Genomic DNA, 57,113 nt, shown 5'->3' with positions numbered 1-57,113 from the left:
TCTTCCAGCTGTTCCGGGTTAAAGGATTGCAGCATGGCGGCGATAATGGCGCGGATACCGGAGATCATCCCCAACTGGTGCGCCTGCAGATCGATCAGCGCATCACGCACCGATTTGGTCGGCGGCATAAAGCCCGGCATCGGCGTGCCGAACATCTGGATCAGGACCGTTTTACCGGTTGGCAGCAGCTTGAACGGGTTGTTGGCATCGTCGAGCACCATGGTCATATCAGCCTTCACCCCGCGCTTGAGGATGGAGCGCGAGGAGAGCAGCGCCACGGTCCCCTGCGAGAACATGCCCAGGATCTGCCCCAGCTGACGCATATTTTCCCGGTCAAACTGCGGCACCGGCTGCATTTCGCTCAGGCCCATGCCCTCCAGCAGCGCCTCCAGCAGTTCGCCCTGAAGCACCTCGCCCCGCTCGCCGGTCTGCGCGGAGGCAGCAGGCGATGCAGCGTTTTTAACCGGGTCGATACGCAGGCGGCCTTTCGGCGCCTGCGCGTTGCTGCGCGCCACGGCCTGCGGCATTGGCATGGTGAAGCCAGCGTAATCGGGACGCGCGGGCTCCTCTTCCGCGCGCGGCGCGTCCTGTGGTTCAGTCGGTTCCGGATCGAACAGTGGTGAACTGGCAAGCGCATCCTCTTCCTGTGCGGCTTGCGCTTCAGGCTTTGGCTCCGGCTTATCAGCCACGATTTCATCCGGATGGGTTAACGGCGCGCCGCCCATCAGGCCAAGGGGGTCATCGTGACGCGCGGCAGGCGCGCTCGCCGACCCGCCAAACAGGGCTAACGGATCGAGTTCATCCGACGCCTCTTCCTTTGGCTGGGCAGGTTTGCTTTCGTCCGGCTGTACCAGCGTTGAAGGGGTGACATCGTCAAAGATGCTCTCTTTTTTAAACAACGCTTCATCGCTGAACAGCGTGTCCGGGTCCACGTTTTTACGTTCAAGCGACGGATCGGCATCGTTGAACATCGCCAGCGGGTCTTCGGCATTCCGCTCCGGGGCCGCAGGCTGGGAGAACGGGTCGTGGGACGCGGCGGGCTGTGGCTTTGCCCGGTTGCTGGAGATGCTGTCGGAGATGGAGAACTCCTGCATCAGGCTGTCCCAGATTTCCGACGGCACGGCCGTAGGTTCAGCTTTTCCGCGAGGCGCGGCGCTGGCCGGTTTCGGTTGTGCCGCCGGAGCAGGTGTCGCCGCTGGGCGCGCCTGCTGCATGCTGGCCGCCATGCGGCTTACGGGCTGGGTGTCATGAATGAGTTCGCTGACTTCAATGCGATAATCATCAATACCGAGAATATCCCCATCCTGAAGCTCAACCTGACGCCCACGCTCCAGCGGAATATCATTCAATACCACGCGGGTGACGCTGCCACGGTTCGTGACGCGACATTCGCCGCTGGCGTCGACGTGAACGATGGCCTGCAAACGCGAGATGGTGCGATCGTTGTCCGGCAGCACCAGATTGTTATCCGTACCGCGCCCAATGGTGCCGCCCGGGGCATAAAAATCACAGCTGCTTTGCGGCGGCTGATGACCGGGTTTCGTAGAAATAATCGTGAATCGCATGGCGTATTCCTGCTGGTAAGATTAGCGCTCAAACGCTGCCGCTCTCGGGGGTGAGAACGGCGGGGTTTAGGTGTTAATTCAGAAAGGCATCATTTAAATTTCAGAATAGGATTACATATTATTAACGATGGAAAGAATTAACAGCACTAAAAATATAATAGTGGCAATAATGATTTTTCTTCTGTACGACTTAACCCATGATAACTCAAAGGCAGACAAAATTTCATTGCACGACTGTGGCTCAAGCCAACGACACTCAGTGAGTCTCACACGCTTACCCTGTAAGATCCGTGATAAAATTGTGGTGAGAAAACCAAACCCCCAGAATCCAAGATTTTGCCAGGTTTGATAATCTTCTTTTTTGAGCAACTGTTGATTTGTGAATATCGAATATATTTGGTTAACCTGGCGATGTTTTTTCCGATAGTCTATATAAAATGAAATAACCAAGATTATAAAGGCAGCAAAAAGACATATAATAACAGCAGAGTAAATATTATTAAAAATCACTTTATTCTCCGCTAAAAATTAAGTTATTGAGCTGTTCTCCTGCAAACCCACCGATTTGTGTTCCACCCGCAGCCCCGACTGCACCAACCACTAAACCACAGATGAGTGTTCCTGTCCCCGCTGTGGGTACACCTAATGCAAGACAAATGGGAGCCGCCAGGGATGAGCCTAATGCAGCACCAGCGACACCACCTCCAAATTTGCTATATTCAGTCACTGCAACCCTGCTGCACTCATTTTCTCTTCCAGTGGTGCAGGCATGATAAACTTCGTTAGACGTGTTCACAAAAGAAAAACCTAAAGCAACCCATCCGCCTGCTTTCAGATAAGAGGTGATTTTGGCAGTTCTGTCAATATATGTTGAGTAACCTGGGATTGCGCCAATCCCAACAGTACTCCATTCATGGACAATTGATTTCGTGGAAAGCCCTAATGCTCTCTTAAGATCCGCATAATCTTTAAACTTAAGCTGTTTTTTAGTTATTTTATTTAACAAGGGTTTCAATTGTGCGAAAAGCGCATTGCGCTCAGCATAAAACTGTTGGCCGAAAAGCGCACCTTGTGTTCTGTACTGATTTTGATAGGTAGCTTCAATTTTAATTAAAATATTTTCTATTTGCTTAAAATATGACTCACCAGCACCACTCACACCACCGACGATTGTATCGCCCCAGCCTGTTATGGCTTTTATATTATCATAATTATTTTTCAAAAATTCAGCAGTGGCCACGTCCAAAGTCGCAAGCGCGTTGGTTACCTTCTTTTTCGCAATGGCTAAACTATTAATCTGCTGTGTTTGATTATCGCTACGTGGATCAGCGACAATTAATATTTGTCCAGGCTTGAGCCACGCAGTGTCTTTATTCAATTGCATAAAATACTCGGATTTTTCATTGCGCACATTGCCAAATAGCTGTCTTGCCTGAAAATCCAGAGTGCCGGGTTGCTGAACAACACAGTAACCTGGAGCAACGTTTGACGGACTTGCCATGGAAACTCCTTGTATTCTTTTTAATTTTTTAGCTTTTGCAGAAGATTTATTTTTGCACACTGAGTTGGCGAATCGCATCGCTATGGGAAATTAGGCTGCACTTTAAAACCTCATAGTTTACCGGTGCTGTACCACCTAGCTTCTGTTTCAGTAAGGTGTTAATAACCTCGTCGGCCTTTTCGAAATTCTCGGCAGGCAGGTTACTGGCTTCCAGCCATGCTGCGGCGCTTGCCTTTGCATCATTTTTCAGTGTCGTACTATCCGCAATCTTTCCGATACAGCGATTTTGCACCCAGTTTTCAAAAATCTGTTGCTGAGAAAAGGTATTAACGTCCGGCAGAGTTTGGGCGAAGGTATATGAGGTATTCAACGCCAGCACGAAAGCGAGTAAATGTTTCATTTCAGGCTCCAGAGCGTAGCGCTGCCAGGAATAAACGAACCATTACCGGGAGAACCCAGAAAATGGCAATCATCGGAGCAAATATTCCCATTCCAGAGCGTAACATGTCCAGTGGCATCGCTCCAGCCATGACCGGTAAAGATGATAATGCCTTGCTTACCTGCAAATTGGCCTGGTGTTGGAGACGTCAACGTCAGATCTGCATTACCCAGTACAGTTGGCAGAAAAGCAATCATATCCTTTACGCGATACATGTAACGTTTTTTATCACTCCCCGTAACCGTCGCATATCTGCTGTTGGCAGGAATTGGAACGCCACAATAATTTAAAACGTAGCTCATACGAATGGGGCATGCATTTTGAAAAATTCCGGCTTCGATATTGTGCTGGACTTTTCCACCCAATAATTTACCCACCGTCTCGACATTGACATTAACTTCTCTGAATCTGTTCCAGGCTGCACCAAAAGCAGGACGCATAAGTATTTTCCCTTTTAAAAAGCACAGGATAAAGTGAGCCCTTTCGGGCCCACTCCTGTTATGCTTCTTTGTTTTCTTTGATGTTCCAGCCAGCGCTGCTTTCAGCACCTTTACCACCGGCAGTGGTCTGCTCCCAGTACTGCTGTTTCACTTTCGCAGCCTGGAATGCATAGGTCACGCCAACGGTATCGCCGTTGTCGGCACCGGTGTACTGAACGGAAGTCACGAGAACGTCTTCCAGGGTGATGCGGGTGTATTCAACCTGCTGACCACCCGCTTTGCAGACGGACAGTTCAACTTTGGTCAGGTGCTTACCGCTTGCGCAGTGTTTCAGGATTGCTGTAGTGGATTTGTCGATCAGAGCGTTAACGTGCAGATCGTTAAAGTTAACCTTACCGGCACCGCCGCCGCCACCAACGCTCATATTACCCGGCTGGGACGCGCCCCAGGAGAAGGAGGTAATATCAGTCCAGCCGGTGTGGTTAGAATCTTTAGATTCGCCCGTAACACCCTCGACCTTCAGAAACATATCAATAGCCATAATATCTACTCTTCGTGGATGAACAATATTGCTTTCGAAAAAGCCCTTATATGGCAAACAGGAAAGCATGGGGCTGAATAAAACCGTCCATATTTTACCTCTGCCTCATATCAAACGACCCGTGTCATTTGATAGTCTTACATTCCCCCTGAATGAACGGAAAGAATGTGAAGTCTTTTACTACGGCGGATTATCCTGAATCCAGGTACGATCAGGATCGCCAATGATGAGCTGCGGAACCAGTTTATTCAGTTCGTCGCTATGATAAAGACGTAGACAATTTAAGGTTACGCCTTTTACATCAGGTTTGCGCTCCGAGTGGAAACCATTAATTTGGTTTTTATACTTCCCAATAATGGCGTTAACTTTGTCAGTACCGTTTTCAGCATCAAACGGCATCCACTCAATAAATGCACTCGCACTGCGGGCCGCATCAGCAGAAAATTGACTGCCTTTATCTGCAACCTGCGCAAGGCAGCGCGCCAGGACCAAATCTTTTACCACCTGCCGGTATGTTTGCTGCTGATAAAAATCAACGTAAGGGTTGTCACTGCGAGCAGAAAAAGATAAGCAAGTGAACAAAAATAATGCGGTCTTTAGAAACCTGAATATAATTATTTTAATTCCCAAAACCAGATTTCCTGACAGTACGGAAAGCAATCGGAGTTACATATAAACGAATTATTACTCAGAGGCTCGATAAGGTCGATATGACCACCCCCATACCCATCAATTTTATTGAAGAAAACAACACCTTTTCGGCCCAACATTGAGCGTGCACCAGCCTCGCGGTCTTTAAAGATTTCTGCCTTGCCAAACACATGGGATTTAAAAAGCTGATCGGCAAGTAATTTTGCGCCAGGCTCGATTGTTTTTCCCTTATAGGGACCGGTCTTTATGGGTAAACGCCCTGTAAATTCAACATTGCATTTTAACAATGCCAGGCTCATTCTTACCGCACAGGTATTTTCGTATGCCGGTTGTTGCTTGATAATCGTCGAATAATCGTAGCCAATTTCTGAAAAAACCTGTTCACCCGAGGCAAAACCCGCGCGTGTGTGATTTGAAGAGTAATGCTGACGTTTAAGTTGTTCGTACAATGGTCTCATCTGTCACTCTCCTTTTTTGCACGGGCGTAATTCTTTCATGCCGTCAATGATGATTTTTGAAGCGCGTTCCTCGCCTTGCTGTTTCGATAAGTCCGCAAAACGAGAATAGAGAAACTCATGTATTGTATTTGGCAAAAAAGGCCTGCCCTTGCACCATGCAGTGCCCTCAGACGCGTCGACTACGCCGAGAAGATACATATTTGCCTTAATGCGTTCACGTTCATTCGTTTTCGACAGCCAGGCTTTAGCAAAACGCTCTGCACTCAGATTTAAATCGTACCCTGTTAACAGCGTAGGATCGCGTTGGAAGTTTGATGTGTCATCCTGAGGCAATGCTTCCGCTTGAGGGTATTTGTAATTTCCTGCCTCCGCGCTTGCGAGAGTAGAAACTGCCAGCAAACTGGTCGCGATCAAAAGTATATGTTTCACCGTCTATCCTTATTCACTGACAGAAACAAGCTAAGCTCTTCCTCTCAAATTGCCGGCCCCTTCGGGCCGGCAATCATTATTACGCGTCCTTCGTCTTCAGCGACGGCAGTTTAGATACCAGACGCAGGGAAACGGTCAGGCCTTCCAGCTGGTAGTGTGGACGCAGGAAGAACTTCGCGGCGTAGTAGCCCGGGTTGTCTTCAATTTCCTGCACCTGCACTTCCGCCGCCGCCAGCGGTTTACGGGACTTGGTTTCCTGGGAGGAGTTCGCCGGGTCACCGTCGACGTAGTTCATCACCCAGTCGTTCAGCCAGCGTTCCATCTCTTCGCGCTCGCGGAAGGAGCCGATTTTGTCGCGCACGATGCACTTCAGGTAGTGAGCAAAACGACAGCAGGCGAACAGGTAAGGCAGACGGGAGGCCAGGCGCGCGTTAGCGGTGGCATCCGGGTCGTGGTACTCGGCCGGTTTTTGCAGGGACTGCGCGCCGATGAAGGCGGCGAAGTCGGAGTTTTTGCGGTGAACCAGCGGCATAAAGCCGTTTTTCGCCAGTTCCGCTTCACGGCGATCGCTGATGGCGATCTCGGTCGGGCACTTCATGTCCACGCCGCCGTCATCGCTCGGGAAGGTGTGGCACGGCAGGTTTTCCACCGCCCCGCCGGATTCGACGCCGCGAATCGAGGTGCACCAGCCGTACTCTTTAAAGGAGCGGTTGATGTTGGCCGCCATCGCATAGGCCGCGTTCGCCCAGGAGTAGCTGTTGTGGTTCGCGCCGTCGGTCTGCTCTTCAAAATCAAAGCTGTCGACCGGGTTGGTGCGAATGCCGTACGGCAGGCGCGACAGGAAGCGCGGCATGACCAGGCCCAGATAACGGGCATCTTCCGATTCACGCAGTGAACGCCAGGCGGCGTATTCGGTGTTCTGGAAGATTTTGGTTAGATCACGCGGGTTAGCCAGTTCCTGCCAGGACTCCATCTGCATCACGCCCGGTGCGGTACCGGTGATGAACGGACAGTGGGCCGCGGAGCCAATGCGCGCCATCTCGCCCAGCAGCTCAACGTCCTGCGGGCTGTGGTCGAAGTAGTAGTCGCCCACGATGCAGCCAAACGGCTCGCCACCGAACTGGCCGTACTCCTGCTCGTAGATTTTTTTGAAGATCGGGCTCTGGTCCCAGCCCACGCCCTTGTAGCGCTTCAGGGTGCGGCCCAGCTCCTGCTTGGAGATGCTCATAAAGCGGATCTTCAGCATCTCGTCGGTTTCGGTATTGTTCACCAGGTAGCTCAGGCCGCGCCAGGCGCTCTCCAGCTTCTGGAACTCCTCGTGGTGAATGATCTGGTTCACCTGCTGCGAAAGCTGCTCGTCAATACCGGCAATCAGGTTCTGAATGGTGCGGTAGGTATCGTTTGAGAAGGTCACGGTGTTTTCCAGCGCCTGCTGCGCCAGGGTTTTTACCGCGCTTTCTACGGCAGAGCGCGCCTGATCGGTTTTCGGGCGGAACTCTTTATTCAGCAGCGCGCTGAACTCGTCCTGGCTTAAGGCCTGGCCCGCCTGCTGATCGTGTTGTTGAGTCTGGTTGCTCATCGATTATTCCTCGCTACCTTTCGCACTTTCGTCATTTTTTGGCATCTGGCTCAGGGATTTGAGCAGCGTCGGATCCTGAAGGATTTTTGCAATCAGCTCTTCCGCGCCGTTTTTGCCGTCCATGTAGGTCAACAGGTTAGAGAGCTGGGTACGAGCCTCCAGTAGCTTGTTCAGCGGCTCAACCTTGCGGGCCACCGCGTCCGGCAGGAAGTCGTCCATGCTGTCAAAGGTCAGATCGACGTTGAGCTTACCTTCGCCGGTCAGGGTGTTATCCACCTGGAACGCCACGCGCGGCTTCAGCGCCTTCATGCGTTCGTCGAAGTTGTCGATGTCGATTTCAAGGAACTTACGCTCGTCGACGGCTGGCAGGTTTTCCACCGGCTTGCCAACCAGATCGGCCATAACGCCCATCACAAACGGCAGCTGAATTTTGCGTTCTGCGCCGTAGATCTCTACGTCATATTCGATCTGCACGCGGGGAGCACGGTTGCGTGCGATGAATTTCTGTCCACTGTTACTCATTGCCATGATGTTCTCCATCAAAGATGCGCGGTGAAGGTGAAACGGCAGACTCCATGCCTGTCGTCATAATGCCAGGACGCGTCATTCGCGGCGTCCAAAGATGTTTTCCAGTTGGTTAACGCCGTCTGGCGCCAGGTCGCGAATAATGTCCATAAAGTTGAGTTCAGACAGCCGCTGCACCCGTTCAATCATCAGCGGTGCGGGGTGGCTGGGTTCGTACTGCGCAAAATACTGTTTCGCTTTTTCCAGCATCAGCTGCGCGTCGGCGCGGCTGGTCACCTGCACGCTGCGCCAGTCCGTCACCTGCTGAACGGGCGACGCGGTCACCGGCTGCGGCTCGGCGTGCTGCTCAGCCTGCGCGTCACGGTTCGGCAGCAACTTGCTGATATCGGTCACCTGACAGGCGCTCGAAACTTGCCCGACGGTTTTCAGCAGCTGTTCCATCTCCGGTACGCCACTTTCCCCGAGATAGCCGGTAAGCAGTTCACGGATGGCGAGCAGGCGTTCGTTGATCACGATTACCGCTTCGGTGCCTGGCTGATCGCCCCGGGCCAGCTCATCGATCAGTCGTGGACGACCGCCCGGATAATCCGGACACTCTGTTTTACTGCCATCAAGCAGCGCCTGGGCGTCACGGAGCGAAATCTCATCGCCGTTAGAGCGGAGCAGTGAGGCGTTACGCACCGCGACCGTCAGGTCAGATTTATCGCTCAGCCCGGCGAGGGCGTTAATGCGGTAGAACGGATCGGTTTCGCCATACTCTTCCAGCAGCGGGTAAAGTTGCTCCCAGTAACGGGACAGGGCTTCCTGCACCAGCAGTAGCCCGTCGGCGTAACCTGCCAGCCCGCGACGACGCGTCCAGGCATGGGTTAACGCCAGCATGACGCGAAGATCTTTGGTGCGGCCCAGCAGGCTGGTGGCGAGTCTTTCCACCGTGTTCCAGTCGGCAGGCTCTGCCGGAATGATGGTGTCGCCAAACTGCTGTTCGGCTTTGCCCTGACTGGCCTGCCCCATGGCCTGGAAATCAGCGTCGTACTCCAGGTTTTCACCGCAGGGGTTATCGGGGCTTATCGGCGCGAGAAATTCATCGATATTCATAAGATCCCTGCTTATTCAAACATAGGCGGGTAAAGACCGTGGCGGCCCGGACGGGCGCCGCCTGCCGGATCGAACAACAGCGTAAAGAGCTGCCCGGTGAAGTTTCCGCTGTGGACGTGGGTGTAAAGCGGATAGCCGTCGCAGCGGTTTGTCCACCAGTAGCTGGTCTGGCGCAGCGGATCAAAACACTCCGCCGCCTGCGGCCAGCCCAGCGTGCTCTGACCCTCGTCGTCATAGCCAATCACGTCGAGAATGTCGGAACGCTTTTGCGGCTCAACCGGCTGGGGCGCCGGGATGGTCATCAGCATTTCATCCAGCTGGGAGGCAGAATAGCTGTTACGCACCGCGTGCAGCCCCAGACGGCCAAGCTGCTGGTACCAGCTTTCAGCCTGCCCGAGCAGACGGGATGACCACTCGGCCGGGGTGAAGCTCAGTTGCAGGCATACCGGATAGTGACGGCCTACGCTGTCACGGCCCGGTAGCAGGCAGCCCATCTGAATCATCTGGCTACCAAGCATCGGCGGGACGACAAAGTTCCACACCGGGGCTTTAGAAAACGGGCGCTCGCCGCTGCGCTGCTCTTCCTGTTGCCAGGCCAGCAGGCCGACCTGAAACCAGTGCGACCACTGGCGTTGCAGGCTATCCGGAAAGCGACGCTGCAAAAAATCTCCGGCGCTGGGTAATTTGCCATACCAGCTATAACGGTTCATCGCAGGGGTATTCGTCATACGGCTGTCCTTGCGGTTATGGGCATGAGAAACGGGGAAGCTGGAACGGGTTACGGATGCTGTTCGGGGCAAACTCCAGCGTGACCTGATGTCCGTCGACGTTGAAGGTGGCCTGACGGCTCAGGCTACCCGCGCCAGGGCTGGTGCGCGCCTTGTCGAAAAAGCGGTTGAGCGCCCAGGAACCGTTGGTCACCAGCGTTGCGGTGCTGCCATTGGCAAGACCGAGCTGCATACGCACCTGGTTCGTCCCGCCCGGCCCCGGCCAGGTCATGATCTGCACCGCCTGCGGACCGTGGCTGTAGCGCAGCAGTTGGCCGTCCACGTCCAGCGTCAGGTTCAGAATGGTATTGTCCATACGCACGGTGCGCACCGTCACCTTGAAGGATGGCGTGGTCGCGCCGTTTGCGAAGAAGGCATCGCGGACAGACTGCGCCTGCTGGAACGGACGCAGCAGCCCTTCACTGCCCGGCAGCGTTTTACCGTCGATGCCCGGCATAAAGCGCCAGTTCGCCTGGGTGGTGTCCACCTTGTTGGTCAGGTTGTCGCGGAAAAAGGTGTCCATCAGTCCGGTGCCCGGCGCGAACATGCGGGCGAGATCGTCCGGCGTCACCTCAGTGCTGGCGCTGCGCACCAGCGGATAACGCCCGGCAATCGCCTGACGGCAGAACCCACCCACTTCCACGTTAATGCGCTTACGCACGTTCTCCAGATCGCGACGCTGAGTGTCGCTGCTGGCGCCGACGGCCATATTGCTGAACATGGTTTGCAACCCGCCCGGCAGACGTCCCGCGCTGGCTTGCAGGCGGCTGATTGCATCGCCGCCCGGCGCGGGCATACCGCTGTTGGCTGCATCCTGAACGGCGGTCAGGTAGCGATAAAGCTCGTCAACCTGCTTAAGAAAATCATCAAAGACGATGGTCTTGCCGCCCTTCTCCAGCGGCTGCGCCAGCTCAATCATCGGCGCATAGTGGTCGGTCACCAGTTGTTCAGGCGCCTGCGTCACAACCGCGCCCTGCGTCGGGGCATTGTCACCGTTGCTGAACAGTGCTTCCAGCGTGCGGGTGGCGCGGTTGCTTTGGTCTTCCGCTTTCTGCGCATCTTCCGGCGCAGGCGCAGTGCGCGACAGGGTCAGCACCTTGCTCAGGTTAAGTACCAGACGGCGCAGCGGCGAATTGGTGCCTGAAAGCAGGCGCGCGGTGTTGATACGCTGGGAAAGATCGGCGCTGTTGTTGAGCTGAATGTCAGCGAGAAAGCGATCCCAGTTAACGATAAAGTCGCGCATGTAGAGCTGACGCACGGCGTTGTCGATCTGCTGTTTATCTTCCTGGGCAGTGGTCGCTCCCAGTACCCAGGCATCGTCCTCGTGCAGGGCAGTGGTCACGCTGTCGATCTGGTCGTTGAAGCTTTTCCAGTAGCCGTCCGGCGTGTAGAGGCCCGGTACGCCCTCACTCACCGGCTTGCCGCTTTTGCGCGAAAACACCAGCTCGCTCTGCGGGCCGCCGAGATCAGAAAGCGAAACCGGCTTCAGGTTCTCATCATGCTCCAGCAGACGTTTCAGGCGGCCATATACACGTGTTGAGAGCGGCTGCTGGTTGATCAGCGCCCTTTCACGGGCCACCAGATCCTCATCCTGCGCATACGGTGAAGCCTGAATTTTTGGCTCCAGCAGCTGCGTCAGGTGCCATTCCAGCTCCTGAAGCTGCGCCTGCGTCACGTTCTGCGGCAGGTTGCGTTGCAGGTTGAGCATCACCCACGAGTGCAGGAATTTACCGTCATAATGCTTAGGCTGGTAGAGCATCTGATAGGCTTTCAGCGCCTCATAGCTGTACTCCACGTCGCTGCCGTTGTCGTTGCGCAGCCAGGTGGTAATGTGCATCGCCACGGCAGGCAGCAGCATCTGATCCAGCGCCTTCTGATACAGAGACTGCGAGGCATCGCTGACGTCATCCCCGCGATAAAGCCCCATGCGGCGGGAAACCGGCGGGTTGTTAACGTCGAAGGCATCGCTTTTCGGCAGATCCACCAGGCTGTTAAGCAGCGGCAGAAGCGCAAACAGATCGCGCTGGGGCTGGTTTTGCAGCGCCTTGCTCTGCTGCTCCAGCATCGGCACTTTTGCATCTACCTCTTCCAGATAAGCTTTATTTTTGGCGTAGCTGGTCAGCCACAGACCACCCAGGATCACCAGCAGGGCCAGCAGCGCCGCGTAGCCGGACCACATCACGGCGCGGTTGCGCAGCTCCCACCAGCGGTTTTCCCCGGCGATGCCCGCTTCCTGGAAAATCACGTTTTGCAGCAGATTTTTAATGAAGAAGCTTTGGCCCTTCGCGCCCGGGATCGGCGCCTCTTTGCTTACCGAATCCCAGCGCGTGCTTTCCTCCCCTTCAGGTAAGGAGAGCGCGCGGTTCAGCTCGCCCATCACGCGGTCAAACGGCATCCCTTCCTGGGTGCCGCTGGCAAAGTAGATGCCGCGCGGCGAAAATTCGGTTTCGAAGTTTGAGCGGGCAAAGACCGTGCTCAGGTAGTCTGCCAGCAGCGGACGCAGCGCGGCGAACTCCTGCGGGAAGAGATAGGCTTCCGCACGGGTTTTGGCGTCATGCTCTTTAAGCATGGTTTCCGGCAGGCCAGCATCCAGACGCTGTTGCAGCAGGGAAAATTCCTGCTGGAAGTTGCCCATCAGGTCGTAATCGGCGTGTTTGGTCTGCTCCCACGGCAGCGTAAAGCCCCAGATCTGATCGCGCTGGGCTTTGTCGTAATCCGCAAACCAGGCGCGGAAGCCTTTAAGCAGATCCGCTTTGGTCACCATCACATACACCGGGAAGCGAATACCCAGCTGTTCATGCAGCTCGGAGAGACGCTGGCGCAGGTTGACCGCCTGCTGGCGGGAGGCCTCAGCGGACTGCGAAAGCAGGTCGGAAATGCTGATGGTGATAATCACGCCGTTGATGGGCTGGCGACGGCGGTATTTACGCAGCAGGTTGATAAATTCCAGCCACTCCCCGGCGTCCTGAACCTGCTCGCTCTCCTGAGTGGTGTAGCGCCCCGCGGTATCCAGCAGAACCGCCTCGTTGGTAAACCACCAGTCACAGTTGCGCGTGCCGCCAATGCCGCGCAGCGCGGTTTTACCGAAGCGGTCCGCCAGTGGGAATTGCAGCCCGGAGTTGGCCAGCGCGGTGGTTTTACCTGAACCCGGCGCGCCAATAATGACGTACCACGGCAGCTGATAGAGGTACTGCGTACTGAAGCGCTGCGTCCACTGCGCGCCATGTCCCGCTTTGCTGAAGTGGGCTTTTTTCAGCATCTGGGCGGCTTCATCGAAACGCCCGGCAAGGATCTGCTCCTCGCTGTTCAGACGTTTCTGCGGATCGGCCGCCTCCGGGCTGGTGGTATTTTCGTTAAGCTTGTCCATCAGCTTACGGTTCAGCCAGGCGTTATACAGCCGCGGCAAAATGTGGCTCTGGGCCCAAATCAGGTAGACCACCGCAATGCTGATGACGCGGTTCTGCTCTGATTCAAGGGGCCGGGTGTCCACGATGGACAACAGCGGGCCAATCATCCAGATGACCGCCGCGAGCGCCGTTACGCCCAGGAAGCTCCACAGAATGCGATTGGTCAGTATAGAAAGTAGAGTAGTCAGCATCCTTAGTTTCCTTGCGGCAATCCGTTCAGCTCGGCCTGGGTATTGTCAGGCGATACCAGCAGCGTAATCTCCACGCGGCGGTTACGGGCGCGATTTTCAGGCGTCGTGTTAGGCGCTACCGGGTTGATCTCGCCCCGCCCTTCGGCTTTGACGCGCTCAGGCTGCGAGAGGCTACCCTGGAGCTGTTTTTGCACCGAACGGGCGCGCTCAAGCGAGAGTTCATAGTTAGAGGCGAAGCGTGCGCTGCGGATCGGCACGTTGTCGCTGTACCCCACCACCAGAATTTTGCCGCTGACGTTATTCATCGCCTGGGCGATGCGGTCGATGACCGGCTCATAGCGATCGCGCACCACCGTTGAGGCCGAGGCAAAGAGTCCGTCCCCTTTCAGGATCACCACGCTGCGATCCGCCTCATCCTTAACGGCCACCAGACCGGCATCAATTTCCGGTTTCAGGAAGCCGCGCAGGTTCAGTACCGCCGGTAGCTGACGTGCAGGTTGCTGGATCGAGGTTTCCGGCAGTTGGGACTGGTAAATTTTCGCCAGCACCGGGCTGGTGTTATCACCCAGACGCCAGTTCAGCACGATATAGAACAGGCAGGCGATAAAGCCGACCAGCGCCACGCACGCCCAGAGTGGAATCATCGGCCGCCAGAGCTTGCGCAGAACGGGGCGATCTTCCGGGTGCGGCGAGAGCGGCGGCGGGAAGCTGCCGCGAACGCCACGGATCATCTGCCACAGGCGCTGTTTGATGGTTTCAAGCTGGGTCCGGCCATTGTCCAGCACGCGGTAGCGGCCTTCAAAGCCGAGCAGCAGACAGTAGTTGATCATCTCCAGCAGCAGAATGTGTTCGCGCGGATTCTGCGAAAGACGTGCCAGCAGCTGGAAAAACTTCTCGCCACCCCAGGTTTCGTTATGAAACGTCACCAGCAGACCATTGCTTGACCAGACGCCGCTGCTTCCCCAGGGGGTCAGAGCGGCGGCTTCGTCCAGCGCCGTGCAGAGGCAGTAGCGCGCGCCGACAATCACTTCATATGGTAAGCCCGCCTGCTGGCATCGCACCTCGAAACGGCGAATTTCGTCAATCAGGCGCTGGCGCAGCCCGACCTGATCGTCGTGGGAAACCGAATGACGGATTTGCGGAATCGCATTGAGCAGCGGATTGGCGGCCGCCACCAGCTGATTGTTCCCACTGGCTCCGGTAAACACGGCATCACTGCCGGTATCCTGTCGTTCCTGCATATTAAGCGCTCGCTTTATTATTCTGTCGGGCTACGGATGGCCCAGAACTCCATATCGAGACCCGGGAATTCCCCTGCGAGATGCAGCGCGAATGCCCCAGACTTGTCCATCTCGTGCCACAGTTCGCTGCCCCTCTCGAGCTCGAAATAGCTGTAGCCTGCATGCCACGGGATCTGCGGCGGCGCGACGGGCATTGCCCGAAGCATGATGCCCGGCAGCTGGAGCTGAACCAGATCGCGAATTTTCGAGACTGGCGCAACCTTCATCTGGGCAGGGAAATGGGTTTGCAGGTGTTCGCCGGGGACATTGGCTTTTACCGCCAGCACGAAGCCAAATTCGCGGACCATGCTGGTCTCCGGCACGGTGGCGATGTTAAGACCGTGAGAGCGTTCGTGCAGCGGCAGCTGGATGGCATGATCTTCCATGACCAGCGACAGCCCCTGACGCAGCATCAGCATCAGTTTGCCGAAGCAAAGGGCGAGATCGTCATGGTCGTATACCGGCAGTACGCTCTCTGCGGTACGCTGCGGCGTCCAGGTGGCGAGTTCCGTGGCAAACGGCAGCCAGCTTCGCCAGAGCGCTTCAGGGTGAAGCAGCGGCAGCGTTTTTAAATGTGAGATGTCGCCAAGATGGCGGTTGATCAGCGAAAGAAGCGTGAACTCAACCATCTCGGACGTATTGAAACGCCCCGGCTGGCGCAGGCGGCCGCCGATCTGCTGGCTACGCTGCACCAGCAAGCCGTGCAGGTCATTGATCATGCCGTACAGTTGCGGGCTGTTATTGGCGTTCAGCATTGGCGGGATGTAGCTGTTATCCAGCCGCACGTGGTTGTCGTTGCGCTTTTCAGCGACGCACGCCACGCCGATGGCGGTCCATTCTGCCGTCAGATCTTTCTCCAGCATCAGGGTCAGACGCAGGCGGCCAAACTGCACCGTCGCTTCCCCGACCGACATGGCGTTGTCGTCTTCTACCTCTTGTTCAAACGTAATAAAACGCGCCAGAGAAGAGTGCTCCTCGCTGAAAATCACCTCTTCACGTCCACCGCGACGAACCGGCAGCGCAAGCACCACCTTTTCATTGGTAAGATTATCGGGGATTTTTAGCGGGGCCGGACCGTTGCGGTCGCTGCGCACCTGGAAAAAGGTGCCGTCAGGGAGCAAACCGCTACAGTAGCTCAGGGCAATACAGCCCTGGCGAAGCATCGCTTCATCCAGCTCAAGGTCGAGAAAGCCCCAGAGATACGAACGCTGCAAGGCCCCCCACTCACGAACGTGGTTGAGGAGGTAACTTTCTGTCCGCTGAAAATGGTGGGGACGCAGGAACATGCCCTCGGTCCAGACGACCTTTTCTGCTTTCGTCATGATGATCTCTTTCCTGTTATGAAGGGCGTTACTGGCTGATGACCCGGATACCATTTACGTCAAGGAAGACGCTGGCCTGGAGTTCATCTGCGGACCATTTCCAGAACTGGTAAATCGCGTTTTCGCCGGGAACAGGCAAAGGAAGTGAGACGCGCCATTTTTTGCCGTCCAGTGCCTGGTATTCCGCCATTACGCCGATATAGCGCGCTTCCGGTGAGCTTTGACCGCTCAGGGTTTTCGAAAGCTGGCCCGGCATCAGGAAGAACACATCGCTGTTCAGCAGATTCGCGCCAAGCGTGGCTGACGCGTTGTTCTGTAAGGAGTAGAAGTCGCTGGACATGAAATCCGCATCGGATTTCAGCAGCAATACTCTGACCTTAAGCGGTGCAGAATCATTGATTTGAGGATGAGCCTGAAACTGAAGATTGTAGCGGGAGGGGTCGCTGTGTGAAGACGACGTACAACCACCGATCAGCGCGAGAATCAACGCAAAAAAAGGGAACCACATCCGATGGAAATTTTTATTATTCATAAAAATATGCTCGTGAAACCCGTTTAGTTCAGGATCCAGGTACCGTTCGCGCTGTCTTTGCAGGCTTTGCTGTTGCCATCGACATCAACACAGGTGGTTTTCTTGCGCGCTTTAGGGCGCAGTGCCTGTTTACGCACGGTGGCTTCGTACTGGTCGGCCTTGATCACGGCACGCATCGGCACGTAACCAATCAGCTGTTCACTCCCTTCATCGGCCAGCGCCATCCAGAAATGTTCAACCTGCCCAAGCACGACGTAAGTTTTTCCGGTCTCAAGCGTACGGATCACTTTTCCACCGTAGTCAGGACGGCTCATCAGGGATGCCGGGTACATAGCACGATACGGTTCATTCACCTGAGTGAACTCCGCCGGAGGGGTAACAGCGTGACGGTGCGTCAGCGTGATGCCATTAACCTGGCTGGTCACAATCGTATCATCGGTGATCGCTGGTTTTTGCGGCGCCTTACAGCCCGCCACCGCCATAACAAACAGAAGTGATAACAATACACGCAGTTTCATATGCTTTTCCGTAGCGATATTTAGAGGATGAAGAGAGGGGATAAAATTTGACTTAGGTGCTATTGTTAAAAATAGTCAGGTTTTTCCGGGGCGTTACTATTATTTGGGCATAGCTACCGCACGAGCCTTCGAGAATAAGGCCCAGCGTAATCCTGACATATTTTGACAAACGGTAAACAAGTTTACATGAGCTTATCACCTTTTCAATATTTCCTTTTTCGCTACTGCTGATTCATGAGGCATTCGCCTCACTCTGAGATTAATCTGAAAAATAGAGAAATCACGCAATTAGCTGATTTAAAGACAAAAAAACCCAAAAGAGAACCATTCTCACTAACGTAACACCACTATTCCTGCCACTACCATAATTAGTAGAACAGAGAATTTTTCAGTTGCATATGAATATATCTCACACGAATTATTTGTTGTATCGATAGCAAATCGTCAATACTCAGGACGATGTCCCATCAAATTAAGAAAACACAGTAAGGGTGAAAAAATTAATTTCACGCCGCAAATTAACTTTATGCTCTCCCCCTTCTTAAGATAATTTTCTCTCGTCTGGGCCGTACAAATAATTAAGCCTGACTACAATCTTGCTCGCCAAGGCATTGCTCAAAATATAACCCACCCTTTCCAGGTAATGAATAAAGACGCTGCTTTCGACAGGCGAACTTCATTTGGCATTTTACCGTCACTACACTATTGCTTGCTTTCCACCACTCCGACGATTTATTACAAACATGATGAAAATTTGTTATGAGTTCTTTGCTTTCCCGCACCATAGCTTACAGGCCGAGCGGTAAAAACAGGTTAAGTGGGTATCAAAATATGTGCCGTTGCAGGCATCGGGGTTGACCAGAACCGTGCTCGGTAACGGTCAACGTCCTCCACTTGACTTATATTGTAAGAAAGGTACTTTTCATGACATGAAGAAGATCCTGATAATCGTTCCTGATGGTGGCATGTTGTTTGAAGCCGCCGGTATAGCCGACATTCTGATGCAGGCCAACCGTCTGCACCCGGACGGTCTGGCGCAGCCCCGCTACCGCATCATTATTGCCACTACCCAGCCTCACCTGGTGATCCATGGCCAGTCCGGCTTAAATCTGCTGGCGGACTATCGCCTGCCGGAGCTGGATCCGCGCGAGCCGCTGGACACGATTATCATCACCGGCCGTGGCATGAATGAGCAGGAAAGCACTGCGGTGGTGGACTGGCTGCACCTGGCCGCGCCGCATGCGCGACGCGTCGCCTCTGTCTGCGGCGGGGCCCTGCTGCTGGCACAGGCCGGACTTCTCGATGGGCGCCGGGCAACGACCCACTGGCGGCTTCTGGAAACGTTGAAAACCCGCTATCCTGCGGTCAACGTTGAGGGCGGCCCGCTCTATGTTCAGGATGGTCCCGTCTGGACATCCGGCGGCGTCAGTTCCGGGTTTGATCTGACGCTGGCGCTGGTGGAGGATGATTACGGCTTCACCCTCGCCCGCAACGTGGCGCAGGATATGGTGATGTACCTGCGCCGGCCTGGCGGCCAACTACAGTTCAGCCGCTATAATCTGGAGCAGTCCGGCGCGACCGGACCGGTTAGCGAACTGCAAAGCTGGATCCTGCAAAACCTCACCGCAGATTTGTGCGTCGAAAGGCTGGCCGAACGGGTCGCCATGAGTCCGCGCAATTTCACCCGCGTGTTCACGCGTGACGTCGGTGTACCTCCGGCCCGTTATGTCACCGAAGCCCGCCTGGCCGCCGCACGACAGCTTCTGGAGCAGACCCCGTATCCGCTTGAGGTCATTGCCGAAAAAAGCGGGTTTGGGACCAGCATCAACCTGCGCCGCGTTTTTGAAAAGCAGCTTCATCTCACGCCGGGCGAATATCGCCAGCGTTTCCACTGCCGCAGAATGGCGTAATCTGATCCTTTTTTGTCATTTACGCCAACCGACCTGACACCTACAGTAACTCCAGACAACACAGATAAGGAGTGCATCATGGTTAAGGTCGGTATTAACGGTTTCGGCCGTATCGGACGTAATGTCCTGCGCGCGGCGCTGGGCAATCCGGATCTCCAGATTGTGGCCATTAACGATCTGACGGACAGTAAAACCCTCGCCCATCTGCTGAAATATGACTCTCTGCTCGGCACGCTACCGGTACCTGTGGAAGCGGCGGACGGCGCGCTACAGGTTGACGGGCAACGCATCACCGTATTCAGTGAACGCGACCCGGCAAACATTCCGTGGAAAGACGCTGACGTTGAGGTGGTAATAGAAGCCACCGGTTTCTTCACCGAACGTGAAAAAGCGGCGGTGCATATCACGAGCGGCGGCGCAAAACGCGTCATTATTTCCGCCCCGGCTAAAAATGATGATCTTACGGTGGTAATGGGCGTGAACCACACGCTGTACGATCCGGCCCAGCATTTTGTGGTCAGTAACGGGAGTTGCACCACTAACGGTCTGGCGCCAGCGGCGCAGGTGCTGCACCAGCAGTTTGGCATTGAACACGGGCTGATGAACACCACGCATGCCTACACCAACAGCCAGGCGCTGCATGACCAGCCAGAAAAAGATCTGCGCGGCGCGCGTGCGGCAGCATTATCGATTGTGCCTTATTCCAGCGGCGCGGCAAAAGCGCTCGGGAAAGTAATCCCCGAACTGGACGGTAAACTCACCGGGTATTCCCTGCGCGTGCCGGTGCCAGTGGTGTCGATTGTCGATCTGACGGTGACGCTGAGCCGCAACGTGACCGCCGAAGAGGTGAATGACGCGTTCCGTCAGGCTGCCGGTAGCGGGCCGCTGAAAGGCATCCTGGGCTACAGCGATGAACCGCTTGTCTCCAGTGATTATCAGGGCGACCCGCGCTCATCCATTATCGACGGGCTTTCAACGCTGGTGATTGGCGGGAATATGGTGAAGATCCTGTCGTGGTATGACAACGAGTGGGGCTTCTCAAACCGTCTGGTGGATTTGGCGGTGCTGATGGATAATAAAGGGTTGTAGGGCTTAAGCCGGGTGGCATGAAGCTTACCCGGCCTTTCCGAGGTGTGGTTAAAAATTAAGTAATCCAACCCTGGTGTAGTGAAAGCGCACCCGAATTATCTGGTTATGCGAAAAATGGGACATTCAACACGCGAAGTTATCGATATTCGTCTAAGGTTTTCAGGTAATTGACAACAGCGGTCACGCTGCTCAGTGAAGACAGGAGACGAACCGATGATAAGACCTCGCGCACGACGCCCCGCTTTTTTACCCCTTGCGTTGGCAGGCGCACTACTCGGTGTTACCGCATTTGGTTATGCTGAAGACCAGCCAACGAGCCAGCAAAGCTCACCTGATATTCTTCTTGGCCCCCTCTTTAATGACGTTCAGAGCGCCAAACTGTTCCCGGATCAGAAAACCTTCGCGGATGCCGTTCCCAAAAGCGACCCGCTGATGATCCTGGCGGATTACCGGATGCAGCATACCCAGTCCGGTTTTGACCTGCGTCACTTCGTGGAGATGAACTTTATCCTGCCGAAGGAGGGTGAGAAATATGTTCCCCCTGAGGGCCAGAGCCTGCGCGAACACATAGACGATCTGTGGCCTGTGCTGACCCGCACCACCGACAAAGCGAACAAATGGGACTCCCTCCTGCCTTTGCCAAAACCCTATGTCGTGCCGGGAGGACGCTTCCGCGAAGTCTATTACTGGGACAGCTATTTCACCATGCTGGGGCTGGCCGAGAGCGGCCACTGGGATAAGATCGGCGACATGGTGGACAACTTCGCATACGAGCTTGATACCTGGGGCCATATCCCTAACGGTAACCGCAGCTACTACCTGAGCCGCTCTCAGCCACCGTTCTTTTCTTTGATGGTGGAACTGTTGGCCACGCATGACAGCGACGCGTTGAAGAAATACCGTCCGCAGATGGAGAAGGAGTATGCCTACTGGATGGAGGGGGCTGATGGGCTCCAGCCTGGTCAGGCAAACAAACGCGTGGTGAAGCTGGATGACGGCTCCCTCCTCAACCGCTACTGGGACGATCTGGACACGCCACGCCCTGAGTCGTGGCTGGATGACGTGACCACCGCCAAAAATAACCCTAACCGTCCGGCCACCGAGATTTACCGTGATCTGCGCTCTGCCGCGGCCTCGGGCTGGGATTTCAGCTCCCGCTGGATGGACGATCCCCAGAAGCTGGGTACCATCCGCACCACCAGCATCGTGCCGGTGGATCTGAATGCGTTGATGTTTAAGATGGAAAAACTGCTGGCCCGTGCCAGCCAGGAAGACGGGGATACCGCAAGCGCAAGTAAATATGACGCGCTGGCCTCCGCACGTCAGAAAGCCATGGAGAGCCACCTGTGGAACGATAAAGAGGGCTGGTATGCGGATTACGATCTGAAAACCAGGAAGGTGCGTAATCAGCTGACTGCCGCGGCCCTCTTCCCGCTGTATGTGAAGGCCGCATCACAGGATCGCGCCGATAAAGTGGCCGCAGCCGCATCGTCGCGCCTGCTGAAACCGGGCGGTATTTCTACCACCACCATCAACAGCGGGCAGCAGTGGGATGCGCCGAACGGCTGGGCGCCGTTGCAGTGGGTAGCGGTGGAAGGGTTGCAGAACTATGGTCAGCAGAAAGTGGCGATGGACGTGACCTGGCGTTTCCTGAAAAACGTTCAGCATACCTACGATCGCGAGAAGAAACTGGTTGAGAAGTACGATGTCTCTTCGACCGGTACCGGCGGTGGCGGCGGTGAGTATCCGTTGCAGGACGGTTTCGGCTGGAGTAACGGTGTGACGCTCAGGATGCTGGACATGGTCTGCCCGAAAGAGAAGCCGTGCGACAGCGTACCGGAGAATCAGTCTGCGGCAAACGATGATGTTGCACCTGCTAAACAGGCGGCGCAGTAGCGCCCCTCACCCTAACCCTCTCCCCAAAGGGGCGAGGGGACTGTTCAGTGCGGTAGCGCCACCGGGCTTTTTTCAGAAGCTGTAGTTCGCCCCGACCTGGAAGGTGCGGTCGCGGCCTATCCAGCAGTTGGTCGCGTCATAGCAGGTGAGCGTCTCTTTGTTGGTGACGTTCTGCGCGCTCGCTTTCAGCGTCAGCCCCTCCAGCGATGGCGCCAGTTCGCCCATGCGGTAAGATGCCGCCAGATCGTACTGCGTCGTACCGCCCAGCTTGCCTGCATCATTGGCTGGCGAGATCTCCATCGGCCCGGTGTAGCGTGCACCAGCCCCCAGCGTTAACCCTCTCATCGGAGTGCTGTCAAAGGTGTAATCTCCCCACAGATTAAAGGCGTTCTCAGGGACCTGCGTCGGTCGTTTGCCCTGGTACTTGTCATCTTCGGTATTGATGGCGTGGGTGTAGGCATAATTAGCAATCAGCGTCAGGTTATCCGTTGGACGACTAATAGCGGAAAGCTCCGCGCCTTTCGATTCCACTTCCCCGGTCTGGCGGTAGTTGAGGAAGCCCGGATCGCTGGTCACCACATTTTTCTGACGAATGTTAAACACCGAGGCGGTGAAGGTAGTTGCATATTCCGCCAGCAGATATTTCACCCCACCCTCCACCTGCTTACTGGTGGTGGGCTTAACGTCTTTCGCGGTCAGCGTACCCTGCGGCGATACCGGTGCGAAACCTTCCGAATAGCTGATAAACGGCGAGAGACCATTTTTGAAGGCATAAAGCGCCCCCAGTCGTTTGGTGAGGCGATCCTGCGACACCCAGGCTTTGTCACCGTTTTGCAGATAGTTGGTGGTGACGGAACGGTAGTCGTCAAAGCGCAGGCTGGCCAGCACGTTAAGCCCGCCAAACGCAATCTGATCCTGAAGGTAATAGCCATTCTGCTGATAGCCGAGACGGTTTTTCTGCGCGGTTTCAAGCCCCAGCGCATCGTTATCGATCTGCGAGTGATCCGGATTGCGCATATCGATACCCGGTGTGGACGAGGCGTAACGATAATGGAAGTGAGAGTTCAGCTTCTGGTAGTCAAAGCCCGCCAGCAGATGATGTTGCCAGTCCCCCAGCGCGACGGTTCGGGTAACCTGGTTATCAATGTTGAAGCTCTGCAAATCTTCATCCGTGGTATAGGCGAAGCGGTTAAGCTGGAAGACCTCGCTGCCCGTCCCGGTGGAATAGGCGCTGCGCTGGTGGGTATCCACGTCAAAGTAGCGCGCTTTCTGGTTAAAGCCCCAGCCACTGTCAAACTCATGCTCAAAGCTGTAGCCCAGCATCCACTGGCGCTGTTTGAAGCCGCTCCACTCATCCCCGGCATAGTCACGACGATCGGCGTATTTAGACCGCAGATAGCTTAGCGGCATCGGATCAGACGGCGTCAGGCTCGGCGTGTTTTGCGCCAGCGCGTCAATGGTCAGGCGCGTTTTGTCATCCGGCTGCCAGGTCACGGAGGGGGCCACCAGATAGTTTTCATACCGCGTGGTGTGCGCCTGTTCGTCACTTTCCGTTGCTTTGCCCAGCAGACGATAGTTCCAGTCGCTGTTCGCGATCTGCCCCGTGGAATCCAGGTACCCCTCTTTCAGATTGCGGTTTCCGGTATTAAAGCCCAGTTCCGTTTTCGCCTCTTTCTGCGGCTTTTTACTCTGAATATTGACCAGCCCACCCGGGGAGCCGCCGCCATACAGCACGGATGACGGCCCCTTCAGGATATCGACGCTCTCAATCAGCAGCGGATCGATTCGCGCTTTGGAGTTCCCGGTGACGTTATAGGGAAGTTGCAGGCCGTTGTAGAACTCCTGATCGACGTTGAACCCGCGGATTTTGTACTCGCTCATGTAAGAGGTGCTCCCGCGCACCTCCGTGGAAACGCCCGGCGCATAGCGCAGGATCTCGTTTACCGAACTGGCGTGCCGCTGCTCAATCTCTTTAGCGGCGATGGTGTTGATCACCTGCGGCGTTTTACTTTCCGCGACGGCTGATTTCGTGGCGCTATTGGTCCAGGCAGGGAGCGCGCTGCCCTGCTCTGTACCGGTTACCACGATGGTGGGTTCTTCTGCGAAAGCCTGTGTCTGCAATGCCAGCGTAACGGCGCCTGCCAACGCGCATAACGCAAAACGTGAGGTGCTCATAGTGTCGTCTTATTATTAGATGATATTGGGAACGACAATTATTATCATTTTTATTACCGAATCAATATCAGCGGAGAAAAACAGATCGTTTGTATTAAGTTTCATGCCAGCGTGCCGATAACCCAGAGACAGTCTGTCATCTATCGAGGAGCCATCTGGCGTGAGTAGCTACAGTGAGCAGTTCCTGAAACAAAATCCGCTGGCTGTATTAGGGGTGTTACGCGACCTGAAAAAGGGCGAGGTGCCGCTGCGCATCAACTGGTCAACCAGCCAGTTTATCAGCAAGATCCTGGACGTGACGGCAGAACACCTGATCGTGGATCTGGGTAGCCAGAGCGATGAAAACCGTGCCGCGCTACAGGCAGAAAACCTCTCGGTGATGGCCGAAACGCAGGGGGCTAAAGTCGAGTTTATACTGCCTCGCCTGACCACGATCGTGTACCAGGGTTTGCCTGCGTTTATCACCCCCCTGCCCGCTAATCTCTGGTTCGTGCAGCGCCGCGAGTATTTTCGCATCAGCGCCCCGCTTCACCCGGCCTACTTCTGTAAGGCAAAAATGCCGGACAAGAAAGAGATCCGCTTTCGTCTCTTCGACCTGTCGCTGGGCGGCATGGGAGCGTTGATGGATATGCCGAAGCCGGAAGGGCTGGTGGAAGGTATGCGTTTTAGTCAGATCGAGCTGGATATGGGCGGATGGGGACGCTTCTGGTTTGACGCCCAGCTGATTGCCATCAGCGAGCGCAAGGTGGTGGACGGCAAAAACGAAACCATTACCACGCCGCGACTGAGTTTTCGCTTTCTGAATGTCGGGCCAGGCGCCGAGCGCGAACTACAGCGCATCATTTTTTCACTGGAGCGTGAAGCGCGGGAACGCGCGAATAAAGTGCGCTGAAAGGCGTCGGGCAGCGTGCTGCCGCCCGACAAAGACGTTACATGGCGTCCATTGCTTTCTGTACTTTCCAGATATAACGTGGAGCCTGTGCTGACGGATGATTCTTCACAACGTGTTCGAAGAATTCATCTTTATCCATATCGTTAATCTCTTCTATCGCCTCTTTGCGATCGGATGAGAAGGTTCGGAGCAGCGCGCCAGCTCCGTTAACGTACGACACCACCAGCGCATATTGCATCACTTCCGGATCGTCAATCCCCTTCAGAATGCCATGCTCCAGAATGCTCAGGTAAGCGGTTCCCATAGAGATATTACGTTCCGGGTTTTTCAGCTCGCTGGTGGATGGCTGTCCCTTCCAGCCCATGTAGCGATAGACCTCTCTTCCCGCCGTAGAGGCTTTTAACTGCATCAGCCCCACCGCATTCGATTTACTCACCAGCGTCGGGTTACCGCCGGACTCCACGGCGATGATCGCGGTGATCAGGCGCGGGCTCACGCCCCAGGCCTTCCCGGCTTGTTCGCTGATCGGCATCCACTGCATGGCCCGCTTTACCGGGACTTCAGGATTCCAGGGGGGATTTTTATAATCATGTTTTGAACTACAGCCAGCGAGCAACACAATCAAAAAAGCAAACCATCTCAATTTCACGTCATCTATCCTTATAGCCGGTCATCGCGGTACGTCGCCCCTTGAAGCAGGCGGCGTATAAGCGGCATGATATAGACAATTAGATTCTCATTCAGCAAGGAATTGCCATGCCTCAGTTTCATCTCATCGCACCGTCGGGCTACTGCATCAACCAGGAGGCGGCACAGCGGGGCGTTCAGCGCCTGCTGGAAATAGGCCATCAGGTAGAAAATCAGACAATTATCCCCCGCCGCATGCAGCGTTTTGCCGGTACGGAGGCGCAGAGACTGAGCGATATCAACAGCCTGGCGACGCTGGAAGGTGAAAACACCATTGTGCTGGCCGTGCGCGGCGGCTATGGCGCAAGCCGGCTGCTGGAGAGCATCGACTGGGCCGGGCTGGCCGCACGCCAGCAGCAGGATCCGCTGTTAATCTGCGGACACAGCGATTTCACGGCGATCCAGCTCGGCCTGCTGGCGTTGCATAACGTCATTACCTTTAGCGGTCCGATGCTGGCCGGCAACTTTGGTGCGCCGGAGCTGGATGCGTTTACGCAGGACCATTTCTGGCGCGCCCTGCAAAACCCGACGTTTACCGTCGAGTGGCAAGGCAACGGACCGCACTGGGAATGTGAAGGGCAGCTGTGGGGCGGAAACCTCGCGATGCTGGTGTCGCTGATTGGTACACCGTGGCTGCCGCAGATCGAGGACGGCATTCTGGTGCTGGAAGATATCAACGAACACCCGTTCCGCGTCGAACGCATGCTGTTACAGCTTTATCACGCCGGGATCCTGGATCGGCAGTCGGCCATTGTGCTGGGCAGTTTCAGCGGGTCAGCCCCCAACGATTACGACGCGGGCTACACGCTGGAGACGATGGTCGATTTCATTCGTTCCCGGCTGGATATTCCGGTGATCGCCGGTCTGAATTTCGGCCATGAGCAGCAAACCGTTACCTTGCCACTGGGTGCCCGGGCGCACCTTGTACACGGTAATTCAGGCAGTCGGTTAACAATCAGCGGTCATCCGGTCTTAAAGGCATAAAAAAGCCGTTATTCCCCCTCAATAAAACGCAGATACAGTTGTTAATATGTTAGGGTTTTAATAACAGCGTTCACATTGAGGTGGGAGTAAGACGACATTGAGTGCCACAGCGATAATCAGTCTTTTCATTCTGGGTTCCATCCTGGTAACCTTCAGCATTTTATTAAGTTCATTTTCATCGCGCCTTGGCATACCTATTCTTGTCATTTTCCTGGCTATCGGCATGCTGGCGGGGGTTGACGGAATCGGCGGTATCCCCTTCGATAATTACCCTTTCGCCTATATGGTAAGTAACCTCGCGCTGGCGGTGATCTTGCTGGACGGCGGCATGCGCACCCAGGCAAGTTCGTTTCGCGTTGCCTTAGGCCCGGCGCTGTCTCTGGCTACCGTCGGCGTGCTAATCACCTCCGGCCTGACCGGTATGATGGCAGCCTGGCTGTTTAACCTCGATATGATGGAAGGCCTGCTTATTGGCGCGATTGTCGGCTCTACCGATGCGGCGGCGGTGTTCTCGCTGCTCGGCGGCAAGGGGCTGAACGAGCGCGTTGGCTCCACGCTTGAGATTGAATCCGGCAGCAACGATCCGATGGCGGTGTTCCTGACCATCACCCTGATTGAGATGATCCAGCAGCACGAAACTGGCCTGAGCTGGATGTTCGCCTGGCACATCCTCCAGCAGTTTGGCCTCGGGATTATCATTGGTCTCGGCGGCGGTTACCTGTTACAGCAGACAATCAACCGTATTACGCTGCCTTCCGGCCTTTACCCGCTGCTGGCCCTGAGCGGCGGGATCCTGATCTTTGCCGTCACCACCGCGCTGGACGGCAGCGGTATTCTGGCGGTTTACCTCTGTGGATTCCTGCTGGGCAACCGACCGATTCGTAACCGTTATGCGATACTGCAAAACTTTGACGGGCTGGCCTGGCTGGCACAGATCGCCATGTTCCTGGTGCTGGGCCTGCTGGTGACGCCTTCCGACCTGCTGCCTATCGTCGTGCCAGCGCTGCTTTTGTCGGCCTGGATGATCTTCATCGCCCGTCCGCTGTCGGTGTTTGCCGGGCTGCTGCCGTTCCGCGGGTTTAACCTGCGTGAGCGGATATTTATAAGTTGGGTGGGGCTGCGCGGCGCGGTGCCGATTATCCTGGCGGTTTTCCCGATGATGGCCGGGCTGGACAACGCTCGTCTGTTCTTCAACGTCGCCTTCTTCGTGGTGCTGGTATCGCTGCTGTTCCAGGGGACGTCGCTGGGCTGGGCGGCGAAAAAAGCCAAAGTGGTGGTACCGCCCGTTGGCTGGCCGGTCTCCCGCGTGGGGCTGGATATTCACCCAGACAACCCGTGGGAACAGTTTGTCTATCAGCTAAGCGCCGATAAGTGGTGCGTGGGTGCTTCGCTACGCGATCTGCATATGCCCGCTGAAACGCGCATTGCCGCCCTGTTCCGGGATAACGCCCTGCTTCACCCGACCGGCAGCACGCGGCTGCGAGAGAACGATATCCTCTGCGTGATTGGCCGCGAGCGCGACCTGCCTGCCCTTGGCAAGCTGTTCAGCCAGTCGCCCCCGGTGGCGCTGGATCAGCGTTTCTTCGGCGATTTTATCCTCGAAGCCAGCGCCCGCTTTGCGGATGTGGCGCTGATTTATGGCCTGGAGGGAGGACTGGAGAATCGCGATAACCAGCAAACACTGGGCGAGATTATTCAGCAATTATTAGGGGCTGCACCGGTCGTCGGTGACCAGGTGGAGTTTGCCGGGATGGTCTGGACGGTGGCCGAGAAAGAGGATAACGCGGTGCGCAAAGTCGGCGTAAGGCCGATGGAGGAGGAGGCGGCGGAGTAGCTGCTTTTTTGCCGGGTGGCGCTAACGCTTACCCGGCCTACGTTCGGGCTTTTGTAGGCCGGGTAAGGCGAAGCCGCCACCCGGCACACACATGTTACACCGTCACAACAGGCACTCTTGACGCCAGCGCGCACATCAGTTCATACCCGACAGTGCCCGCCGCAGCGGCCACATCATCAATTTTAACCTCGTTGCCCCACAGCTCAACCGGTGAGCCGATCCCCGCCTGAGGACATGGCGTCAAATCAATAGCCAACATGTCCATTGAGACGGTGCCTACCGTGCCCGTACGCACGCCATCGACCCACACCGGCGTGCCGCTCGGGGCGATGCGCGGATAACCATCTGCATAGCCCCCCGCCACGATACCGATACGCTGTTCGCCCGCTGCCCGATAGCGGCTGCCATAGCCCACCGTATCGCCCGCTTTCAGGGTTTGCACGCCGATAATTTCGCTTCGTAACGTCATCACCGGCTTCAGGCCGCTGTTGGCGATATCCTGCCACTGACCTGAGGGTGACGCGCCGTACAGCACGATCCCCGGGCGCACCCAGTTGTAATGCGCCTCGGGATGCCAGAGCGTTGCCGCTGAGTTCGACAGCGAGCGCGGACAGTCCAGCCCTTCTGCCGCCTGCTCAATGCGGACCATAGCATCGGCAATGCCGTCCGGCTTTTCCGCATCGGCAAAATGCGCCATCAGCGTCATCTCACCGACGTTTTTCAGCGCACGAAGCTGCTGCCAGACCGTGTGCACACGTTCAGGCTGGAAGCCCAGACGATTCATACCGCTGTTCACTTTGAGATAGATATCCAGCGGGGCATGCAGCTTCGCGTCCTGAATGGCCTTGATCTGCCAGTTACTGTGAACGCTGGTCGTCAGGCGGTACTTATCCAGCAGAGGCAGATCTTGCGCATGGAAGAATCCTTCCAGCAGCAGGATCGGTCCTTTCCAGCCGCGCTCACGCAGCAGGATGGCCTCTTCCAGATTCAGCAAGGCAAAACCGTCGGTGGCGCCGAGCGCACTCCAGATACGGTCGATACCATGACCGTAGGCGTTGGCTTTCACCACCGACCAGACACGAGAACCCGGCGCAGCACGACGAACAATTTGCAGGTTATCCTTCAGCGCCTGCAAATCCAGCTGGGCCAGAATGGGACGGGACATGACGACTCCTTAATTATGCGCGCCGTGCAGGTGTTGTGGACGCGAGGGGGTAAACCCTGATTGATAGCGTGCGGCGCTTAAATCGTCAAACGGAATTGCCGGCGTCCGCCCTGAAATCAGGTCGCTAAGCAGCTGGCCCGAACCGCAGGCCATGGTCCAGCCAAGCGTACCGTGGCCGGTATTTGTCCACAGATTTTTGTAAGGCGTACGGCCCACAATCGGCGTGCCGTCCGGGGTCATTGGACGCAGGCCGGTCCAGAACGTCGCCTGCTCAATGAAACCGCCGCGCGGGAAGAGATCGCCGACGACCATCTCCAGCGTTTCACGACGTGGTTTGAGCAGTTCGGTATTGAAGCCCACGATTTCCGCCATGCCGCCGACGCGGATCCGGTTATCGAAACGGGTGATGGCGATTTTGTAGGTTTCATCAAGAATGGTTGATACTGGCGCGCCGCTGTCCTCTTTCACGGGAATGGTCAGGGAGTAGCCTTTCAGCGGATAGACCGGGATATCCAGGATCCCTTTCAGCATCGCGGTAGAATAGGATCCGAACGCCATCACGTAAGCATCGGCTTTGATGACCTCTTCTCCACACTTCACGCCGTAAATCTTCTCCCCTTCCGACAGCAGCTTGTCGACAGAGGTGTTGAAGCGGAACTTCACCCCGGCCTGCTCACACATGCGCGCCAGACGCTGGGTGAAAAGCTGGCAGTCGCCGGTTTCATCGTTCGGTAAACGCAGGCCGCCCGTCAGCTTGTGCGCGACCTCGGCAAGTGCTGGCTCCACCTGCGCAAGTTGGCTGGCTTCCAGCAGCTGATACGGTACGCCCGCATCTTCAAGCACGGCGATATCGCGGGTCGCGTTTTCATATTGTTGCGCGGTACGGAACAGCTGAAGTGTGCCGCCCTGGCGCCCTTCATATTCGATCCCCGTTGAGGAACGCAGCGCTTTCAGGCAATCGCGGCTGTATTCTGCGAGGCGCACCATGCGCCCTTTGTTTTCCATGTAGTGGCGGGTGTCGCAGTTGCGCAGCATCTGCCACATCCACTTAAGCTGGAACTGTGTGCCGTCAAGGCTTATCGCCAGCGGCGCATGTCGCTGAAACATCCATTTGATCGCCTTCAGCGGAACGCCCGGGGCCGCCCACGGCGCAGCGTAGCCCGGGGAGATCTGCCCCGCATTCGCCGCACTGGTTTCCAGCGCCGGACCGGATTCGCGATCGATAACGGTAACCTCATGTCCCGCCTGACTTAAATACCAGGCGCTGGTTACGCCAACGACACCACTTCCCAGTATGACAACACGCATAGCCACTCCATTATGAGCAAAAGAACAATCATCTAATTACAGATTGATAACCTAGCTGAAAATATTATTCAACATATGACTTTTTTATGGTGACTCAACTCACATATCCCGCTGTATCAGGGGATGGCGCTTATTTGGGATCTCCTGCTGCGCGTTATTTTTAACCAGTAGAAAATTCTGCGAGCACCGCTTTTTTTGCCGTATCGAAAACGGGAAATCGCAAAGAAAAAATTTCTGCGCCCCGCGTATTTGAATGGGGTGATCTATGCTTGAAAGGAGGCTCTCCAGTCAGAGAGAGCGACCAACAACGAGGGCGCGCTAATGGCTACACTAGATTCCATGTCAAGGGACAGCACCCGTCTGAGCGATGGACCCGACTGGACCTTCGAGTTGCTGGATGTCTACCTGGCGGAGATCGACCGGGTGGCCAAACTCTATCGTCTGGACACCTATCCCCATCAGATTGAAGTCATCACCTCGGAACAGATGATGGACGCTTACTCCAGCGTCGGGATGCCGATTAACTATCCGCACTGGTCGTTTGGTAAAAAATTCATTGAAACGGAGCGACTGTATAAGCACGGACAGCAGGGGCTGGCGTATGAAATCGTTATTAACTCTAACCCGTGTATTGCCTATCTGATGGAGGAGAACACCATTACCATGCAGGCGCTGGTGATGGCGCACGCTTGCTATGGACATAACTCGTTCTTCAAAAATAACTATCTGTTCCGCAGTTGGACGGACGCCAGCTCCATCGTCGATTACCTGATCTTCGCCCGCAAATACATTACCGACTGCGAAGAGCGCTACGGCGTGGACGAGGTAGAGAAGCTACTGGACTCCTGCCACGCGCTGATGAATTACGGCGTTGACCGCTATAAGCGTCCGCAGAAGATCTCATTGCAGGAAGAGAAAGCCCGGCAGAAGAGCCGCGAGGAGTATCTGCAAAGCCAGGTGAATATGCTGTGGCGCACCCTGCCGAAACGTGAGGAGGAGAAAACCGTCGCCGAGGCGCGTCGTTACCCTTCCGAGCCGCAGGAAAACCTGCTCTACTTTATGGAGAAGAACGCCCCACTGCTGGAGCCGTGGCAGCGTGAGATCTTGCGCATCGTGCGCAAGGTGAGCCAGTATTTCTATCCTCAGAAGCAGACCCAGGTGATGAACGAAGGCTGGGCGACCTTCTGGCACTACACCATTCTTAACCACCTGTATGACGAAGGAAAAGTCACCGAGCGGTTTATGATGGAGTTTCTGCACAGCCACACCAACGTGGTATTCCAGCCAGCGTATAACAGCCCGTGGTACAGCGGCATTAACCCGTACGCACTCGGCTTTGCCATGTTCCAGGATATCAAGCGTATCTGCCAGTCGCCCACCGAAGAGGACAAATACTGGTTCCCGGATATTGCCGGTTCTGACTGGCTGGAAACGCTGCACTTCGCGATGCGTGATTTTAAGGATGAGAGCTTTATCAGCCAGTTCATGTCGCCGAAGATCATGCGTGATTTCCGCTTCTTCACCGTACTGGATGATGACCGCAACAACTACCTGGAGATCTCTGCGATCCACAACGAAGAGGGCTATCGTGAGATCCGCTCGCGCCTGTCGTCTCAATACAACCTGAGCAATCTTGAACCGAACATTCAGGTCTGGAATGTGGATCTGCGCGGTGACCGCTCTTTGACGCTGCGCTATATCCCTCACAACCGCGCGCCGCTGGATAAGGGGCGTAAGGAAGTGCTGAAGCATGTGCATCGCCTGTGGGGATTTGACGTGTCGCTGGAGCAGCAGAATGAAGATGGCAGCGTGGAGCTGCTGGAGCGGTGTCCGGCGCGGTTGAATACGTTGTAGTTTTTTCGCCCGGTAAGCGAAGCGCCACCGGGCGAAAAAAACCTCTCAATCGAGAGGTTTTTTATTTCAGCGACTCTGAATCGCTAAATCACCCGGCAGGGTTTTCTGCATTCGGTGCCAGATTTCACCGGAGTCGTGGCCATAACGACGCACCGTTTCATAGACCTGATCGTGCAGCCCTTCGGTGCAGAGCTTGCTCAGTTTATGGTAGAAGCCGAGCGCCAGGCTGCGGGCTTCAGGGTTGGCAAAGTAGTGACGACCAATGCGTGTATATAACCCTTTCATTCCATTCAGGATCAGACCGTAAACCGGATTGCCGGAAGCAAACGCCAGACCGCGGAACACGTTGTAGTCGAGGGTCGCAAAGGCGTCCGCGTGGTCTTCCACCTCATTGGCGGTGGCAAGCACCTTCAGCGCATCTTCAGGATGCTGACGAAACGCGGTGCGGATGAAAATGGTAGCGATGTTGGTGCGCACCGAAAGCAGATTGTCAATCAGCTGCGGTACGCTTTCGTGATCGAGACGCGCCAGCGTTTCCAGAATATTCAGCCCGGACGTTTCCCAGAAGTTATTCACCTTAGTGGGTTTGCCATGCTGTATCGTCAACCAGCCATCGCGCGCCAGACGCTGGAGCACTTCTCGCAGCGTGGTACGGGTGACGCCAATCAGTTCAGAGAGTTCGCGTTCAGCAGGTAGAATTGATCCCGCAGGGAAACGATTATTCCAGATGCTTTCAATGATGTACTCTTCCGCGAAACCCGCCGGGCTCTGCGCCTTAATGACCATAGTGAGATTTCCATTACACAGCTTTAGCAAATTGCACTCATCATACCAGAGGCGCGCAGAGGCAGATAGCGCAGCAGAGACAGAAAAGAGGGATCGCCGTTTCATTTTTATGAAATTTACAAAATGGCTTTATCCCCCTCTCCGCCGCCGTTTTTGCGTATACTGATGTCTTGTCTTATTTGACGGGGAAAGGACGTCTGTCGTGGAAATTTCATTTGGGCGCGCGCTGTGGCGCAACTTTTTAGGTCAGTCACCTGACTGGTACAAACTCACTCTACTGGTATTCCTGGTCGTTAATCCCGTTATCTTTTTGCTGGATCCCTTCGTTGCCGGGTGGATATTGGTCGCCGAGTTTATCTTTACCCTGGCGATGGCATTGAAGTGCTATCCGCTGTTGCCCGGCGGGCTGCTGGCGCTGGAAGCCGTGATCATTGGAATGACCAGCGCGGAGCATGTTAAAAACGAGATTGCGTCGAATCTTGAAGTCCTGCTACTGCTGATCTTCATGGTGGCGGGGATCTACTTTATGAAGCAGCTTCTGCTGTTTATCTTCACCCGTCTGCTGCTGAGCATTCCGTCGAAAACGCTGCTCTCGCTGGCGTTTTGCCTCGCCGCGGCTTTCCTCTCTGCCTTCCTGGATGCGCTGACGGTTGTGGCGGTGGTGATCAGCGTCGCCGTCGGCTTTTACGGTATTTACCACCGGGTCGCTTCGTCTCGTCCTGGCGATAACTTACAGGACGACAGCCACGTTGAGGCGCACAACCGCGATGTGCTCGAGCAGTTCCGCGCGTTTCTGCGCAGCCTGATGATGCATGCGGGCGTGGGGACGGCGCTGGGCGGCGTGATGACAATGGTTGGAGAGCCGCAAAACCTGATTATCGCCAAAGCGGCTGAGTGGCATTTTGGCGAATTTTTCCTGCGCATGGCGCCGGTCAGCGTGCCCGTTTTGATCTGCGGCTTAGCGACCTGCGTGCTGGTCGAAAAATTCAACCTTTTTGGGTATGGCGCGAAGTTGCCCGATCAGGTCCGTCAGGAGCTGCAGAAGTTTGACGAGCAGAGCCGCAAACAACGCACGCGCCAGGAGACGCTGCGCCTGATTGCACAGGGCATCATCGGCGTGTGGCTTATCGCTGCGCTGGCCTTCCACCTTGCCGAGGTGGGGCTGATTGGTCTGTCGGTAATTATTCTGGCAACCAGCCTGAGCGGCGTCACGGACGAACATGCTATCGGAAAAGCCTTTACCGAAGCGCTGCCGTTTACCGCCCTGCTGGCGGTGTTTTTCGCCGTCGTGGCGGTGATTATTGACCAACATCTGTTCGCGCCAATCATCGCGTTTGTGCTTCAGGCCACGCCAGATTCGCAGCTAACGCTGTTCTATTTGTTTAACGGTCTGTTGTCTTCTATATCCGATAACGTCTTTGTCGGGACGGTATACATCAATGAGGCTAAAGCCGCGATGGAGCAAGGGATTGTCAGCAGTGAACAGTTCGAGCTGCTGGCGGTGGCGATCAACACTGGAACCAACCTCCCCTCCGTGGCAACCCCGAACGGTCAGGCGGCCTTCCTCTTCCTGCTGACCTCGGCGCTGGCGCCACTCATACGACTTTCTTATGGAAGAATGGTCTGGATGGCGCTGCCGTACACGCTGGTGCTTACCCTTGTTGGTTTGCTGTGCATCAAAATTACTCTCGTTCCCTGTACGCAATGGTTGTTGCAAGCAGGTATACTTGCGGCGCATTAAAATTCGTTTACACTGCGCTGTCTAAGCATGTTCCAGGGAAATGATTATGTTGCAATTTTTGAACCAGTGCTCACGCGGTCGCGGAGCATGGTTGTTGATGGCCCTGACCGCCTTTGCGCTGGAAATGGTCGCGCTGTGGTTTCAGCATGTGATGGGGCTGAAACCTTGCGTCCTGTGTATTTATGAGCGTTGTGCGCTGTTCGGCATTATGGGCGCAGGTCTGGTAGGTGCGATTGCACCTAAAACACCGTTACGCTATGCCGCAATTGCCATCTGGCTGTACAGCGCCGGGAAAGGGATTGCGCTTGCCTGGGAGCACACCCAGATGCAGCTTCACCCGTCGCCGTTTATGACCTGCGACTTTGCCGCCCGCTTCCCGAGCTGGCTGCCGCTGGATAAATGGCTGCCGCAGGTGTTTGTGGCCTCCGGTGACTGCTCTGTACGCCAGTGGGAGTTTCTGACGCTGGAGATGCCGCAGTGGCTGGTGGGCATTTTTGTCGCCTACTTCGTGGTAGCGCTGCTGGTGCTGATTGCCCAGCCGTTCAAGCCAAAGAAACGCGATCTTTTTGGAAGGTAAAAGCAAAACGGCAACGTCAGTTTTGTAGGTCGGGTAAGCGCAGCGCCACCCGACAAAATTGCGCACAATAAAAAACCCGCCTCGGCGGGTTTTTTATTATCACCGATTAGGGTGATTCATAATGTGGTCTTCCCAGTCCTGCACCTCGGACTCTTTCACCGCAATGTGGCGCACGGAAATACGCTCGCCGTGCATCGCCGCTTTCGACCCCGTCAACAGCGGATGCCATGTGGGCAGATCTTTACCTTCCGCCAGCAGGCGATACGCGCAGGTATGCGGCAGCCACTCAAAGGTCGGCAGATTTTCACGGGTTAACTTGATGCAGTCCGGCTCATAGTCGAAACGGCGCTCGTAGTTGCGGCACTGGCAGGTTTTGATGTTTAACTGCTTGCAGGCTACGTTGGTGAAATAGATCTCATCCGAATCTTCATCCATCAGCTTATGCAGGCAGCACTGCCCACAGCCGTCACACAACGATTCCCACTCCGCGTCGGTCATGTCGTCGAGAGTTTTGCTTTGCCAGAAAGGAATGTCGTTCATCGGGATGTCCACACGTCAAAATAGAGCGCACCTTATAACGAGTCTGGCACGTTGATGCAAGTTTTGCCGCCCTTTTCAGGCGGCAAGGTGCTTTTACAGCACGCGGGTTTTCAGCGACAGGCCGTTAAAACTGACGTCCAGCTCGTCGCCACTGTGCAGCGGCCCCACACCTTCCGGAGTGCCGGTAAGGATCACGTCGCCGGGTTTCAGGGTGAAGAAGCGGCTCATGTAGGCAATCAGCGGAACGATCTTATGGATCATGTCAGCGGTCGTCCCCTGCTGGCGGATCTCGCCGTTGACCTTCAGGCTGAGGGGCGTATTCTGCGGATCGTCGGTAAATTCACTCACCGGAACGAAACCGGAAATCGGGCATGAATTGTCAAAGCCCTTGGCTTTTTCCCACGGCTGCCCCGCTTTCTTCATTTTGCTCTGGACGTCGCGCAGGGTCAGGTCGAGCGCGAAACCGTAACCCGCAATCGCTTTCTCTACATGCTCTTCGGTCGCCTGGCGCAGCGTCGCGCCGATCAGCACCGCCAGCTCCACTTCATGATGCACCGAGCCCAGCCCCTGCGGCAGAACCAGCGGCTGGCGAATATCGCACAGTGCAGTTTCTGGCTTAATAAACAGAACAGGCTCATCCGGCACGGCGCTGCCCATCTCCTGAATATGTTTTGCATAGTTGCTGCCCACGCAGATCACTTTGCTGACGGGATAATCCAGTAAAGCACCTTGCCAGTTATGATGTTGATACATGGTCGACCCCTAATCGGTTGATGAGTTGTTCCCGGAATGACCCGGGCTTATTTCTTTCCGCTCACCTCAAGATGCTGTTTTAATAAATTCTCCGGTGGCGGCGGAAGCTGTAAATAATAGCCCTGCTCGGTTAACGCCTTTTTGACTTTCTCCAGATCGGCGTTCACCAGCTTCTTACGGCCGTCCAGCGGCAGCAGCATCGCCAGTTGCGGTCGGCCAAAGCTTTTCATTAATTCCTCAGGCACGCGGGAAAAATCGTCTTTCTTTTCGACATAAAGGTAGGTCTGGTCGCGGCTGGTACTTCTGTAGATCACACAAAACATGTTTTTACTCTGAATTAATGGGTGGTTGCTTGCCTCAATATACTCCTGACTATAACATGCCTGATACTCTTCGGAATATCGCGGCGATGTGTTGCGGTTAATAGCAAATTGAGTAAGGCCAGGATGTCAAATACGCCCATCGAGCTTAAAGGCAGTAGCTTCACCTTATCAGTGGTTCATTTGCATGATGCAAAACCCGAGGTTATTCGTCAGGCGTTAGAAGACAAAATCGCGCAGGCTCCCGCTTTTCTTAAGCATGCTCCTGTTGTCGTCAATGTAAGCGACCTTGAGGGGCCGGTTAACTGGAAGCGACTCCAGCAGGCCGTCGTCTCCACGGGGTTGCGCATCGTGGGTATAAGCGGCTGTAAAGACGCAGAGTTAAAAGCCGAAATTGAACGCGCGGGTTTGCCCTTGTTAAACGAGGGTAAAGAAAAATCCCCGCGCGCAACGCCTGCAACCGTTCCCGCTCCCCCGCCTTCGGCGCAAAATGTAGCCCCAGTCACAAAAACGCGATTGATTGATCTGCCGGTTCGTTCCGGTCAGCGCATTTATGCGCCAAACTGTGATCTGATTGTTACAAGCCACGTCAGTGCGGGCGCAGAACTGATTGCAGACGGCAATATTCACGTTTACGGTATGATGCGTGGGCGTGCGCTTGCGGGCGCCAGCGGCGATCGAGAAGCACAAATTTTTTGTACTCACCTGACGGCAGAACTGGTGTCTATCGCAGGTGAATATTGGCTGAGCGATAAAATCCCAGCCGAATTTTATGGCAAAGCGGCTCGTCTGCAGCTGGCAGATAACGCTTTGACCGTTCAACCGTTAAATTGATCCCTTTTAACAAGGAATTTCTATGGCACGCATTATTGTTGTGACTTCGGGTAAAGGAGGCGTTGGCAAGACCACCTCCAGCGCGGCCATCGCTACTGGTTTGGCCCAGAAGGGAAAGAAAACCGTCGTAATCGACTTCGATATCGGTCTGCGTAACCTGGACCTGATCATGGGTTGCGAGCGTCGCGTGGTGTATGACTTCGTGAACGTCATTCAGGGCGATGCCACGCTTAACCAGGCGCTAATTAAAGATAAGCGTACCGAGAACCTCTACATTCTCCCGGCGTCCCAGACCCGTGATAAAGACGCGCTGACCCGTGAAGGCGTGGAAAAGGTGCTCGACGATCTGAAAAAGATGGAGTTCGACTTCGTGGTCTGCGACTCCCCGGCCGGTATCGAAACAGGGGCTTTGATGGCGCTCTACTTCGCGGATGAAGCTATCATCACTACTAACCCGGAAGTCTCGTCAGTACGTGACTCCGACCGTATTCTCGGCATTCTGGCCTCGAAATCTCGTCGCGCGGAAAATGGCCAGGAGCCGATCAAAGAGCACCTTCTGCTGACCCGCTACAACCCGGGTCGGGTGAACAAAGGTGACATGCTGAGCATGGAAGACGTGCTGGAGATCCTGCGCATCAAACTGGTTGGCGTGATCCCGGAAGATCAGTCCGTATTGCGCGCCTCTAACCAGGGCGAGCCCGTGATCCTGGATACACAGGCAGACGCGGGTAAAGCGTATGCGGATACCGTTGACCGTCTGCTGGGAGAAGAACGTCCTTTCCGCTTCATTGAAGAAGAGAAGAAAGGTTTCCTCAAACGCCTGTTCGGAGGATAAGTTATGGCATTACTGGACTTTTTTCTCTCGCGGAAAAAAAGCACCGCCAACATCGCAAAAGAACGTCTGCAAATCATTGTGGCGGAACGTCGTCGTAGCGACGCCGAACCGCACTACCTGCCGCAGCTGCGCAAAGACATTCTGGAAGTGATCTGCAAATACGTGCAGATTGACCCGGAAATGGTCACCGTTCAGCTGGAGCAAAAAGACGGGGATATTTCGATTCTGGAGCTGAACGTGACGCTTCCGGAAGCGGAAGAGTCGCGTTAATCCGTTTGTGGTTTTGTAGGCCGGGCAAGCATCGTACCGCCCGGCAATTTCCCCGGTGGCGCGGCGCTTACCGGGGCTACAATTCTTTAGCGCGGATACCCTTCCAGCAGGGTGTTCAGGCGTTCAGCCATCAGTTCCCCCCGCCATCCGGCGACCAGTTCAGGTAAACCATTTTGCGGTTTCAACTTCCAGTGCCAGTTCAGCAGCTGGTTAATCTGACGACGTGAAGCCAGCAGTTCGGCGCTCAGTTTGCTTTCCCCCGCCACCGTCTGCACCAGCGCTTTGATATCTTTGAACGCCTTGCGGTAGCCCGGTATATCCATCAGGTTAAGCAGTGGTTCTGGCAGTGCGTCCTCCGGCAGCTGCTGAGCTTTCTCTACCAGCGCGAGCAGCGTTTTACCGTGGAAACGGATCTCACTCCCGGAAAGGCCAATGCTGTCCAGTTCGCCAAGGCTACCCGGCATATAGCGCGCTACCGCCCACAGGTGTTCTTCACGCACCACGAAGTTTACCGCCAGATCGCGCTCACGCGCTTTACGCAGCCGCCAGTCAGCCAGCAGTTGCAGACAGGCCAGTTGACGGGTGCGCAGCTGCCAGGCGTTAGTGATGTCACGCCAGGCCTCTTTCGGATCAACCACTTCCTGACGACGCTGCTGCGTCATGCGGCACTCGTCCAGGGCGGCAGACAGCCAACCGGACGCCTCAGCCTCTTTCATAAGCTGGCCAGCAATCGGCAGCAGGTAGAATACATCTGCTGCGGCGTATTCAAGCTGACGCGCCGTCAGCGGGCGCGCGAGCCAGTCGGTACGCGATTCGCTCTTATCCAGCGTCAGACCGGTGTACTCTTCCACCATCGCCGCGAAGCCCCAGGAGAGCGGACGACCGCTGAACGCCGCGAGGATCTGGGTATCAATCAGCGGCTGCGGCATGATGCCAAAGGTATTGAGAAAGACTTCCAGATCTTCACTGCCGGCGTGCAGATATTTGGTCACGGCGGTATCAAGCAACAGCTCGCGCATCGGCGCCCAGTCGGTAATGCCGAGGGGGTCAATCAACGACACGTGTTTGCCGTCATACATCTGGATCAGGCCCAGCTGCGGGTAGTACGTGCGGGTACGGACAAATTCCGTATCCAGGGCGATAGCGGGGAAATCACGCGTCACCTCGCACAGCGAAGCCAGCTCGTCGTTGGTAGTGATCATCTGGTAATTCAAATCGGACTCTCTTTTGTTTGCGCCCATAAAAAACGCCGGCTTAACCGGCGTCTGGGCGATTAACGTGAAGCTCAGGCCTTATTGTCCACTTTGGCACGGGCTTCGTCACGTAATTCTCGTCGTAATATCTTCCCGACGTTGGATTTCGGCAGCTCATCGCGGAATTCCACCAGCTTCGGCACTTTATAGCCCGTCAGCTGCCGGCGACAAAACGTTATCAGCGCTTCCTCGGTAAGAGAAGGATCTTTCTTGACCACAAATATCTTCACCGCTTCACCACTGCTGCCGGAAGGAACCCCCACCGCTGCCACTTCCAGCACGCCGCTGTGCTGCATCACCACGTCTTCGATTTCATTCGGATAGACGTTGAAACCGGAAACGAGGATCATGTCTTTCTTGCGATCGACGATACGCAGAAAACCTTCGTCATCCATCACCGCGATGTCGCCGGTGTACAGCCAGCCGTCTTTGATGATCTCATCCGTGGCATCTGGGCGCTGCCAGTAGCCCAGCATCACCTGCGGCCCTCTGACACACAGCTCGCCCGGTTCGCCGTGAGGCACTTCGTTACCCTCATCGTCCACCAGTTTAGCTTCCGTCGACGGGACCGGCAGACCGATACTGCCGCTGTGGTAGTCGATGTCATGCGGGTTGACGCTGACCAGCGGGGCGCACTCCGTCAGACCATAGCCTTCCAGCAGATACTGTCCGGTGAGTTTTACCCAGCGCTCGGCAACCGCCTGCTGAACCGGCATCCCGCCGCCCGCAGAAAGATGCAGCGTGGAGAAATCGAGCTGCTGGAACTCTTTATTGTTAAGCAGCGCGTTAAACAGGGTGTTCACGCCGGTCATGGCGGTAAACGGGTATTTCGCCAGCTCTTTAACCAGCCCAGGAATGTCGCGCGGGTTGGTGATCAATACGTTTTGACCGCCAAGCTCGATAAACAGCAGGCAGTTCATGGTCAGCGCAAAAATGTGATACAGCGGAAGCGCGGTGATCACCAGCTCCTTGCCCGGGTGCAGTAGCGGCCCGTAGGTGGCGTTCACCTGTTCAAGGTTCGCCAGCATGTTACGATGGGTCAGCATCGCCCCTTTAGCCACGCCGGTGGTACCGCCGGTGTATTGCAGGAACGCCAGATCTTCTGACACGATCTCCGGCTTAACGTACTGCATCCGATAGCCCGCATGCAGCGCGCGGCGGAAAGAGATGGCATCCGGCAGGTGGTATTTCGGCACCAGCCGCTTAACGTATTTCACGACAAAGTTGACCAGCGTACCTTTCGCGGTAGAGAGCTGGTCGCCCATGCGCGTCAGGATGACGTGCTTAACCTGAGTTCTTTCAACGACTTTTTCCAGCGTGTGGGCAAAGTTGGAGACAATCACAATCGCCGCCGCACCGCTGTCATTCAACTGATGTTCCAGCTCGCGCGGGGTATAGAGCGGGTTAACGTTAACCACGATCATCCCCGCCCTGAGGATCCCGAACAGCGCCACCGGGTATTGCAGCAGGTTTGGCATCATCAGCGCGACGCGATCCCCTTTCTGCAAGCCCAACCCTTCCTGTAAATAGGCCGCAAACGCCCGGCTGCGCTCTTCCAGCTTACGGAAAGTCATCACTTCGCCCATATTCACAAATGCGGGCTGGTCAGCGTAGCGCCGTACCGAGTGTTCAAATAATTCAATCAGGGATTGATAACGGTCAGGATTGATCTCCGCAGGGACATCCGCGGGATAACGGTTAAGCCAAACCTTTTTCAATGCATCACCTCTGAAATGAGTGTTCGTCGTCATCACAGCCCCGATAATAAACAGTTTGTTAACATTATATTAACTCAGCGTACCAGTTTATTAATTGTTCAGATTGCAGGTTGCGAAGCGCGTCACTCTTTTTTTTCGTTTTATCCGTAAAAAAACAGAGACAGCGGCTGAGCCGCTGTCTCTTTCCTAACAATAACAGTAACTTACTCAGTTACAATTGTTTGAACCTGTGCAGGGCCTGGATTGTACCAACCCCAGCCACCGTAGCCGTAACGATACGGATGCGGACCCCACATCCACGGATCGATTGGCTGTGGCGGCATCACCACCTGCTGGGCGATACGCCAGCGTTTATAGCCGTTCACCTGCATGGTCATAAATTTGTATGGCGTATTGCCGATTTTCCCCGCCACCGAACCGGTAATCGGCCCGACGACGGTCACCAGCTGCCCGCGGAAATCTACCGGATCGAGGAAGCCGCTGACGTCAGCGTAGATCCGCCCGCGCGAGGCTTCACCCAGAACAGGCCGTGCGCCGCTGTCCAGTGGAACGGTGGCAATCTCCAGCCGGGTTTTCCCCTGCTGGTTTAGCACTTCAACCACCTTGCCGCCAAAGCGCGCTTCCTGCCCGACATACAGCTCCGGAGCATTCATCACGCGTACCAGATCCTGCTGTGGCGTCGGGCTGGTGCCCTTGATCGCATCAGGAACGGTGACGCACCCGCTCAGTGCTATGGCAACCGCGCCTGCCATAAAAAAGCGTACAACTTTAGTCTGAACCGCCATGATGCGACTCCTTTTTCTCAGTTCCTGTTACTGAGATTCACTCGCGGCCAGGAAGTTTCTTCCATGCGACGGTGTTTCGTAAATAAACCGGCTCGGCGTGTTCAACGGCCACGGTTTTTCCTGCGGCAAGCTGCTGACAGGCAACAGGCAACATATCTTCGGCGGCAGGCAGGAGCATGTTACCATCCACCAGCGTAAGGTCGGTGTCCTTCGCCATCTCAGGCCATGCCGGCCAGCCGGTTCCGACCGTCGCCCACTCACCGGTGAGCTGTTTCAGGCGCTCGGTGACGGCTTCAGGTTTAAGCACGGCTTCCGACTCTTCGCCGTGCCAGACGCCGTTTTCGTCACGGGTGTACTCCGCCCAGTAGACTTCACCCATGCGGGCATCAATCGCGGCCAGCACGCGGCTGGCGCCGGTCATGCGCCAGGCACCCTGAGCCATGGTCGCAAGCGTTGAGACGCCGATCATCGGCAGGTCAGCGCCCAGCGCCAGCCCCTGAGCAATGCCAATCCCGATACGTACGCCCGTAAAGCTGCCCGGGCCACGGCCGTAGGCCAGCGCGTCGAGGTCAGTCAGGGCGGTGTTGCCCTCGGTTAAAATGGTTTTTACCAGGGGCAGAATACGTTGGGTGTGTTCCCGTGGGCACTCTTCGAAATGAGCAAAAGTCGTACCGTCGTTCCACAGGGCAACGGAACAGGCCTCTGTCGCGGTATCAATAGCCAGAATTCGCATCAGTCGTCGCGCTCTCGCAATGGTCAGTCACAAAATGGCGCGCATCTTAACACACTCCGGGAAGAATTACTCCGCCGTCGGGTTCGCCAGGAAGCGGACCGCGCGTTTAATATCCCGTGTGCGCGGCGCAGGCGGCAGGCTGGCGAGGAAGGTGGCGCCGTAGGGACGCATCACCAGGCGATTGTCGCAGATCACCAGCACTCCGCGGTCGGTGACGTCGCGTATCAGTCGCCCTACCCCCTGTTTAAGCGTGATAACCGCGTCCGGCAACTGGACGTCGTCGAACGGATCGCCCCCGCGCAGACGGCAGTCCTCCATGCGTGCTTTCAGGAGCGGATCGTCCGGCGATGTGAATGGCAGCTTATCGATAATCACCAGCGAGAGCGTATCGCCGCGCACGTCCACCCCTTCCCAGAAGCTGCTGGTCGCCACCAGCAGGGCATTACCGGCGCTGACAAACTGCTGGAGCAGCTGGCCTTTGCTGGTTTCCCCCTGCAACAGCACCGGCAACGTCATGGTCGCGCGGAACTGCTCGGCCAGATCGCGCATCATGGCGTGAGAGGTGCAGAGCATAAAGCAGCGTCCGTTGTTGGCCTCAATCATCGGCTTTAGCATGGCCGCCAGATGGCGCGCCGCCCCTGGCTGGTTAGGCAGCGGCAGATTGCGTGGCACGCACAGCAGCGCCTGTTTCTCATAGTCGAACGGGCTTGGGAGGAGTAAGGATTCAGCCTGCTCAATGCCGAGACGCTCGGTAAAGTGGTGCAGATCGTCGTTGACCGACAGCGTGGCCGAGGTAAAGACCCAGGTGCCGGGCTTTTGCGCCATCACCTCTTTGAATTTATCGGCAACGGTCAGCGGCGTGAGCGCCAGGGTAAAGTGGCGCGAGGTACATTCATACCAGTAGCTGTAGCCCGGCTGGTTGATCTCTTTCAGCCGCTTCAGCCGCCCACGGTAGAGCGTGGCCCGCTCGAAGGCGGCGTCCAGCAGCGCTGAACGTCCGAGGGATAGCTTCGCCACGTCGTAACAGAGTTCAAGGGCATCATCGAGCAGCAGCAGCGCGCGCTGGATATTTTTGTCCGCGAGCAGTTCGCGCAGGTTGCCGCGATAGCCCGGCTCGCCAAGCTGTAAGCGGAAATCCTGTGCGCATTGCGCCAGGCGGTCCGCGCACTTCTGCAACTGCTGGGTATCTTTGAGCTCGGTGCGATAGGCAATGGTAATATCTTTCGCCAGATCCTGAAGCTGACGGCTGGAGAGCGACTGGCCAAAATACTGGCTGGCGATGTCCGGTAGCTGATGGGCTTCATCGAAGATCATCACCTCCGCCTCCGGGATCAGCTCGCCGAAACCACTGTCCTTGACCACCATATCCGCAAGAAACAGGTGATGGTTCACCACCACCACGTCGGCGTCCATCGCCGTTTTACGCGCTTTCACCACAAAGCAGTCTTTATACAGCGGGCAGTCGCTGCCGAGGCAGTTGTCGTTGGTGCTGGTCACCAGCGGCCAGGCCGGGGAGTCTTCCGGCACGCTCGCACAGGTGCTGATGTCCCCCTCCTCCGTCTGGTTGGCCCAGGCGCGCAGGACGATCACATCGCTGAGTGTTTGTACCGGCAGGTCACCGCCCGCCAGCGCCTGCTGTTCGAGACGCTCCAGACACAGATAGTTAGAACGCCCTTTCAGCAAGGCCAGACGCCCTTTGTATTTCAGCGCTTTCGCCACCGTGGGTAAATCGCGGCTGTAGAGCTGATCCTGGAGCGCTTTTGATCCCGTAGAGATGATCACTTTTTTTTTCGCCCGCAGCGCAGGAGCGAGGTAAGCGTAGGTTTTCCCCGTACCGGTGCCGGCCTCCACAACCAGCGGCTGCGCCTTGTCGATGGCATGCGCGACGGCATGCGCCATCTGACGTTGGGGTTCGCGCGGTTTAAAACCGGGAATTGCCTGTGCTAACTGACCTTCAGGGGAAAAATCGTCTGCCACGGTGTTCTCTCACTGTATTTTTGCACAGGGATTATGTCAGCCCCTTCTCTCCGGTGCCACCCCAAATAGTGACGACGGCGGAACAATATGGCAGTCTTGCCGCCTGACGATGAAAGATAACGAGGATACGTTTATGACAATTACGCGCATTGATGCCGAAGCCCGTTGGTCTGACGTGGTGATCCACAACCAGACGCTGTACTACACCGGTGTCCCTGCCAATCTGGACGCCGACGCCTTCGAGCAAACCGCTAACACCCTGGCGCAGATCGACGCCGTACTGGAAAAACAGGGCAGCGATAAATCCCGCATTCTGGACGCGACGATTTTCCTGGCGAATAAAGACGACTTCGCGGAGATGAATAAAGCCTGGGATGCGTGGGTAGTGGCGGGTCACGCGCCTGTACGCTGCACCGTACAGGCCACGCTGATGAAACCGGAGTATAAGGTGGAGATTAAGATTATCGCGGCAGTTTAAGCCCGGTTATTCATCTTCATCTTCAAATCGCGCCACTATCCGCTCGCCGGTATGACTGGCGCGAATTTCCTGAGCGACGACGGTGATCGCTTCTCCGCTGCTCATACCCTGGCCCATCAGTTCCTGAATCCGCTCTACCGCTTTCTGCTGTTGGTCATGACTGAGAGAAGGTAAACCTGCAAACATCGTTAACTCCTGCTAAATTATTCGCGCTAATTATTTCACGCTACCCGGTAGTATGCCATACATGAACATGCGCTTCCCCACTGTTATGACCTTACCCTGGCGTGCAGACGCCGCCGAGTTCTGGTTTGCCCGTCTGAGCCACCTTCCTTTTGCCATGCTGCTGCACTCCGGGCATGCGGATCACCCCTACAGCCGCTTTGATATTCTGGTGGCCGACCCGGTTAAAACGCTGACGACCGATGCGCTGTCACCCACGGACGATCCGCTGATGCGGCTTCAGAACGAGATCCATGCTCTGGGCTTATCTGCCACACCGGATCCGGATCTGCCTTTCCAGGGGGGCGCGCTGGGCCTGTTTGGTTACGATCTGGGTCGCCGTTTCGAAAAGCTGCCCGAGCATGCGCAGGCGGATATTTCCCTGCCGGATATGGCGGTGGGGCTGTATGACTGGGCGCTAATCGTGGATCACCGTAAGCAGACGGTTTCCCTGCTTAGCCACCGAGACGTGCAGGCGCGTCTGGCCTGGCTTGAGGCGCAACAGCCCGCCACAGCGGAACACTTTATGCTGACCTCTGGCTGGCACTCGAACATGAGCGCGGCGGAATATGCGGAAAAATTCTCTCGCGTGCAGGCGTATCTTCACAGCGGCGACTGTTATCAGGTCAACCTTGCCCAGCGTTTCCAGGCGGCGTACCGGGGAGACGAATGGCAGGCATTTACCCGCCTCAATGCCAGCAATAAGGCCCCGTTTAGCGCATTTTTACGCCTTGAACACGGCGCCATCCTCAGCCTTTCGCCTGAGCGTTTTATTCATCTGGCTGACGGTATTATTCAGACCCGCCCGATCAAGGGCACCCTGCCGCGCCTTGCCGATGCTAACGCCGACCGCCAGCAGGCGGAGACGCTGGCGGCCTCGCCGAAAGATCGCGCTGAAAACCTGATGATTGTCGATCTGATGCGCAATGATATTGGCCGCGTCGCCGAGCCGGGCAGCGTGCGCGTGCCGGAGCTGTTCGTTGTGGAGCCTTTCCCGGCGGTACATCATCTGGTCAGTACTATCACTGCACGCCTGCCGGCCTCGCGGACCGCCTGCGATCTGCTCCGCGCCGCGTTTCCGGGCGGCTCCATCACCGGCGCGCCGAAGGTCCGCGCGATGGAGATTATCGACGAACTGGAACCGCATCGCCGCAACGCCTGGTGCGGCAGCATCGGCTATGTGAGCCTGTGCGGGACCATGGATACCAGCATCACTATTCGCACCCTGACGGCCTGCGGCGGTAACCTGTACTGTTCCGCAGGCGGCGGCATTGTGGCCGACAGCCAGGCCGGAGCGGAATATCAGGAAACCTTTGATAAAGTGAATCGTATCCTGAAACAACTGGAGAACTCACGGTGAAGAAAGACAACCTGACGCTGGATGATTTTCTGTCGCGTTTTCAGCTTCTGCGGCCCCAGGTTAACCGCGCCGCGCTGAATCAACGTCAGGCGGCAGTACTGATCCCGGTCGTGCGTCGTGAACAGCCGGGTCTGTTGCTTACCCAGCGCTCACCGCATATGCGAAAACACGCCGGTCAGGTTGCGTTTCCGGGCGGCGCGGTGGACAGCACCGATGCTTCCCTGATTGCCGCCGCGCTGCGCGAAGCCCATGAGGAGGTGGCGATCCCCCCGGAGGCGGTCGAGGTAATTGGCGTGCTGCCCCCAGTGGACAGCGTAACCGGTTTTCAGGTCACGCCGGTCGTCGGCATTATTCCGCCCGATCTTCAGTATCACGCCAGCGTCGATGAAGTTTCAGCGGTGTTCGAAATGCCGCTTGAAGAGGCCCTTCGTCTGGGCCGCTATCATCCTCTGGATATTCACCGCCGCGGGCACGATCATCGGGTCTGGCTGTCGTGGTATCAGCATTATTTTGTCTGGGGCATGACGGCAGGCATCATTCGTGAGCTTGCGCTACAAATCGGCCTGAAGCCTTGACTATACTTTACATTCCACCCTTTTCTGGCAGGTTTGCGATCGGCGTCGCGCTATTAGCTAAACCATCGTTAACCATTAGTTTAATTCATGTGAATAGTTAAGCCGAGGTTAGTGTTCCCTCTTACACTATGCGCAGTTATAACATCGTTACTGGAACCCCAGTAACCCTGTCAGGAGTGTGAAAGTGATTAGTATATTCGACATGTTCAAAGTGGGGATTGGTCCATCTTCTTCCCACACTGTAGGGCCGATGAAGGCCGGTAAACAGTTCGTCGATGATCTGGTCGAAAAAGGATTACTGGAAAGCGTTACCCGTGTCGCCGTAGACGTTTACGGTTCACTGTCATTAACGGGTAAAGGCCACCACACCGATATCGCCATTATTATGGGTCTGGCGGGCAATATGCCGGACACAGTTGATATTGATGCCATTCCGGCATTTATCCGCGACGTGGAAACGCGCGGTCGTCTGCTGCTGGCTAACGGTCAGCACGAAGTGGACTTCCCGCAGGATGACGGGATGCGTTTTCGTAGCGACAACCTGCCGCTGCATGAAAACGGTATGACCATCCACGCCTGGAGCGGCGAAAAAGAGATCTACAGTAAAACCTACTACTCCATCGGCGGCGGCTTTATCGTTGACGAAGAACACTTTGGCAAAGAGAGCGCGGGCGATGTGAATGTGCCCTATCCGTTTAAATCTGCCACCGAGATGTTGGCCTATTGCAAAGAGACCGGTCTCTCCCTCTCCGGCATGGTGATGCAGAACGAACTGGCGCTGCACAGCAAGAAAGAGATCGAAGACTATTTTGCTAACGTGTGGCAAACCATGCGCGCCTGTATTGACCGCGGGATGAACACCGAGGGGGTTCTGCCTGGGCCACTGCGTGTGCCGCGTCGTGCCTCTGCGCTTCGCCGTATGCTGGTCACCACCGACAAATTCTCCAATGATCCGATGAATGTGGTTGACTGGGTGAACATGTTTGCGCTGGCGGTTAACGAAGAGAACGCAGCGGGTGGTCGCGTGGTGACGGCGCCAACCAACGGCGCGTGCGGCATCGTTCCGGCGGTGCTGGCCTACTACGATCACTTTATTGAGCCCGTGACACCGGAGATCTATATCCGTTATTTCCTCGCGGCAGGCGCTATCGGCGCGCTGTACAAGATGAATGCCTCCATCTCCGGTGCCGAAGTAGGCTGTCAGGGTGAAGTGGGCGTGGCCTGCTCTATGGCGGCGGCCGGTCTGGCGGAACTGCTGGGCGCAAGCCCTGAGCAGGTGTGCGTGGCGGCGGAAATCGGCATGGAGCACAACCTCGGTCTGACCTGTGACCCGGTTGCCGGCCAGGTGCAGGTACCGTGCATTGAGCGTAACGCCATCGCCTCCGTCAAAGCGATCAACGCCTCACGTATGGCGATGCGCCGTACCAGCGAACCACGCGTGTCACTGGATAAGGTTATTGAAACCATGTACGAAACCGGCAAGGACATGAACGCGAAGTACCGTGAGACTTCGCGCGGCGGTCTGGCCATTAAGGTGCAGTGCGACTAAACCTTCCTTTTCGCCCATCTGCAACAGATGGGCGAATTTTCCCACCGCCTCTCGTCGCTTCACGTTTTCCCCACTACACTGTCACTGTTGCGTCTGGCTTTTCCGGCCGGTGCTTATCAGGCGACCGTTCATGCAAACTGCACAAACGATCATTAAAGACTATCGCCGAAAACGCGTTATCGTCTGTGTTACGGTTGCGCTCGTTACGCTCGTCCTGACGCTGGGCATTCGCTTTATTTCACAGCGCAACATTAATCAGGATCGGATCCACGACTTTACTCACCACACAGTGCGTGCGCTTGATAAGGTGCTTCTTGCGTTAGAAACCCAGCGTGAAACTCTACGTTTTCTGGTTGATATGCCCTGCGCTGAAGCGAATCCGATACTGCGAAAACAGGCGGCGATCCTCCAGACCGTGCGCTCCATCGCCCTCGTCAAAGACGGAATACTGTATTGCTCGAGCGTATTTGGCAGCCGAAATATGCCCGTCAGTGACATTGAGCCGATGCTTCCGTCCAGTGAACCCAGGCTGATCTTGTTGACCGATCGGTGGCTGTTAAAGGGCAGTCCGGTACTGATTCAGTGGTCACCCCTTGCGGGCGACGGCAGTGACGGGTTGATGGAGGTAGTGAATATCGATCTCATCACCAAAATGATTCTGGAGCCACAGCGGCCACAAATCACCGACGTGGTCCTGAGAGTAGGCGATAATTTTCTCCGCGACGGGCAGCAGGTGACGAATACGCCTACCTTCGATGAACACGCCTCCCTGCTGGAACAGTCTTCACAGCACTACCCTTTCAGCGTCACGGTCAGCGGCCCGGGGGCAGGCCAAATGGCATTGAAAAATCTGCCCACCCAGCTACCGCTGGCGTTGATGCTCAGTTTACTGATGGGCTATATCGCCTGGCTTGCCACGGCGCGACGCATAAGTTTCACCTGGGAAATTAATATGGGGATTGCTGCCCGGGAGTTTGAACTCTTCTGCCAGCCGCTGGTAAACGCCCGCACCCGGGAATGCGTTGGCGTCGAGATCCTCCTGCGCTGGAACAACCCGCGTCAGGGCTGGATTTCTCCCGATGTCTTTATCCCCCTGGCTGAAGAACATAGCCTGATTGTTCCGCTTACCCGCTACGTCATCAGCGAAACGGTGCGGCAGATAGGCTTTTTCCCGGCCTCACGGGATTTCCATATTGGCATCAACGTGGCCGCCAGCCATTTTCGCCGCGCTGCGCTGATCCGGGATCTTAACCGCATCTGGTTTAAGGCGAACCCTGTTCAAAAGTTGATTGTAGAGTTAACCGAGCGCGATGCGTTGCTGGATGTGGATTACCGCATCGTGCGGGAGCTGCATCGCAAAGGGGTGAAGCTTGCGATTGATGATTTTGGTACGGGCAATAGTTCTCTTTCGTGGCTTGAAAAACTTCACCCGGACGTGCTGAAAATTGATAAATCCTTCACCACCGCGATCGGCACCGACGCCGTGAACTCAACGGTAACGGATATTATTATTGCGCTGGGCCAGCGGTTGAATATTGAACTGGTTGCAGAAGGGGTTGAAACCGAGGAGCAGTCACGCTATTTGCGCCGCCACAGCGTACATATTTTGCAGGGGTACTTGTATGCGCGGCCGATGCCGCTGCGGGAGTTTCCGAAATGGCTGGCGGAAAGTAACCCTCCGCCAGCCCGTCACAACGGACACATCGTGCCTTTATTGCCGTTACGCTAGATAGCGTTACTCTTCTTCGTCGTGTACAGAGTGCTCTTTAACAATACGAACCATATCAACGCGATAGTCGTTGGCTTCAACGATGGTAATTTGCAGCGGCGGCAGCTCAAGCACATCACCGATACGCGGGATCTGCCCGTTAACGGCAATCACCAGCCCCGCTACCGTGGCGATGTCTTCATCGTCATTGACCACGTTTTCGACGCCCAGCGTGTGCGAGAGCGCATGCAGGTCGGTGGTGCCTTTCACCAGCCAGCCGTCACCGTCGGCAACGATTTCTGGCGTTTCATCCGCATCAGGGAATTCACCGGCAATGGCTTCCAGCACGTCCAGCGGCGTTACCAGACCTTGTACCACACCAAATTCGTTGGTGACGATAACAAAGCTCCCGCGAGCACGACGCAACACGCCCAGCAGGTTAATCGGATCCAGCGTCTCCGGCACCACGATGGCAGGCGACGCGGCCGCTACGGCCTCGACGTTGACGCCCTCTTCCAGCGCCACGAGCATCTCTTTCGCGCGCACCACACCGATGATCTCATCCAGCTCGCCCCGACAGACCGGGAACAGGCTGTGCGGCGAGGAGAGCAGCTGCTGGCGAATTTCGTCGACGCTCAGGTTGGCGTCCACCCAGCTGATTTCACCGCGCGGCGTCATAATGCCGCGCAGGGAGCGGGAGGCCAGCGAAAGCACGCCGTTGATCATGTAGCGTTCTTCTTCCACAAACGCGCCTTCCGGCACCGGAACCGGGTTACGGTTCTCGTTATCCGCCTGCACGTTCACCTGACGACGCCCGCCCATCAGGCGCAGGATCGCATCGGCGGTACGCGCGCGCAGCGGCTGATTCGACTGCTGCTTAATGAAGTTACGGCGCGCAATCTGGTTAAACAGCTCGATCAGAATCGAGAAGCCAATCGCGGCGTACAGGTAGCCTTTCGGTATATGGAAACCAAAACCTTCTGCCACCAGGCTCAGACCAATCATCAACAGGAAACTCAGACACAGCACGACGACCGTCGGATGTTGGTTGACGAAACGCGTCAGCGGTTTCGACGCCAGCAGCATTACCGCCATCGCAATCACAACAGCCGCCATCATCACCGGCAGATGGTTCACCATGCCAACCGCTGTAATCACCGCATCCAGTGAGAAGACCGCATCAAGCACCACAATCTGCAGGACCACCACCCAGAAGCTGGCATACCCCTTACCGTGGCCATCATCATGCTGCCGGTTCTCCAGCCGTTCATGCAGTTCTGTTGTAGCTTTGAACAGCAGGAAAAGCCCTCCCACCAGCATGATTAAATCGCGGCCGGAGAAGGTGAAATCCATGACGGTGAACAGAGGCTTAGTCAGCGTAACCATCCACGAGATCACGGACAGCAGGCCCAGTCGCATGATCAGCGCCAGCGAGAGGCCGATCAGACGGGCTTTATCACGCTGTTTCGGCGGCAGCTTATCCGCAAGGATGGCAATAAACACCAGGTTATCAATACCGAGAACGATCTCCAGCACGACCAGCGTAAGCAAGCCTACCCAGATTGACGGGTCCATTAAGAATTCCATGACACGCTCCTGCTAAAGGAATGACAAAACGGTGCCCCGCTAATTTCGGGCATTTCAAAGGGAATGGGGGTCGATGCGTGGCGAAGGTCGCCGGTGAATAAGGCGCGGAATGGCCTGGAAGATGACTGACGTCGGTGACGGTCCATATAGTGGGCTGTAGCCCTATACTCCTGAATAATTAAACGGACGCTAAACATATCAGAGACAATGGGTTTTTAGCAAAGATTTACGTTCCTTTGCAAACTTCTGTAACACACGTGGTTTATCTTACAGAAAAATCTGTAAGGCGTAGCTAAATTACGGATCTTCATCACATAAATTATTTTTTCACTATCTAAAATAATTCGCGGAAGTCTTGGTTTTTTAGAACTCTAACCCTTATCTGAATCGATTCGGTTCGCCAATACGATTCTCAGTACGCCTGCCTGGCAGACGTATAAATGATAATAATAGGAGGTAGCAAGTGACCATTGCTATTGTCATAGGCACACATGGTTGGGCTGCGGAGCAGTTACTCAAAACGGCAGAAATGCTGTTGGGCGAGCAGGAAAACGTCGGCTGGATCGATTTCGTTCCCGGTGAAAACGCCGAGACGCTGATTGAAAAGTACACTGCTCAGCTTGAGAAGCTGGATACCAGCAAAGGCGTGCTGTTTCTCGTGGATACATGGGGCGGCAGCCCGTTCAACGCTGCCAGCCGCATTGTCGTCGATAAAGAGCATTATGAAGTCGTCGCCGGGGTAAATATCCCAATGTTGGTGGAAACCTTCATGGCGCGTGACGACAACCCAGGCTTTGACGAGCTGGTGGCGCTGGCGGTGGAAACCGGTCGCGAAGGCGTGAAGGCGCTGAAAGCACAGCCGGTTGAAAAACCTGCCCCTGCCCCTGCTGCACCAAAAGCCGCGGCACCGGCGAAGCCAATGGGTCCGAACGATTACATGGTTATCGGCCTTGCGCGTATTGATGACCGTCTGATCCACGGCCAGGTGGCGACGCGCTGGACCAAAGAGACCAACGTACAACGCATCATCGTGGTCAGTGACGAAGTGGCCGCCGACACTGTCCGTAAAACCCTTCTTACCCAGGTTGCACCGCCGGGCGTCACCGCGCACGTCGTGGATGTCGCCAAAATGATCCGCGTTTACAACAACCCGAAATATGCGGGCGAACGCGTGATGCTTCTGTTCACCAACCCGACAGACGTTGAACGCATTGTTGAAGGCGGCGTGAAAATCACCTCCGTTAACATTGGCGGTATGGCTTTCCGTCAGGGCAAAACGCAGGTCAACAACGCGATTTCAGTGGATGCGAAAGATATCGAGGCCTTCAACAAGCTGAATGCACGCGGTATCGAGCTGGAAGCCCGTAAGGTTTCCACGGATCAGAAACTGAAAATGATGGATTTGATCGGCAAAGTGGGGAAATAAGCCCGGGCCGGTTTTTCATATAGAGCTTATGTAATAGGAGAAGTGCAATGGAGATTACTACTCTTCAGATTGTGCTGGTGTTCATCGTCGCGTGTATTGCGGGTATGGAGTCCGTACTTGATGAATTTCAGTTCCACCGCCCTCTGGTGGCCTGTACGTTGATTGGCGCCGTTCTCGGTGACATGAAAACCGGTATCATCATCGGTGGTACCCTGGAAATGATCGCCCTCGGCTGGATGAACATCGGTGCGGCAGTTGCGCCAGATGCCGCGCTGGCGTCCATTATTTCGACCGTTCTGGTTATCGCCGGTCATCAGAGTATCGGTGCCGGTATCGCGCTGGCCATTCCACTGGCCGCGGCAGGCCAGGTGCTGACCATCATTGTTCGTACCATCACCGTTGCCTTCCAGCACGCGGCGGATAAGGCGGCCGATAACGGCAACCTGACAGCGCTCTCCTGGATCCACGTCTCGTCCCTGTTCCTGCAGGCGATGCGTATCGCTATTCCGGCCGTTATCGTGGCGATTTCCGTTGGGACCAGTGAAGTTCAAAGTATGCTGAACGCCATACCAGAAGTGGTCACCGGCGGTCTGAATATCGCGGGCGGTATGATTGTGGTCGTAGGTTACGCGATGGTCATCAACATGATGCGCGCAGGCTATCTGATGCCGTTCTTCTACCTTGGCTTCGTTACCGCTGCATTCACCAACTTCAACCTGGTTGCGCTGGGTGTGATTGGTGCGGTGATGGCGATTCTTTATATCCAGCTCAGCCCGAAATACAACCGTGTCGCGGGTGCCCCTGCGCAGGCTGCTGGTAACAACGATCTCGATAACGAACTGGACTAACAGGTGAGCGAAATGGTTGATATGACAAAAACTACCACTGAGAAAAAACTCACTCCGGGTGATATTCGTGGCGTGTTCATCCGTTCTAACCTGTTTCAGGGTTCATGGAACTTCGAACGTATGCAGGCGCTCGGCTTCTGCTTCTCCATGGTGCCGGCAATCAAACGCCTGTATCCGGAAAACAACGAAGCACGCCGTCAGGCAATTAAGCGTCACCTGGAATTCTTCAACACCCACCCTTACGTAGCGGCGCCTGTTCTGGGCGTAACGCTGGCGATGGAAGAGCAGCGTGCAAACGGGGCTGAAATCGACGATGGTGCTATCAACGGTATTAAAGTCGGTCTGATGGGGCCGCTGGCAGGCGTGGGCGACCCGATCTTCTGGGGTACCGTGCGTCCGGTCTTTGCGGCACTGGGCGCCGGGATCGCCATGAGCGGCAGTCTGCTTGGTCCCCTGCTGTTCTTTATCCTGTTCAACGCGGTGCGTCTGCTGACCCGCTACTACGGCGTGGCATACGGTTACCGTAAAGGGGTGGATATCGTTAAGGATATGGGCGGCGGCTTCCTGCAAAAACTGACTGAGGGGGCGTCAATCCTCGGCCTGTTTGTAATGGGGGCTTTGGTTAACAAGTGGACGCACGTGAACATCCCGCTGGTGGTATCGACGATCACCGGTCAGGATGGTCAGACGCGCGTCACCACCGTGCAGACCATTCTGGACCAGCTGATGCCTGGCCTGGTACCGCTGCTGTTAACCTTCGCCTGTATGTGGCTGCTGCGTAAGAAAGTGAACCCGCTGTGGATCATCGTTGGCTTCTTCGTCATCGGTATCGCGGGCTACGCCGTCGGCCTGCTGGGTTTGTAATAAAATGCGTTACCGACCGGGGGCTTGCCCCCGGTCTTTTTATCTGGAGGATGAATGACTGTCACGGACACCGTACTGGTTTTATTTATTGTTGCCCTTCTGGCTTACGCGATCTATGACGAGTTCATTATGCCTCGCCGCCACGGCGAGACGCTGCTGACCCTTCCCCTCTTACGCCGTGGGCGCATTGATGCGTTTATCTTCGCCGGTCTGGTAGTCATCCTGATTTACAATAATGTGACCAGCCACGGCGCAATATTAACCACATGGTTATTATGTGCGCTGGCATTAATGGCGATTTACCTGTTCTGGATCCGCTCGCCAAAACTCATTTTTAAAA

At 55.7% G+C, this 57,113-nt stretch carries 53 protein-coding genes (2 of these 53 cut by a window edge); 21 read left to right on the top strand and 32 right to left on the bottom strand.

The genetic code is table 11. The features are described 5' to 3' along the window. The 17 genes from tagH to ACNQ0T_RS01425 all read right to left on the bottom strand — a co-directional run. Positions 1–1,565, bottom strand: the 5' portion of a protein-coding gene (tagH, locus tag ACNQ0T_RS01505) for a type VI secretion system-associated FHA domain protein TagH (RefSeq protein ID WP_417929428.1). 211 nt of this gene lie to the left of the window's left edge; the window shows 1,565 of its 1,776 coding nt (coding positions 1–1,565); the start codon lies at positions 1,563–1,565; its stop codon lies off the left edge, out of view. A gap of 511 nt (positions 1,566–2,076) precedes the next feature. Next, on the bottom strand, positions 2,077–3,066 hold the full coding sequence (locus tag ACNQ0T_RS01500; RefSeq protein WP_046619491.1) for a hypothetical protein: 990 nt from the start codon (positions 3,064–3,066) through the stop codon (positions 2,077–2,079). 46 nt (positions 3,067–3,112) lie between these two features. Then, complete coding sequence (locus ACNQ0T_RS01495) at positions 3,113–3,466, bottom strand: T6SS amidase immunity protein Tai4 family protein (protein ID WP_038416232.1); 354 nt, start codon at positions 3,464–3,466, stop codon at positions 3,113–3,115. Continuing rightward, positions 3,463–3,945, bottom strand: coding sequence for a type VI secretion system amidase effector protein Tae4 (locus ACNQ0T_RS01490; RefSeq protein ID WP_417929627.1), 483 nt, complete (start codon positions 3,943–3,945; stop codon positions 3,463–3,465). Before ACNQ0T_RS01490 ends, ACNQ0T_RS01495 begins: the two co-directional genes overlap by 4 nt. A 58-nt stretch (positions 3,946–4,003) precedes the next feature. After that, positions 4,004–4,486 carry an Hcp family type VI secretion system effector gene (locus ACNQ0T_RS01485; protein WP_014884229.1) on the bottom strand — a complete coding sequence of 161 codons (483 nt, stop codon included), beginning with the start codon at positions 4,484–4,486 and terminating at the stop codon, positions 4,004–4,006. 180 nt (positions 4,487–4,666) lie between these two features. Then, on the bottom strand, positions 4,667–5,116 hold the full coding sequence (locus ACNQ0T_RS01480; protein ID WP_417929427.1) for a T6SS amidase immunity protein Tai4 family protein: 450 nt from the start codon (positions 5,114–5,116) through the stop codon (positions 4,667–4,669). Beyond that, positions 5,101–5,595, bottom strand: a complete 495-nt coding sequence (locus ACNQ0T_RS01475) for a T6SS effector amidase Tae4 family protein (protein WP_417929425.1) — start codon at positions 5,593–5,595, stop codon at positions 5,101–5,103. The genes ACNQ0T_RS01480 and ACNQ0T_RS01475 overlap by 16 nt, the downstream gene beginning before the upstream one ends. A 3-nt stretch (positions 5,596–5,598) precedes the next feature. Then, complete coding sequence (locus ACNQ0T_RS01470; protein WP_046619487.1) at positions 5,599–6,024, bottom strand: Rap1a/Tai family immunity protein; 426 nt, start codon at positions 6,022–6,024, stop codon at positions 5,599–5,601. Positions 6,025–6,103: 79 nt separating this feature from the next. Then, on the bottom strand, positions 6,104–7,603 hold the full coding sequence (tssC, locus tag ACNQ0T_RS01465) for a type VI secretion system contractile sheath large subunit (RefSeq protein ID WP_417929424.1): 1,500 nt from the start codon (positions 7,601–7,603) through the stop codon (positions 6,104–6,106). A gap of 3 nt (positions 7,604–7,606) precedes the next feature. Continuing rightward, positions 7,607–8,131, bottom strand: a complete 525-nt coding sequence (tssB, locus tag ACNQ0T_RS01460) for a type VI secretion system contractile sheath small subunit (protein WP_022648413.1) — start codon at positions 8,129–8,131, stop codon at positions 7,607–7,609. A 75-nt stretch (positions 8,132–8,206) separates the two neighbouring features. Beyond that, on the bottom strand, positions 8,207–9,223 hold the full coding sequence (gene tssA, locus ACNQ0T_RS01455) for a type VI secretion system protein TssA (protein WP_023306457.1): 1,017 nt from the start codon (positions 9,221–9,223) through the stop codon (positions 8,207–8,209). Positions 9,224–9,234: 11 nt separating this feature from the next. After that, entirely contained in the window at positions 9,235–9,951 is a 717-nt protein-coding gene (tagF, locus tag ACNQ0T_RS01450; protein WP_417929422.1) for a type VI secretion system-associated protein TagF, read from the bottom strand. A 16-nt stretch (positions 9,952–9,967) separates the two neighbouring features. Further along, entirely contained in the window at positions 9,968–13,588 is a 3,621-nt protein-coding gene (tssM, locus tag ACNQ0T_RS01445) for a type VI secretion system membrane subunit TssM (RefSeq protein WP_023306458.1), read from the bottom strand. A 2-nt stretch (positions 13,589–13,590) separates the two neighbouring features. After that, positions 13,591–14,829, bottom strand: a complete 1,239-nt coding sequence (locus tag ACNQ0T_RS01440; RefSeq protein WP_417929420.1) for a DotU family type VI secretion system protein — start codon at positions 14,827–14,829, stop codon at positions 13,591–13,593. Between the two features lie 17 nt (positions 14,830–14,846). After that, a complete protein-coding gene (gene tssK, locus ACNQ0T_RS01435; protein WP_022648417.1) occupies positions 14,847–16,190 on the bottom strand; it encodes a type VI secretion system baseplate subunit TssK in 1,344 nt (447 codons plus the stop codon). A gap of 28 nt (positions 16,191–16,218) precedes the next feature. Further along, a complete protein-coding gene (tssJ, locus tag ACNQ0T_RS01430; protein WP_022648418.1) occupies positions 16,219–16,722 on the bottom strand; it encodes a type VI secretion system lipoprotein TssJ in 504 nt (167 codons plus the stop codon). A gap of 23 nt (positions 16,723–16,745) precedes the next feature. Next, on the bottom strand, positions 16,746–17,240 hold the full coding sequence (locus tag ACNQ0T_RS01425) for a hypothetical protein (protein ID WP_006810964.1): 495 nt from the start codon (positions 17,238–17,240) through the stop codon (positions 16,746–16,748). A 929-nt stretch (positions 17,241–18,169) separates the two neighbouring features. Between ACNQ0T_RS01425 and ACNQ0T_RS01420 the strand changes: the two genes are divergently transcribed. From ACNQ0T_RS01420 to ACNQ0T_RS01410, 3 genes are all read left to right on the top strand, one after another. Then, a complete protein-coding gene (locus ACNQ0T_RS01420) occupies positions 18,170–19,150 on the top strand; it encodes a GlxA family transcriptional regulator (RefSeq protein ID WP_023300337.1) in 981 nt (326 codons plus the stop codon). Between the two features lie 78 nt (positions 19,151–19,228). After that, a complete protein-coding gene (gap, locus tag ACNQ0T_RS01415) occupies positions 19,229–20,239 on the top strand; it encodes a type I glyceraldehyde-3-phosphate dehydrogenase (RefSeq protein ID WP_276169806.1) in 1,011 nt (336 codons plus the stop codon). Between the two features lie 213 nt (positions 20,240–20,452). Next, entirely contained in the window at positions 20,453–22,135 is a 1,683-nt protein-coding gene (locus tag ACNQ0T_RS01410; protein ID WP_045623225.1) for an alpha,alpha-trehalase, read from the top strand. Between the two features lie 72 nt (positions 22,136–22,207). Here the strand turns inward: ACNQ0T_RS01410 and ACNQ0T_RS01405 are convergent, their stop codons facing one another. Beyond that, positions 22,208–24,310, bottom strand: coding sequence for a TonB-dependent siderophore receptor (locus ACNQ0T_RS01405; RefSeq protein WP_417929419.1), 2,103 nt, complete (start codon positions 24,308–24,310; stop codon positions 22,208–22,210). Between the two features lie 160 nt (positions 24,311–24,470). Between ACNQ0T_RS01405 and ycgR the strand changes: the two genes are divergently transcribed. After that, positions 24,471–25,202 carry a flagellar brake protein YcgR gene (gene ycgR, locus ACNQ0T_RS01400; RefSeq protein WP_022648423.1) on the top strand — a complete coding sequence of 244 codons (732 nt, stop codon included), beginning with the start codon at positions 24,471–24,473 and terminating at the stop codon, positions 25,200–25,202. Between the two features lie 37 nt (positions 25,203–25,239). Here the strand turns inward: ycgR and emtA are convergent, their stop codons facing one another. Continuing rightward, positions 25,240–25,851 (bottom strand): membrane-bound lytic murein transglycosylase EmtA, encoded by a 612-nt coding sequence (emtA, locus tag ACNQ0T_RS01395; RefSeq protein ID WP_022648424.1) that lies wholly within the window; start codon positions 25,849–25,851, stop codon positions 25,240–25,242. A 107-nt stretch (positions 25,852–25,958) separates the two neighbouring features. Between emtA and ldcA the strand changes: the two genes are divergently transcribed. After that, the gene (ldcA, locus tag ACNQ0T_RS01390) at positions 25,959–26,873 is read left to right on the top strand and encodes a muramoyltetrapeptide carboxypeptidase (protein WP_417929417.1); all 915 of its coding nucleotides are present in this window, start codon (positions 25,959–25,961) and stop codon (positions 26,871–26,873) included. 97 nt (positions 26,874–26,970) lie between these two features. Beyond that, entirely contained in the window at positions 26,971–28,707 is a 1,737-nt protein-coding gene (locus ACNQ0T_RS01385) for a potassium/proton antiporter (protein ID WP_023300343.1), read from the top strand. Positions 28,708–28,801: 94 nt separating this feature from the next. Here the strand turns inward: ACNQ0T_RS01385 and dadX are convergent, their stop codons facing one another. After that, positions 28,802–29,872: a catabolic alanine racemase DadX gene (dadX, locus tag ACNQ0T_RS01380; RefSeq protein ID WP_022648427.1), complete on the bottom strand. Its 1,071-nt coding sequence runs from the start codon at positions 29,870–29,872 to the stop codon at positions 28,802–28,804. Positions 29,873–29,881: 9 nt separating this feature from the next. After that, positions 29,882–31,180 carry a D-amino acid dehydrogenase gene (locus ACNQ0T_RS01375; protein WP_022648428.1) on the bottom strand — a complete coding sequence of 433 codons (1,299 nt, stop codon included), beginning with the start codon at positions 31,178–31,180 and terminating at the stop codon, positions 29,882–29,884. Positions 31,181–31,501: 321 nt separating this feature from the next. Between ACNQ0T_RS01375 and ACNQ0T_RS01370 the strand changes: the two genes are divergently transcribed. After that, complete coding sequence (locus tag ACNQ0T_RS01370) at positions 31,502–33,034, top strand: SpoVR family protein (protein ID WP_022648429.1); 1,533 nt, start codon at positions 31,502–31,504, stop codon at positions 33,032–33,034. Between the two features lie 66 nt (positions 33,035–33,100). Here ACNQ0T_RS01370 and fadR read toward each other — a convergent pair whose 3' ends face one another. Further along, positions 33,101–33,820, bottom strand: coding sequence for a fatty acid metabolism transcriptional regulator FadR (fadR, locus tag ACNQ0T_RS01365; RefSeq protein WP_015570315.1), 720 nt, complete (start codon positions 33,818–33,820; stop codon positions 33,101–33,103). Between the two features lie 202 nt (positions 33,821–34,022). Between fadR and nhaB the strand changes: the two genes are divergently transcribed. Both nhaB and dsbB read left to right on the top strand, forming a co-directional pair. Then, positions 34,023–35,561, top strand: a complete 1,539-nt coding sequence (gene nhaB, locus ACNQ0T_RS01360) for a Na(+)/H(+) antiporter NhaB (RefSeq protein WP_417929416.1) — start codon at positions 34,023–34,025, stop codon at positions 35,559–35,561. 46 nt (positions 35,562–35,607) lie between these two features. After that, on the top strand, positions 35,608–36,138 hold the full coding sequence (gene dsbB / locus ACNQ0T_RS01355; RefSeq protein ID WP_417929415.1) for a disulfide bond formation protein DsbB: 531 nt from the start codon (positions 35,608–35,610) through the stop codon (positions 36,136–36,138). A 99-nt stretch (positions 36,139–36,237) separates the two neighbouring features. Here dsbB and ACNQ0T_RS01350 read toward each other — a convergent pair whose 3' ends face one another. From ACNQ0T_RS01350 to ACNQ0T_RS01340, 3 genes are all read right to left on the bottom strand, one after another. Then, positions 36,238–36,678, bottom strand: a complete 441-nt coding sequence (locus tag ACNQ0T_RS01350) for a YcgN family cysteine cluster protein (protein ID WP_022648432.1) — start codon at positions 36,676–36,678, stop codon at positions 36,238–36,240. A gap of 93 nt (positions 36,679–36,771) precedes the next feature. After that, positions 36,772–37,431 (bottom strand): fumarylacetoacetate hydrolase family protein, encoded by a 660-nt coding sequence (locus ACNQ0T_RS01345; protein ID WP_063151968.1) that lies wholly within the window; start codon positions 37,429–37,431, stop codon positions 36,772–36,774. A gap of 47 nt (positions 37,432–37,478) precedes the next feature. Further along, a complete protein-coding gene (locus ACNQ0T_RS01340; protein ID WP_006810982.1) occupies positions 37,479–37,754 on the bottom strand; it encodes a YcgL domain-containing protein in 276 nt (91 codons plus the stop codon). Positions 37,755–37,877: 123 nt separating this feature from the next. Between ACNQ0T_RS01340 and minC the strand changes: the two genes are divergently transcribed. Genes minC through minE form a run of 3 tightly spaced genes read left to right on the top strand, consistent with a single transcriptional unit; the run spans position 37,878 to position 39,690 of the window. Continuing rightward, on the top strand, positions 37,878–38,585 hold the full coding sequence (gene minC / locus ACNQ0T_RS01335) for a septum site-determining protein MinC (protein ID WP_022648434.1): 708 nt from the start codon (positions 37,878–37,880) through the stop codon (positions 38,583–38,585). A gap of 22 nt (positions 38,586–38,607) precedes the next feature. Next, a complete protein-coding gene (gene minD / locus ACNQ0T_RS01330) occupies positions 38,608–39,420 on the top strand; it encodes a septum site-determining protein MinD (RefSeq protein ID WP_003859938.1) in 813 nt (270 codons plus the stop codon). A gap of 3 nt (positions 39,421–39,423) precedes the next feature. Continuing rightward, entirely contained in the window at positions 39,424–39,690 is a 267-nt protein-coding gene (gene minE / locus ACNQ0T_RS01325; RefSeq protein WP_003859937.1) for a cell division topological specificity factor MinE, read from the top strand. Between the two features lie 86 nt (positions 39,691–39,776). Here minE and rnd read toward each other — a convergent pair whose 3' ends face one another. The 5 genes from rnd to ACNQ0T_RS01300 form a co-directional block, all read right to left on the bottom strand. Beyond that, positions 39,777–40,892, bottom strand: a complete 1,116-nt coding sequence (rnd, locus tag ACNQ0T_RS01320) for a ribonuclease D (protein WP_199159946.1) — start codon at positions 40,890–40,892, stop codon at positions 39,777–39,779. 83 nt (positions 40,893–40,975) lie between these two features. Beyond that, a complete protein-coding gene (fadD, locus tag ACNQ0T_RS01315; RefSeq protein WP_072201026.1) occupies positions 40,976–42,661 on the bottom strand; it encodes a long-chain-fatty-acid--CoA ligase FadD in 1,686 nt (561 codons plus the stop codon). A gap of 203 nt (positions 42,662–42,864) precedes the next feature. After that, positions 42,865–43,446: a Slp family lipoprotein gene (locus ACNQ0T_RS01310; RefSeq protein WP_023300347.1), complete on the bottom strand. Its 582-nt coding sequence runs from the start codon at positions 43,444–43,446 to the stop codon at positions 42,865–42,867. A gap of 37 nt (positions 43,447–43,483) precedes the next feature. Further along, a complete protein-coding gene (gene tsaB / locus ACNQ0T_RS01305; protein WP_337257938.1) occupies positions 43,484–44,179 on the bottom strand; it encodes a tRNA (adenosine(37)-N6)-threonylcarbamoyltransferase complex dimerization subunit type 1 TsaB in 696 nt (231 codons plus the stop codon). A 66-nt stretch (positions 44,180–44,245) separates the two neighbouring features. Further along, entirely contained in the window at positions 44,246–46,156 is a 1,911-nt protein-coding gene (locus ACNQ0T_RS01300; protein WP_023303884.1) for an ATP-dependent DNA helicase, read from the bottom strand. Positions 46,157–46,289: 133 nt separating this feature from the next. On the opposite strand from ACNQ0T_RS01300, the gene ACNQ0T_RS01295 reads away from it, so the two are divergent. After that, positions 46,290–46,634 carry a RidA family protein gene (locus ACNQ0T_RS01295; protein ID WP_022648440.1) on the top strand — a complete coding sequence of 115 codons (345 nt, stop codon included), beginning with the start codon at positions 46,290–46,292 and terminating at the stop codon, positions 46,632–46,634. 6 nt (positions 46,635–46,640) lie between these two features. Here ACNQ0T_RS01295 and ACNQ0T_RS01290 read toward each other — a convergent pair whose 3' ends face one another. Next, entirely contained in the window at positions 46,641–46,820 is a 180-nt protein-coding gene (locus tag ACNQ0T_RS01290; protein WP_022648441.1) for a YoaH family protein, read from the bottom strand. A 61-nt stretch (positions 46,821–46,881) separates the two neighbouring features. Between ACNQ0T_RS01290 and pabB the strand changes: the two genes are divergently transcribed. From pabB to ACNQ0T_RS01270, 4 genes are all read left to right on the top strand, one after another. After that, positions 46,882–48,216, top strand: a complete 1,335-nt coding sequence (pabB, locus tag ACNQ0T_RS01285; protein ID WP_063841111.1) for an aminodeoxychorismate synthase component 1 — start codon at positions 46,882–46,884, stop codon at positions 48,214–48,216. Continuing rightward, positions 48,213–48,791 carry a CoA pyrophosphatase gene (locus ACNQ0T_RS01280; RefSeq protein ID WP_022648443.1) on the top strand — a complete coding sequence of 193 codons (579 nt, stop codon included), beginning with the start codon at positions 48,213–48,215 and terminating at the stop codon, positions 48,789–48,791. The genes pabB and ACNQ0T_RS01280 overlap by 4 nt, the downstream gene beginning before the upstream one ends. 184 nt (positions 48,792–48,975) lie before the next feature. After that, positions 48,976–50,340: an L-serine ammonia-lyase gene (gene sdaA / locus ACNQ0T_RS01275; RefSeq protein WP_022648444.1), complete on the top strand. Its 1,365-nt coding sequence runs from the start codon at positions 48,976–48,978 to the stop codon at positions 50,338–50,340. Positions 50,341–50,470: 130 nt separating this feature from the next. Then, the gene (locus ACNQ0T_RS01270; protein WP_023300353.1) at positions 50,471–52,069 is read left to right on the top strand and encodes an EAL domain-containing protein; all 1,599 of its coding nucleotides are present in this window, start codon (positions 50,471–50,473) and stop codon (positions 52,067–52,069) included. A 6-nt stretch (positions 52,070–52,075) separates the two neighbouring features. Here the strand turns inward: ACNQ0T_RS01270 and yoaE are convergent, their stop codons facing one another. Next, positions 52,076–53,635 carry a CNNM family cation transport protein YoaE gene (yoaE, locus tag ACNQ0T_RS01265; RefSeq protein ID WP_023300354.1) on the bottom strand — a complete coding sequence of 520 codons (1,560 nt, stop codon included), beginning with the start codon at positions 53,633–53,635 and terminating at the stop codon, positions 52,076–52,078. 463 nt (positions 53,636–54,098) lie between these two features. Between yoaE and manX the strand changes: the two genes are divergently transcribed. The 4 genes in view from manX to ACNQ0T_RS01245 are tightly spaced (at most 54 nt apart) and all read left to right on the top strand, a layout consistent with a single transcriptional unit that may run on beyond the window. Then, positions 54,099–55,061, top strand: a complete 963-nt coding sequence (gene manX, locus ACNQ0T_RS01260; RefSeq protein ID WP_022651434.1) for a PTS mannose transporter subunit IIAB — start codon at positions 54,099–54,101, stop codon at positions 55,059–55,061. Positions 55,062–55,108: 47 nt separating this feature from the next. Further along, the gene (gene manY / locus ACNQ0T_RS01255; RefSeq protein ID WP_022648448.1) at positions 55,109–55,909 is read left to right on the top strand and encodes a PTS mannose transporter subunit IIC; all 801 of its coding nucleotides are present in this window, start codon (positions 55,109–55,111) and stop codon (positions 55,907–55,909) included. Between the two features lie 12 nt (positions 55,910–55,921). After that, positions 55,922–56,773, top strand: a complete 852-nt coding sequence (locus ACNQ0T_RS01250; protein ID WP_006810994.1) for a PTS mannose transporter subunit IID — start codon at positions 55,922–55,924, stop codon at positions 56,771–56,773. Between the two features lie 54 nt (positions 56,774–56,827). Then, positions 56,828–57,113: the 5' portion of a DUF986 family protein gene (locus ACNQ0T_RS01245; protein WP_022648449.1), read on the top strand. 173 nt of this gene lie beyond the right edge of the window; only the first 286 of its 459 coding nucleotides appear in the window; it begins with the start codon at positions 56,828–56,830; its stop codon lies beyond the right edge, outside the window.

The organism is Enterobacter cloacae complex sp.6700776 (assembly GCF_048284255.1).
GTDB classification, from domain to species: Bacteria; Pseudomonadota; Gammaproteobacteria; order Enterobacterales; family Enterobacteriaceae; genus Enterobacter; species Enterobacter intestinihominis.
This window is presented reverse-complemented; position numbering and strand designations above follow the sequence as displayed.

Bases quoted from the DNA above. Each gene is read 5' to 3' on its own strand.
- tssJ (WP_022648418.1), bottom strand. From the start codon at position 16,722: ATGAATAATAAAAATTTCCATCGGATGTGGTTCCCTTTTTTTGCGTTG.
- ACNQ0T_RS01440 (WP_417929420.1), bottom strand. From the start codon at position 14,829: ATGCAGGAACGACAGGATACCGGCAGTGATGCCGTGTTTACCGGAGCC.
- pabB (WP_063841111.1), top strand. From the start codon at position 46,882: ATGAACATGCGCTTCCCCACTGTTATGACCTTACCCTGGCGTGCAGAC.
- tssA (WP_023306457.1), bottom strand. From the start codon at position 9,223: ATGAATATCGATGAATTTCTCGCGCCGATAAGCCCCGATAACCCCTGC.
- minE (WP_003859937.1), top strand. From the start codon at position 39,424: ATGGCATTACTGGACTTTTTTCTCTCGCGGAAAAAAAGCACCGCCAAC.
- ldcA (WP_417929417.1), top strand. From the start codon at position 25,959: ATGCCTCAGTTTCATCTCATCGCACCGTCGGGCTACTGCATCAACCAG.
- fadR (WP_015570315.1), bottom strand. From the start codon at position 33,820: ATGGTCATTAAGGCGCAGAGCCCGGCGGGTTTCGCGGAAGAGTACATC.
- tssC (WP_417929424.1), bottom strand. From the start codon at position 7,603: ATGAGCAACCAGACTCAACAACACGATCAGCAGGCGGGCCAGGCCTTA.
- gap (WP_276169806.1), top strand. From the start codon at position 19,229: ATGGTTAAGGTCGGTATTAACGGTTTCGGCCGTATCGGACGTAATGTC.
- ACNQ0T_RS01495 (WP_038416232.1), bottom strand. From the start codon at position 3,466: ATGAAACATTTACTCGCTTTCGTGCTGGCGTTGAATACCTCATATACC.
- ACNQ0T_RS01295 (WP_022648440.1), top strand. From the start codon at position 46,290: ATGACAATTACGCGCATTGATGCCGAAGCCCGTTGGTCTGACGTGGTG.
- rnd (WP_199159946.1), bottom strand. From the start codon at position 40,892: ATGATCACTACCAACGACGAGCTGGCTTCGCTGTGCGAGGTGACGCGT.
- ACNQ0T_RS01375 (WP_022648428.1), bottom strand. From the start codon at position 31,180: ATGCGTGTTGTCATACTGGGAAGTGGTGTCGTTGGCGTAACCAGCGCC.
- yoaE (WP_023300354.1), bottom strand. From the start codon at position 53,635: ATGGAATTCTTAATGGACCCGTCAATCTGGGTAGGCTTGCTTACGCTG.
- ACNQ0T_RS01485 (WP_014884229.1), bottom strand. From the start codon at position 4,486: ATGGCTATTGATATGTTTCTGAAGGTCGAGGGTGTTACGGGCGAATCT.
- tsaB (WP_337257938.1), bottom strand. From the start codon at position 44,179: ATGCGAATTCTGGCTATTGATACCGCGACAGAGGCCTGTTCCGTTGCC.
- ACNQ0T_RS01290 (WP_022648441.1), bottom strand. From the start codon at position 46,820: ATGTTTGCAGGTTTACCTTCTCTCAGTCATGACCAACAGCAGAAAGCG.
- manY (WP_022648448.1), top strand. From the start codon at position 55,109: ATGGAGATTACTACTCTTCAGATTGTGCTGGTGTTCATCGTCGCGTGT.
- tagF (WP_417929422.1), bottom strand. From the start codon at position 9,951: ATGACGAATACCCCTGCGATGAACCGTTATAGCTGGTATGGCAAATTA.
- minC (WP_022648434.1), top strand. From the start codon at position 37,878: ATGTCAAATACGCCCATCGAGCTTAAAGGCAGTAGCTTCACCTTATCA.
- ACNQ0T_RS01345 (WP_063151968.1), bottom strand. From the start codon at position 37,431: ATGTATCAACATCATAACTGGCAAGGTGCTTTACTGGATTATCCCGTC.
- minD (WP_003859938.1), top strand. From the start codon at position 38,608: ATGGCACGCATTATTGTTGTGACTTCGGGTAAAGGAGGCGTTGGCAAG.
- ACNQ0T_RS01475 (WP_417929425.1), bottom strand. From the start codon at position 5,595: ATGAGACCATTGTACGAACAACTTAAACGTCAGCATTACTCTTCAAAT.
- ACNQ0T_RS01420 (WP_023300337.1), top strand. From the start codon at position 18,170: ATGAAGAAGATCCTGATAATCGTTCCTGATGGTGGCATGTTGTTTGAA.
- ACNQ0T_RS01490 (WP_417929627.1), bottom strand. From the start codon at position 3,945: ATGCGTCCTGCTTTTGGTGCAGCCTGGAACAGATTCAGAGAAGTTAAT.
- dadX (WP_022648427.1), bottom strand. From the start codon at position 29,872: ATGTCCCGTCCCATTCTGGCCCAGCTGGATTTGCAGGCGCTGAAGGAT.
- tssM (WP_023306458.1), bottom strand. From the start codon at position 13,588: ATGCTGACTACTCTACTTTCTATACTGACCAATCGCATTCTGTGGAGC.
- ACNQ0T_RS01340 (WP_006810982.1), bottom strand. From the start codon at position 37,754: ATGTTTTGTGTGATCTACAGAAGTACCAGCCGCGACCAGACCTACCTT.
- dsbB (WP_417929415.1), top strand. From the start codon at position 35,608: ATGTTGCAATTTTTGAACCAGTGCTCACGCGGTCGCGGAGCATGGTTG.
- ACNQ0T_RS01370 (WP_022648429.1), top strand. From the start codon at position 31,502: ATGGCTACACTAGATTCCATGTCAAGGGACAGCACCCGTCTGAGCGAT.
- tssK (WP_022648417.1), bottom strand. From the start codon at position 16,190: ATGACGAAAGCAGAAAAGGTCGTCTGGACCGAGGGCATGTTCCTGCGT.
- ACNQ0T_RS01425 (WP_006810964.1), bottom strand. From the start codon at position 17,240: ATGAAACTGCGTGTATTGTTATCACTTCTGTTTGTTATGGCGGTGGCG.
- ACNQ0T_RS01405 (WP_417929419.1), bottom strand. From the start codon at position 24,310: ATGAGCACCTCACGTTTTGCGTTATGCGCGTTGGCAGGCGCCGTTACG.
- ACNQ0T_RS01350 (WP_022648432.1), bottom strand. From the start codon at position 36,678: ATGAACGACATTCCTTTCTGGCAAAGCAAAACTCTCGACGACATGACC.
- ACNQ0T_RS01410 (WP_045623225.1), top strand. From the start codon at position 20,453: ATGATAAGACCTCGCGCACGACGCCCCGCTTTTTTACCCCTTGCGTTG.
- ACNQ0T_RS01250 (WP_006810994.1), top strand. From the start codon at position 55,922: ATGGTTGATATGACAAAAACTACCACTGAGAAAAAACTCACTCCGGGT.
- ACNQ0T_RS01310 (WP_023300347.1), bottom strand. From the start codon at position 43,446: ATGGCGGTTCAGACTAAAGTTGTACGCTTTTTTATGGCAGGCGCGGTT.
- tssB (WP_022648413.1), bottom strand. From the start codon at position 8,131: ATGGCAATGAGTAACAGTGGACAGAAATTCATCGCACGCAACCGTGCT.
- ACNQ0T_RS01270 (WP_023300353.1), top strand. From the start codon at position 50,471: ATGCAAACTGCACAAACGATCATTAAAGACTATCGCCGAAAACGCGTT.
- ACNQ0T_RS01500 (WP_046619491.1), bottom strand. From the start codon at position 3,066: ATGGCAAGTCCGTCAAACGTTGCTCCAGGTTACTGTGTTGTTCAGCAA.